The 56441-nt window shown below is 68.0% G+C and carries 57 protein-coding genes (1 of these 57 cut by a window edge); 43 read left to right on the top strand and 14 right to left on the bottom strand.

What is annotated here, in order from left to right:
- Positions 1 to 61 precede the first annotated feature (61 nt).
- Both moaA and D5S18_RS16865 read left to right on the top strand, forming a co-directional pair.
- Positions 62 to 1120, top strand: coding sequence for a GTP 3',8-cyclase MoaA (moaA, locus tag D5S18_RS16870; protein ID WP_120041931.1), 1059 nt, complete (start codon positions 62 to 64; stop codon positions 1118 to 1120).
- Entirely contained in the window at positions 1113 to 1355 is a 243-nt protein-coding gene (locus D5S18_RS16865) for a MoaD/ThiS family protein (RefSeq protein ID WP_120041930.1), read from the top strand. Before moaA ends, D5S18_RS16865 begins: the two co-directional genes overlap by 8 nt.
- A 2-nt stretch (positions 1356 to 1357) precedes the next feature.
- Here D5S18_RS16865 and nadE read toward each other — a convergent pair whose 3' ends face one another.
- The gene (gene nadE / locus D5S18_RS16860; RefSeq protein WP_120041929.1) at positions 1358 to 2185 is read right to left on the bottom strand and encodes an NAD(+) synthase; all 828 of its coding nucleotides are present in this window, start codon (positions 2183 to 2185) and stop codon (positions 1358 to 1360) included.
- An 11-nt stretch (positions 2186 to 2196) separates the two neighbouring features.
- Positions 2197 to 2823, bottom strand: a complete 627-nt coding sequence (locus D5S18_RS16855) for a TetR/AcrR family transcriptional regulator (protein ID WP_239003853.1) — start codon at positions 2821 to 2823, stop codon at positions 2197 to 2199.
- Positions 2824 to 2990: 167 nt separating this feature from the next.
- Between D5S18_RS16855 and D5S18_RS16850 the strand changes: the two genes are divergently transcribed.
- The 4 genes from D5S18_RS16850 (at position 2991) to nrdE (ending at position 6885) form a co-directional block, all read left to right on the top strand.
- Positions 2991 to 3551, top strand: coding sequence for an NADPH-dependent FMN reductase (locus tag D5S18_RS16850; RefSeq protein WP_120041928.1), 561 nt, complete (start codon positions 2991 to 2993; stop codon positions 3549 to 3551).
- Between the two features lie 431 nt (positions 3552 to 3982).
- Positions 3983 to 4216 carry a redoxin NrdH gene (locus D5S18_RS16845; RefSeq protein ID WP_120041927.1) on the top strand — a complete coding sequence of 78 codons (234 nt, stop codon included), beginning with the start codon at positions 3983 to 3985 and terminating at the stop codon, positions 4214 to 4216.
- Positions 4217 to 4261: 45 nt separating this feature from the next.
- Entirely contained in the window at positions 4262 to 4741 is a 480-nt protein-coding gene (gene nrdI, locus D5S18_RS16840) for a class Ib ribonucleoside-diphosphate reductase assembly flavoprotein NrdI (protein ID WP_120041926.1), read from the top strand.
- A 38-nt stretch (positions 4742 to 4779) separates the two neighbouring features.
- Positions 4780 to 6885 carry a class 1b ribonucleoside-diphosphate reductase subunit alpha gene (gene nrdE, locus D5S18_RS16835; protein WP_120041925.1) on the top strand — a complete coding sequence of 702 codons (2106 nt, stop codon included), beginning with the start codon at positions 4780 to 4782 and terminating at the stop codon, positions 6883 to 6885.
- A 45-nt stretch (positions 6886 to 6930) separates the two neighbouring features.
- Here nrdE and D5S18_RS16830 read toward each other — a convergent pair whose 3' ends face one another.
- Both D5S18_RS16830 and D5S18_RS16825 read right to left on the bottom strand, forming a co-directional pair.
- Positions 6931 to 7923, bottom strand: coding sequence for an LLM class F420-dependent oxidoreductase (locus tag D5S18_RS16830; protein WP_120042207.1), 993 nt, complete (start codon positions 7921 to 7923; stop codon positions 6931 to 6933).
- A gap of 88 nt (positions 7924 to 8011) precedes the next feature.
- A complete protein-coding gene (locus D5S18_RS16825; RefSeq protein ID WP_120041924.1) occupies positions 8012 to 9367 on the bottom strand; it encodes a glycosyltransferase in 1356 nt (451 codons plus the stop codon).
- A 400-nt stretch (positions 9368 to 9767) separates the two neighbouring features.
- Between D5S18_RS16825 and nrdF the strand changes: the two genes are divergently transcribed.
- Positions 9768 to 10730 (top strand): class 1b ribonucleoside-diphosphate reductase subunit beta, encoded by a 963-nt coding sequence (nrdF, locus tag D5S18_RS16820; RefSeq protein WP_120041923.1) that lies wholly within the window; start codon positions 9768 to 9770, stop codon positions 10728 to 10730.
- A gap of 148 nt (positions 10731 to 10878) precedes the next feature.
- Positions 10879 to 11829, top strand: a complete 951-nt coding sequence (locus tag D5S18_RS16815) for a hypothetical protein (protein ID WP_147403973.1) — start codon at positions 10879 to 10881, stop codon at positions 11827 to 11829.
- Here D5S18_RS16815 and D5S18_RS16810 read toward each other — a convergent pair.
- Positions 11826 to 12893, bottom strand: coding sequence for an ABC transporter substrate-binding protein (locus D5S18_RS16810; protein ID WP_120042206.1), 1068 nt, complete (start codon positions 12891 to 12893; stop codon positions 11826 to 11828). The two genes, D5S18_RS16815 and D5S18_RS16810, sit on opposite strands and share 4 nt — an antisense overlap.
- A 224-nt stretch (positions 12894 to 13117) precedes the next feature.
- Here D5S18_RS16810 and ctaD point away from each other — a divergent pair, with 224 nt between their 5' ends.
- The 10 genes from ctaD to D5S18_RS16760 all read left to right on the top strand — a co-directional run bounded on the left by ctaD (position 13118) and on the right by D5S18_RS16760 (position 22513).
- Complete coding sequence (gene ctaD / locus D5S18_RS16805; protein WP_120041921.1) at positions 13118 to 14860, top strand: aa3-type cytochrome oxidase subunit I; 1743 nt, start codon at positions 13118 to 13120, stop codon at positions 14858 to 14860.
- Between the two features lie 132 nt (positions 14861 to 14992).
- Complete coding sequence (serB, locus tag D5S18_RS16800; RefSeq protein WP_203236766.1) at positions 14993 to 16210, top strand: phosphoserine phosphatase SerB; 1218 nt, start codon at positions 14993 to 14995, stop codon at positions 16208 to 16210.
- Positions 16211 to 16274: 64 nt separating this feature from the next.
- Entirely contained in the window at positions 16275 to 16688 is a 414-nt protein-coding gene (locus tag D5S18_RS16795; RefSeq protein WP_158607886.1) for a protease inhibitor I42 family protein, read from the top strand.
- On the top strand, positions 16688 to 17491 hold the full coding sequence (locus D5S18_RS16790) for an aminoacyl-tRNA hydrolase (protein ID WP_120041919.1): 804 nt from the start codon (positions 16688 to 16690) through the stop codon (positions 17489 to 17491). Before D5S18_RS16795 ends, D5S18_RS16790 begins: the two co-directional genes overlap by 1 nt.
- A gap of 87 nt (positions 17492 to 17578) precedes the next feature.
- The gene (locus D5S18_RS16785) at positions 17579 to 17758 is read left to right on the top strand and encodes a hypothetical protein (protein WP_120041918.1); all 180 of its coding nucleotides are present in this window, start codon (positions 17579 to 17581) and stop codon (positions 17756 to 17758) included.
- Between the two features lie 72 nt (positions 17759 to 17830).
- Complete coding sequence (locus D5S18_RS16780; RefSeq protein ID WP_120041917.1) at positions 17831 to 18664, top strand: ABC transporter ATP-binding protein; 834 nt, start codon at positions 17831 to 17833, stop codon at positions 18662 to 18664.
- Positions 18665 to 18750: 86 nt separating this feature from the next.
- Entirely contained in the window at positions 18751 to 19521 is a 771-nt protein-coding gene (locus tag D5S18_RS16775; protein WP_239003852.1) for an NUDIX hydrolase, read from the top strand.
- Between the two features lie 19 nt (positions 19522 to 19540).
- Positions 19541 to 20314 carry an enoyl-CoA hydratase-related protein gene (locus D5S18_RS16770; protein ID WP_120041915.1) on the top strand — a complete coding sequence of 258 codons (774 nt, stop codon included), beginning with the start codon at positions 19541 to 19543 and terminating at the stop codon, positions 20312 to 20314.
- A gap of 27 nt (positions 20315 to 20341) precedes the next feature.
- Positions 20342 to 21340, top strand: coding sequence for a class I SAM-dependent methyltransferase (locus D5S18_RS16765; protein ID WP_120041914.1), 999 nt, complete (start codon positions 20342 to 20344; stop codon positions 21338 to 21340).
- The gene (locus D5S18_RS16760) at positions 21341 to 22513 is read left to right on the top strand and encodes a THUMP-like domain-containing protein (protein WP_120041913.1); all 1173 of its coding nucleotides are present in this window, start codon (positions 21341 to 21343) and stop codon (positions 22511 to 22513) included.
- On the opposite strand, the gene D5S18_RS16755 is transcribed toward D5S18_RS16760, so the two are convergent.
- Together D5S18_RS16755 and D5S18_RS16750 are read right to left on the bottom strand one after the other, a co-directional pair.
- Complete coding sequence (locus D5S18_RS16755) at positions 22494 to 23036, bottom strand: DUF1697 domain-containing protein (protein WP_239003813.1); 543 nt, start codon at positions 23034 to 23036, stop codon at positions 22494 to 22496. The genes D5S18_RS16760 and D5S18_RS16755 overlap by 20 nt on opposite strands.
- A gap of 3 nt (positions 23037 to 23039) precedes the next feature.
- Entirely contained in the window at positions 23040 to 23786 is a 747-nt protein-coding gene (locus D5S18_RS16750; RefSeq protein WP_120041912.1) for an acyltransferase, read from the bottom strand.
- A 146-nt stretch (positions 23787 to 23932) separates the two neighbouring features.
- Here D5S18_RS16750 and D5S18_RS16745 point away from each other — a divergent pair, with 146 nt between their 5' ends.
- Positions 23933 to 25258 (top strand): outer membrane protein assembly factor BamB family protein, encoded by a 1326-nt coding sequence (locus tag D5S18_RS16745; RefSeq protein WP_239003812.1) that lies wholly within the window; start codon positions 23933 to 23935, stop codon positions 25256 to 25258.
- Between the two features lie 18 nt (positions 25259 to 25276).
- Here D5S18_RS16745 and D5S18_RS16740 read toward each other — a convergent pair whose 3' ends face one another.
- From D5S18_RS16740 to D5S18_RS16730, 3 genes are read right to left on the bottom strand one after another with little or no spacing between them, the layout of a single operon-like run.
- Complete coding sequence (locus D5S18_RS16740) at positions 25277 to 26530, bottom strand: glycosyltransferase family 4 protein (RefSeq protein WP_120041911.1); 1254 nt, start codon at positions 26528 to 26530, stop codon at positions 25277 to 25279.
- Positions 26527 to 28056, bottom strand: a complete 1530-nt coding sequence (locus D5S18_RS16735; RefSeq protein ID WP_120041910.1) for a 1,4-alpha-glucan branching protein domain-containing protein — start codon at positions 28054 to 28056, stop codon at positions 26527 to 26529. Before D5S18_RS16735 ends, D5S18_RS16740 begins: the two co-directional genes overlap by 4 nt.
- On the bottom strand, positions 28053 to 28841 hold the full coding sequence (locus D5S18_RS16730) for a class I SAM-dependent methyltransferase (protein ID WP_120041909.1): 789 nt from the start codon (positions 28839 to 28841) through the stop codon (positions 28053 to 28055). Before D5S18_RS16730 ends, D5S18_RS16735 begins: the two co-directional genes overlap by 4 nt.
- Positions 28842 to 29023: 182 nt before the next feature.
- Between D5S18_RS16730 and D5S18_RS16725 the strand changes: the two genes are divergently transcribed.
- Both D5S18_RS16725 and D5S18_RS16720 read left to right on the top strand, forming a co-directional pair.
- Positions 29024 to 29809, top strand: a complete 786-nt coding sequence (locus D5S18_RS16725; RefSeq protein WP_120041908.1) for an electron transfer flavoprotein subunit beta/FixA family protein — start codon at positions 29024 to 29026, stop codon at positions 29807 to 29809.
- A 41-nt stretch (positions 29810 to 29850) separates the two neighbouring features.
- Positions 29851 to 30807, top strand: a complete 957-nt coding sequence (locus D5S18_RS16720) for an electron transfer flavoprotein subunit alpha/FixB family protein (RefSeq protein WP_120041907.1) — start codon at positions 29851 to 29853, stop codon at positions 30805 to 30807.
- 53 nt (positions 30808 to 30860) lie between these two features.
- Here the strand turns inward: D5S18_RS16720 and D5S18_RS16715 are convergent, their stop codons facing one another.
- Entirely contained in the window at positions 30861 to 31715 is an 855-nt protein-coding gene (locus D5S18_RS16715) for a LysR family transcriptional regulator (RefSeq protein ID WP_120042202.1), read from the bottom strand.
- A gap of 112 nt (positions 31716 to 31827) precedes the next feature.
- On the opposite strand from D5S18_RS16715, the gene D5S18_RS16710 reads away from it, so the two are divergent.
- The 17 genes from D5S18_RS16710 to D5S18_RS16630 all read left to right on the top strand — a co-directional run bounded on the left by D5S18_RS16710 (position 31828) and on the right by D5S18_RS16630 (position 51011).
- Positions 31828 to 33120: an NAD(P)/FAD-dependent oxidoreductase gene (locus D5S18_RS16710; protein ID WP_120041906.1), complete on the top strand. Its 1293-nt coding sequence runs from the start codon at positions 31828 to 31830 to the stop codon at positions 33118 to 33120.
- Positions 33121 to 33488: 368 nt separating this feature from the next.
- Positions 33489 to 34313: a GNAT family N-acetyltransferase gene (locus D5S18_RS16705; protein WP_120041905.1), complete on the top strand. Its 825-nt coding sequence runs from the start codon at positions 33489 to 33491 to the stop codon at positions 34311 to 34313.
- A 5-nt stretch (positions 34314 to 34318) separates the two neighbouring features.
- Positions 34319 to 35287 (top strand): lysophospholipid acyltransferase family protein, encoded by a 969-nt coding sequence (locus D5S18_RS16700; RefSeq protein ID WP_239003851.1) that lies wholly within the window; start codon positions 34319 to 34321, stop codon positions 35285 to 35287.
- A gap of 149 nt (positions 35288 to 35436) precedes the next feature.
- The gene (locus D5S18_RS16695; protein WP_239003811.1) at positions 35437 to 36447 is read left to right on the top strand and encodes an isopenicillin N synthase family dioxygenase; all 1011 of its coding nucleotides are present in this window, start codon (positions 35437 to 35439) and stop codon (positions 36445 to 36447) included.
- On the top strand, positions 36444 to 37730 hold the full coding sequence (locus tag D5S18_RS16690; RefSeq protein ID WP_120041903.1) for an O-acetylhomoserine aminocarboxypropyltransferase/cysteine synthase family protein: 1287 nt from the start codon (positions 36444 to 36446) through the stop codon (positions 37728 to 37730). Before D5S18_RS16695 ends, D5S18_RS16690 begins: the two co-directional genes overlap by 4 nt.
- Positions 37723 to 38520 (top strand): alpha/beta fold hydrolase, encoded by a 798-nt coding sequence (locus D5S18_RS16685; RefSeq protein ID WP_120041902.1) that lies wholly within the window; start codon positions 37723 to 37725, stop codon positions 38518 to 38520. Before D5S18_RS16690 ends, D5S18_RS16685 begins: the two co-directional genes overlap by 8 nt.
- A gap of 16 nt (positions 38521 to 38536) precedes the next feature.
- Entirely contained in the window at positions 38537 to 40096 is a 1560-nt protein-coding gene (locus D5S18_RS16680) for an ABC transporter substrate-binding protein (RefSeq protein ID WP_239003810.1), read from the top strand.
- 4 nt (positions 40097 to 40100) lie between these two features.
- On the top strand, positions 40101 to 41051 hold the full coding sequence (locus D5S18_RS16675) for an ABC transporter permease (RefSeq protein WP_120041901.1): 951 nt from the start codon (positions 40101 to 40103) through the stop codon (positions 41049 to 41051).
- Entirely contained in the window at positions 41048 to 41878 is an 831-nt protein-coding gene (locus tag D5S18_RS16670) for an ABC transporter permease (protein ID WP_120041900.1), read from the top strand. The genes D5S18_RS16675 and D5S18_RS16670 overlap by 4 nt, the downstream gene beginning before the upstream one ends.
- Complete coding sequence (locus D5S18_RS16665; RefSeq protein WP_120041899.1) at positions 41875 to 42675, top strand: ATP-binding cassette domain-containing protein; 801 nt, start codon at positions 41875 to 41877, stop codon at positions 42673 to 42675. The genes D5S18_RS16670 and D5S18_RS16665 overlap by 4 nt, the downstream gene beginning before the upstream one ends.
- Positions 42672 to 43445 carry an ABC transporter ATP-binding protein gene (locus tag D5S18_RS16660; RefSeq protein WP_120041898.1) on the top strand — a complete coding sequence of 258 codons (774 nt, stop codon included), beginning with the start codon at positions 42672 to 42674 and terminating at the stop codon, positions 43443 to 43445. The genes D5S18_RS16665 and D5S18_RS16660 overlap by 4 nt, the downstream gene beginning before the upstream one ends.
- 128 nt (positions 43446 to 43573) lie before the next feature.
- Positions 43574 to 44797 (top strand): cysteine desulfurase family protein, encoded by a 1224-nt coding sequence (locus tag D5S18_RS16655; RefSeq protein ID WP_120041897.1) that lies wholly within the window; start codon positions 43574 to 43576, stop codon positions 44795 to 44797.
- Positions 44797 to 45891 (top strand): tRNA 2-thiouridine(34) synthase MnmA, encoded by a 1095-nt coding sequence (gene mnmA, locus D5S18_RS16650; protein ID WP_120041896.1) that lies wholly within the window; start codon positions 44797 to 44799, stop codon positions 45889 to 45891. Before D5S18_RS16655 ends, mnmA begins: the two co-directional genes overlap by 1 nt.
- A gap of 55 nt (positions 45892 to 45946) precedes the next feature.
- On the top strand, positions 45947 to 46972 hold the full coding sequence (locus tag D5S18_RS16645; protein WP_120041895.1) for a methionine synthase: 1026 nt from the start codon (positions 45947 to 45949) through the stop codon (positions 46970 to 46972).
- Between the two features lie 68 nt (positions 46973 to 47040).
- Positions 47041 to 49173 carry an NAD-dependent DNA ligase LigA gene (gene ligA / locus D5S18_RS16640; RefSeq protein WP_439651133.1) on the top strand — a complete coding sequence of 711 codons (2133 nt, stop codon included), beginning with the start codon at positions 47041 to 47043 and terminating at the stop codon, positions 49171 to 49173.
- A gap of 81 nt (positions 49174 to 49254) precedes the next feature.
- A complete protein-coding gene (locus D5S18_RS16635) occupies positions 49255 to 49950 on the top strand; it encodes an SDR family NAD(P)-dependent oxidoreductase (RefSeq protein WP_120041893.1) in 696 nt (231 codons plus the stop codon).
- Positions 49947 to 51011 carry an S-adenosylmethionine:tRNA ribosyltransferase-isomerase gene (locus D5S18_RS16630; RefSeq protein ID WP_120041892.1) on the top strand — a complete coding sequence of 355 codons (1065 nt, stop codon included), beginning with the start codon at positions 49947 to 49949 and terminating at the stop codon, positions 51009 to 51011. The genes D5S18_RS16635 and D5S18_RS16630 overlap by 4 nt, the downstream gene beginning before the upstream one ends.
- On the opposite strand, the gene D5S18_RS16625 is transcribed toward D5S18_RS16630, so the two are convergent.
- Positions 50995 to 51345 (bottom strand): hypothetical protein, encoded by a 351-nt coding sequence (locus tag D5S18_RS16625; RefSeq protein WP_120041891.1) that lies wholly within the window; start codon positions 51343 to 51345, stop codon positions 50995 to 50997. The genes D5S18_RS16630 and D5S18_RS16625 overlap by 17 nt on opposite strands.
- Before the next feature lie 102 nt (positions 51346 to 51447).
- Complete coding sequence (locus tag D5S18_RS16620; protein ID WP_120041890.1) at positions 51448 to 51996, bottom strand: Uma2 family endonuclease; 549 nt, start codon at positions 51994 to 51996, stop codon at positions 51448 to 51450.
- A 100-nt stretch (positions 51997 to 52096) separates the two neighbouring features.
- Between D5S18_RS16620 and D5S18_RS16615 the strand changes: the two genes are divergently transcribed.
- From D5S18_RS16615 to D5S18_RS16605, 3 genes are read left to right on the top strand one after another with little or no spacing between them, the layout of a single operon-like run.
- The gene (locus D5S18_RS16615; RefSeq protein WP_239003809.1) at positions 52097 to 53320 is read left to right on the top strand and encodes an AAA family ATPase; all 1224 of its coding nucleotides are present in this window, start codon (positions 52097 to 52099) and stop codon (positions 53318 to 53320) included.
- 18 nt (positions 53321 to 53338) lie between these two features.
- A complete protein-coding gene (locus tag D5S18_RS16610; protein WP_120041889.1) occupies positions 53339 to 53662 on the top strand; it encodes a hypothetical protein in 324 nt (107 codons plus the stop codon).
- Between the two features lie 35 nt (positions 53663 to 53697).
- A complete protein-coding gene (locus D5S18_RS16605; RefSeq protein WP_120041888.1) occupies positions 53698 to 54207 on the top strand; it encodes a GNAT family N-acetyltransferase in 510 nt (169 codons plus the stop codon).
- Between the two features lie 70 nt (positions 54208 to 54277).
- Here the strand turns inward: D5S18_RS16605 and D5S18_RS16600 are convergent, their stop codons facing one another.
- The gene (locus tag D5S18_RS16600; RefSeq protein WP_120041887.1) at positions 54278 to 54928 is read right to left on the bottom strand and encodes an ACT domain-containing protein; all 651 of its coding nucleotides are present in this window, start codon (positions 54926 to 54928) and stop codon (positions 54278 to 54280) included.
- A gap of 315 nt (positions 54929 to 55243) precedes the next feature.
- On the opposite strand from D5S18_RS16600, the gene gatC reads away from it, so the two are divergent.
- Both gatC and gatA read left to right on the top strand, forming a co-directional pair.
- Entirely contained in the window at positions 55244 to 55543 is a 300-nt protein-coding gene (gene gatC / locus D5S18_RS16595) for an Asp-tRNA(Asn)/Glu-tRNA(Gln) amidotransferase subunit GatC (RefSeq protein ID WP_120041886.1), read from the top strand.
- A protein-coding gene (gatA, locus tag D5S18_RS16590; RefSeq protein ID WP_120041885.1) for an Asp-tRNA(Asn)/Glu-tRNA(Gln) amidotransferase subunit GatA crosses the window boundary here: on the top strand, positions 55540 to 56441 show its 5' portion. 616 nt of this gene lie beyond the right edge of the window; 902 of the gene's 1518 nt are visible here — the first part of the coding sequence; it begins with the start codon at positions 55540 to 55542; its stop codon lies off the right edge, out of view. Before gatC ends, gatA begins: the two co-directional genes overlap by 4 nt.

Below are 56441 nucleotides of genomic sequence, written 5' to 3'. Positions count from 1 at the left end.
ACACCGAGCCACGGCCTACGACCTAACTGTCATTTTGTTCCTACCGGTCATAATGGGGGGCGTGACGTTGGTTGAGATAGGGATTCCCGCCGTGCGGTCTGGGCGGCCCTCGCTCGACGGACGCCCCGACACCCCGCTCCTGCTGGACCGATTCGGGCGTATCGCCCGCGATCTGCGGGTCTCGATCACCGAGAAGTGTTCGCTGCGCTGTACCTATTGCATGCCCGAACAGGGATTGCCGGAGATTCCGCCCAACGAGTTGCTGACCACCGAGGAGATCGTCCGGCTGGTGACGCTCGCGGTGCGCGAACTCGGGGTGGCCGAGGTCCGCTTCACGGGCGGCGAACCGCTCATGCGCCGGGATCTGGAGCGTATCGTCGCGGGCTGTCACGCGGCGGTGCCGGAGGTTCCGCTGTCGATGACCACGAATGCCGTCGGGCTGCGGCATCGGGCGGCGGCCCTGGTCGCGGCCGGGTTGCATCGGGTCAATATCTCCCTCGACACCGTCGATCGGGCGGGTTTCGCCCGCCTCACCCGCCGCGACCGCCTGGATTCGGTGCTCTCGGGTATCCGCGCCGCGCGCGACGCGGGCCTGGCCCCGATCAAGGTGAATGCGGTGCTCATGCGCGAAACCCTCGCGGGCGCACCGGATCTGCTGCGCTGGTGTCTGGACGAGGGGTGCGAGTTGCGCTTCATCGAGGAGATGCCCCTCGACGCCGATCACGAGTGGGCGCGCGGGGCCATGGTCACCGCCGCCGAACTGCTGCAGGTGCTCTCGGCCCGCTTCGCGCTGACCCCGGTCGGCCGCGCCGACCCGGCCGCACCGGCGGAGAAGTGGCTGGTCGACGGCGGCCCCGCGAGTGTGGGCATCATCGCGACCGTGACTCGCAAATTCTGTGACAGTTGCGACCGCACCCGGTTGACCGCCGACGGCATGCTGCGCTCGTGCCTGTTCAGCGATCAGGAATTCGATCTGCGCACCGCGCTGCGCTCGGGCGTCGACGACACCGAGATCGCCGTCCTGTGGCGCGGGGCCATGTGGAACAAGTGGGCGGGCCACGGTATCGATGCCGCGGATTTCGTCCGCCCGGAACGAACAATGGGAGCCATCGGTGGTTGAGATCCGCTATTTCGCCGCGATCGCCGACGCGGTCGGCAAATCGTCCGAACGGCTCGACCTTCCGGCGGGTGCGACCGTCGCCGACCTGCGCTCGGCGCTGTCACGGTGCTACGGCAGCGGTATCGATCCCATGCTGCGGGTGTGCGCCTTCCTGATCGGCGACGAACTCACCCGCGACTCGGGTGTCGCCCTCGGTGCGCGGGTGGATGTCCTGCCACCTTTCGCAGGCGGATAACGCTATGCGCGCCACCAGGTATCGAGCGGTGTGACCGGAACGGTTCGCTTGTGCCGGGTGTTGCGGAAGATCCCTTCGATCCGCGCCGCCACCTCGGGTGCGACCGGCTTGCCCTCCAAATAGTCGTCGATCTGGGTGTAGCGCAGCCCGAGCGCCTCTTCATCGGGTAGTGCGGGCCGGTCGTCCTCGAGGTCGGCGGTGGGCACCTTGGACCAGATGCTCGGGGGTGCGCCCAGTTCTTGCAGCAGCGCCGCGCCCTGACGCTTGGTGAGTCCGGTGAGCGGGGTCAGGTCCACGCCGCCGTCGCCGTATTTGGTGAAGAAGCCGGTGAGTGCCTCGGCCGCGTGATCGGTGCCGACGACGAGCAGATTCTCCTGGCCCGCCAGGGCGTACTGGATGACCATCCGTTCGCGCGCCTTGATATTGCCGCGCACGAAATCCCGCAGCCGGTCGGTGTCGAGCGCGGCGGCGGTCTCGGCGGCGACGGCGTCCGCGCCGGGACGCACATTGACGGTGACCGCGGCGTCGGGCTCGATGAACTCCAGCGCGACCTCGGCATCGGCCGCATCGGCTTGGACGCCGTAGGGCAGTCGCACCGCGAGAAATTTGGCGGCGCCGCCCTCGGCCCGCACCTGCTCGGCGGCGAGTTGGCACAGTCGCCCGGCCAGCGCGGAATCCTGGCCGCCGCTGATACCGAGCACGAAACCCGCCGCGGGCGTGGATCGCAGATATTCGACGAGGAATTCGACGCGCCTGCGCACCTCGACCTTCGGTTCGATCGTCGAGCGCACGCCGAGTTCGGCGATGATCCGTTCACGCAGGTTCCCCATGGCGGCCCACTCTACTGCCCGGTGGCGGGCGCCAATTCGCGCACGACCCGCTCCCAGGCGTCGCCGATCTGCTCGATGGTGTAGCTCCCGGTGGCCAATTGCGCCATCACCAGTCCGGAGTCCAGCGGGGCCAGCAGGATATCGGCCAGTAGCGGGATATCGCCGTGGACGGGCGTCTCGCGCAGCAGCATCATGATGTGCGCCTTGAGGGTGTTGTAGGGCGCGCCGGTGTAGCGCGCGCCGCCCTCGCCGGATTCGGCGGAGCGGCGCATCGCGCCTTCGATATCGATACCGCTCAGCCTGGCTCGGCCGAAGGCGACGAGTCGTTCGACCGGCGGCGCGCCCGGCCCCAGCGGCGGCGGTCCGAACATGAAGGCGGCCTGGAATTTTCGATCCGAGTGGTCCAGCAGCGCGTGCAGCAGTCCGGCGCGGTTGCCGAAGCGCCGGAAGACGGTGCCCTTGCCGACGCCCGCGTGTTTGGCCAGCGCGTCCATGGTGAGCGCGTCGACGCCGTCGGCCCTGACCAGTTGCTGGGCGGCGTCGAGCAGGAGCTGTCGGTTGCGGGCGGCGTCGCTGCGCTCGGTGGGGGCGGCGGTGGTGAGCGGGGTGGTGGGGCCGAAGACCGGGCCGATCGCGATCGGGTCGCCCGCGGGCGCGACGGCCGGATTGTCACCCGGCGGTGTGGTGGACGTCACAGCTCGAGTGTCCTCCCTTCGGAATGTAAGTGGACCATGGTCCGGTTGATTGGTGCGATGGCCACTCGATTGGCCCCCAAAGCAAGGCCCCCAAAGCAACAGGAGACGTCATGACGATCAAGATCCTCGCAATTTCCGGTGCGCTGCGTGCCGCCTCCACCAATACAGCCCTGCTGCGCGCCGCCCAGCAGTTGGCCCCGGAGGGTGTGGAGATCGAGATCTATGAGGGCGCCCGTGACCTGCCCTATTTCGATCAGGATCTGGAGGGCGAGCCGCCCGCCTCGGTCGTCGACCTGCGCGAGCGCATCGCCGCCGCCGACGGCGTGCTGATCGCCACGCCCGAATACAACTACAGCATTCCCGGCGTGCTGAAGAACCTGCTCGACTGGGCCTCGCGCCCGTACGGCGAGTCGGTGCTCACCGATAAGCCGGTGGCCATCATGGGCGCGTCGATGAGCGGGTTCGGCACCGTGCGCGCGCAGAACCATCTGCGCGATGTCTTCCACTGGCTCGACTCCAAGGTCGTCACCAAGCCGGAGGTGCACGTCGGGCAGAACCACACCCGCTTCGACGAGCAGGGCAACCTGACCGACGAGACCAGCCGCGGTCTGATCGCGGGTTTGATCGCCGCCCTGGTGTTGAAGGTCGACCGGGTCGGCGTCGCGGCCTGAGCGAATACCGCATCGAGGGTCGCCTCCCGTAAAGGGGGGTGGCCCTCGAGTCGTTTGAGGCGGGCGGGCAGACTGTCATCTCCAGGGGCCGCCGGGGTGGCTGATGCGGTTGGGGAAATTGAGTTAGCTGAGAAAGAGCTGTGTCGCGAAAATGTGATCTGTGACACCGCCGTGTCGAGTTGCGACAGGTGCGTCCAGGTACTTACCGCGAGCGAATTTCATCCCTGTGACTCGCAACATGTCGTGTTGTATGAATCTGTCGGCCACTAGGTGTAGTGTCTTCCGTACTGGAAGACGGGACGAACCCCACCCGCGCGATGCGGTGTGATCAGCGGGTTCGAGATCGGATCCAGGAGTTTGCGCAGCGTAGTCGGATCAGGCACCGCACCGGGATCACAGGCTGTGGATCAGGCATAGGAGAGAGGCACTCAATGACCATCACCGTGTACACCAAGCCCGCTTGCGTCCAGTGCAATGCCACCTACAAGGCCCTCGACAAGGCCGGGGTGGATTACGAGGTCATCGATATCTCCGAGAACGGCGACGCCCGCGACTACGTCATGGCGCTGGGTTACCTGCAGGCCCCGGTCGTCGTCGCCGGTGAGGATCACTGGTCCGGCTTCCGCCCCGACCGCATCAAGGCCCTCGCCGCCGTCGCGGCCTGACGCGCCGCATGTCCGCATCCGAGGTCCGCATCATGGGAGGTGACCATGTTCTTCGGGAATTCGGGCGAGGCCGACCCCGTGCTGGTCTACTTCTCCAGCGCCTCGGAGAATACGCACCGCTTCGTCGAGAAGCTGGGCCTCCCGGCGACTCGAATACCTTTGCGCACCGCCGACGCGCTGCGCGTCGAGCGACCCTACGTGCTGATCGTCCCCACCTACGGGGGCGGTCGGCACGTACTGGGTGGGCAACGCTCCGATAAGGCCTTCGTGCCACGGCAGGTCGCCAAGTTCCTCAACGATCCGCACAACCGCGCGCTGCTGCGCGGGGTGATCGCGGCGGGAAATACGAACTTCGGCGATACCTATTGCTATGCGGGAGAGGTGATCTCGCGCAAATGCGGGGTGCCGTACCTGTATCGCTTCGAACTCATGGGAACCGCCGAGGACGTCGCGCGCGTCCGAGAGGGATTGGGATTGTTTTGGCAACAGCAACCACAGCACCGGCAGGCAAGACGGCCCGCGTAGAGCGGCACCCGGTCCGCGGCGCGGACCCGGCCGAGGCGATGGACTACCACGCCCTCAACGCCATGCTGAACCTGTACGGTTCGGACGGTCGGATCCAGTTCGACAAGGATCGCGATGCCGCCCGCCAGTACTTTCTGCAGCACGTCAACCAGAACACCGTCTTCTTCCACAATCTGGACGAGAAGCTGGACTATCTGGTCGAGGAGAACTACTACGAGCCCGAGGTCCTCGACCAGTACGGCCGGGATTTCATCAAGAGCCTGTTCCAGCAGGCCTACGCCAAGAAGTTCCGCTTCCCGACCTTCCTGGGCGCGTTCAAGTACTACACCTCGTACACGCTCAAGACCTTCGACGGCAAGCGCTATCTCGAGCGTTTCGAGGATCGCGTCTGCATGGTCGCGCTCACCCTCGCTTCTGGCGATGAGAAATTGGCGCGCGAACTGGTCGACGAGATCATCGACGGCCGTTTCCAGCCCGCCACCCCCACTTTCCTGAATTCCGGCAAGAAGCAGCGCGGCGAGCCAGTTTCATGTTTCCTCTTGCGCATCGAGGACAATATGGAGTCCATCGGGCGCTCCATCAATTCCGCGCTGCAGCTGTCCAAGCGGGGCGGCGGAGTGGCATTGCTGCTCAGCAATATTCGCGAGACCGGCGCGCCGATCAAGAAGATCGAGAATCAGAGTTCGGGTGTCATCCCGATCATGAAGCTGCTCGAGGATTCGTTCTCCTACGCCAATCAGCTCGGTGCGCGGCAGGGTGCGGGCGCGGTGTATCTGCACGCGCACCACCCGGATATCTATCGCTTCCTGGATACCAAGCGGGAGAACGCGGACGAGAAGATCCGCATCAAGACGCTCTCGCTCGGCGTGGTCATCCCGGACATCACCTTCGAGCTGGCCAAGAAGAACGAGGACATGTACCTCTTCTCGCCCTACGATGTCGAGCGCATCTACGGCAAGCCGTTCGCCGATATCGATGTCACCGAGAAGTACTACGAGATGGTGGACGACAAGCGGATTCGCAAGACCAAGATCAAGGCGCGCGAATTCTTCCAGACCATCGCCGAGCTGCAATTCGAATCCGGCTACCCGTACATCATGTTCGAGGACACGGTGAATCGGGCCAATCCGATCGCGGGCAAGATCACCCACTCGAATCTGTGCTCGGAGATCCTGCAGGTCTCGACGCCCTCCTATTACAACGACGATCTGTCCTATGCCAAGGTGGGCAAGGACATCTCGTGCAATCTCGGTTCGCTCAACATCGCCAAGACCATGGATTCGCCGGATTTCGCGCAGACCATCGAGGTGGCCATTCGTGCGCTCACCGCCGTCTCCGATCAAACCCACATCTATTCGGTGCCCTCCATCGAACAGGGCAACAACTCCTCGCACGCCATCGGCCTCGGTCAGATGAATCTGCACGGCTACCTGGCGCGCGAGCGGATCCACTACGGCTCCGACGAGGGTGTCGACTTCACCAACATCTACTTCTACACCGTGGTGTACCACGCGATTCGGGCGTCGAACCGGATCGCCATCGAGCGCGGCACCGCCTTCGGCGGCTTCCCGGAATCCAAGTACGCCAGCGGCGCGTACTTCGACAAGTACACCGACGCCGTGTGGGAGCCCGCCACCGAGCGGGTGCGGCAACTGTTCGCCGACGCGGGCGTGCGCATTCCGACCCAGCAGGATTGGCGCGAGCTGAAGGCGTCGGTGATGGAGCACGGCATCTACAACCAGAACCTGCAGGCCGTGCCGCCGACCGGCTCGATCTCCTACATCAACCACTCCACCAGCTCTATCCACCCGGTGGCGTCGAAGATCGAGATCCGCAAGGAAGGCAAGATCGGGCGCGTCTACTACCCCGCGCCCTACATGGACAACGACAACCTCGACTACTACGAGGATGCCTACGAGATCGGCTACGAGAAGATCATCGACACCTACGCCGCGGCCACCCAGCACGTGGACCAGGGCCTGTCGCTGACCCTCTTCTTCAAGGACACCGCCACCACCCGCGACCTGAACCGCGCCCAGATCTACGCCTGGCGCAAGGGCATCAAGACGCTGTACTACATCCGACTGCGTCAGATGGCCCTCGAGGGCACGGAGGTCGAAGGCTGCGTCAGCTGCATGCTGTGACGGCATACCCGCCGACCGGAATCGATCCGGTCGGCGGGTAAGCGCTCAGCGCAGCGCCGCGACCACCTCGCGTTCGAACAGTTCGATGCCCGAGGTGTCGTAGGCCGATTCCGGGAAGTTGAAGATGGCGTAGCCGAGGCCGAGTTCTTTGACCTCGGTCAGCTTCTCGACGATCTGTTCCGGAGTGCCGACTGCCGCGGCGCCCTTGGTCATCCCGGTGACATATTCGGTGGCCTTGTCCACGCCGATGTGCGGGGCGAGGCGATCGATCCAGGCGCGCAACCGATCCCGAACCTCGGCCTCGGTCGCGCCGATCACCACATCGAAATCACTGGAGCGGGTGATGGCGTCGAAATCAGTGCCCACCGCGGCGCAGTGTTCGCGCAACAGTGCCGACTTGCGCGCGAAACCCTCCGGATCGCCGGTGAAATTCGTGTAGTCGGCATATTTGGCGGCGATGCGCAGCGTCACCTTCTCACCGCCGCCCGCGATCCAGAGCGGCGGACCGCCCGCCTGCGCGGGCAGCGGGCGCACGATCGCGCCGTCCACCCGGTAGTACTTGCCGTCGAGGGTGGCCTTGCCCTGCGTCCAGGCCTGACGGAAGATCCGCACGCCCTCGTCGAGGCGGCCGAGCCGTTCGCGCGCGGGCGGGAAGCCGTAACCGTAGGCGCGCCACTCGTGTTCGTACCAGCCTGCGCCGATACCCATCTGCACCCGGCCGCCGGAGATCAGGTCGGTGGTCGCGGCGACCTTCGCCAGATAGGCCGGATTGCGATATTGCATCGCGGTACACATCTGGCCCAGCTTGATGCGCGAGGTACTGGCGGCGAACGCGGCCATCAGCGTCCACGCCTCATGGGTGGCCTCCTCGGTGGGCACCGGGAAGGTGTGCAGGTGGTCGTAGACCCACAGCGAATCCCAGATCTCGCTCGCATCGGCGCGCTGTGCCAACTCGCGCATCGCCGACCAGTGCGCCTGCGGGTCGATGCCGACCAGATCGAGTCGCCAACCCTGCGGGATGAAAATTCCGAAGCGCACGGATATCTCCTTCATCGGTGACCGGTGGATCGCTGCCCACTGTGCATAGTTGTCGGTGCGAAGGCAAGCATTGCCGCCACGTTGATGTTCACTGCCCCAGTTCGGTCAGACCGGCATCATCGGAGAGGCCGACCAGCGGTGTCGGCTCGGCGGGCGCGATGAGGGGTGGCCTGCGGCGCCGGTCGAGATGACGCTGCGGGCGGGTGCGCGCGCGGCGCGGCGGGGGCGGGGTGAAATGTTGCTCCAGCAGATCCGCGCCCCGCCTCGGACCTCCTGCCGCGAGAAATCCCGCCGCCACCTGCTCCGCGCCCGCGGCGCAGGCGCGCGCGGCATCGATCCCGGCCCGCAGCGTCGCGATCCGCAAGCGCTGCTTGCACACCCGGCTGCCCGCGCCATTGCCGACCACCCGCCGGGCCACCTCGGCCTGACCGCGCCCGAAGGGGACCACGCACACCGGAACGCCTGCGGCCAAGGCCTTCTGGGTGATGCCCATACCGCCGTGGGTGACCACCACGGCCGCGCGAGGCAGCAGCAGATGATGCGGGAGGAAGCGCACCACCTTGGCATTGCGCGGCGCGGCGAAGAATTCCGGATCAATGGCTCCCGAGGTGACGACCGTGAACAGGTCGCTGTCGGCCAGCGCGTCCATGGCGAGCTGGGCCAGCCTGCCGTCGTCCTGGAATTCGGTGGAGCAGGTGACCACGGCCAGCGGTCGATCGATTTCGGCCAGCCAGTCCGGGATCTCGGCGTCGGGGGACCATAGGCTCGGCCCGATCTGGTGCACCGAGGCGGGCCAGTCGGTGTGCGCGTCCTCGAACGGCGGCGCGGTGAAGTTGAGCAGCAGCGGGGGTTGACGCAGACAGTCCACGCAGTGGTCGAGTTCATCCAATCCGTAGTACTGGCGCAGGTGGTTGAGGCGGGGGAGGGCGTTGTCCCAGCGGCGCGAGAGCGCCCAGCGCACCGCGCGGTCGCGGATCCCGCCGAGCGGGCCGGGTTTCGGGATGAGACCCGGACCGTAGGGCGGGGAGTCGCGCGAGGGCAGCGGCAGCAGTTTGGGGGCGAACGCGGCCCATGGCAAACCGCTTGTGGCGGCGTAGATGTGGGCGCCCACGGCGGTGATGTCCAGCAGCAGCGCCTGCGGCCGCTCGGCGATGATGGCCGCGCGCAACGCCTCGATCTCGGCCGGGATACGTTCGATCAGCGCGTGCACATCGGCTCGCAACGCGAGGATGCGCGCGCGGTCGCCCCAGCCGTCGAGCCTGCGTCCGACCACCTCGGGCGGTAGTTCCAGGGTGCGGATCCCCAAGGGGGCCAAGTCTTCTTCGACGCCGGGCAGCGTCAGCGCGGTGACCTCGTGTCCGCGCGATACCAGCTCGGCGAGGACCGGTGCGATCGGGTACAGATGCCCGTGAACCGGTGCGGTGCAGGCCAGTATTTTGGTCATGCCCAACGCTAACTTACAGCTATCGGCGACGAGGGCGAAAGCGATGGTGAATATCCGAACTCTCCACCACAGATTGCCGTGGTGGGCAGCGGGATTCGCCACCCTGGCCAGCAAATCGATTGATGGCCAGGGGAAACCGCACGGCAGCGCCCTCTCACAATAGTCCCGCTAACTTTCAGCGACACAACGGGGATCGATGTGCTTCCGGCCGGACCCATGCCGCACAATAGGGGCCGCGAATCGAAGGCCGCTGAGCTTCTCTCCATACGTGATATTCACCGCAGCGACACAAGGTGTTGTGCTGTGCGGAGTTATCACCCACAAGGAGTAGTGTTCTGGGGCGAGGTAATTCGTGACGGCGGCGTGTTCGGAACGGGCTGCGAAAGGGCGTGGAGGCAGGATGAAACTCATCGATCGGGTGTCGGCCATCAATTGGAATCGGGTGCCCGACGAGAAGGACGCCGAGGTGTGGGACCGGCTGACCGGCAACTTCTGGTTGCCCGAGAAGGTGCCGGTATCCAATGACATCCCGTCCTGGAGCACCCTCACCGCCGTCGAGAAGCAGCTCACCATGCGGGTCTTCACCGGTTTGACCCTGCTCGACACCATCCAGGGCACCGTCGGCGCGGTCAGCCTGATCCCCGATGCGCTGACCCCGCACGAGGAGGCGGTGCTCACCAATATCGCCTTCATGGAATCGGTGCACGCCAAGAGCTACAGCTCGATCTTCTCCACGCTGTGCTCGAGCCGCGAGATCGACGAGGCGTTCCGCTGGTCGGAGGAGAACCGCAACCTGCAGCGCAAGGCCGAGATCGTGCTCGACTACTACCGCGGCGAGGACCCGCTCAAGCGCAAGGTGGCCTCCACCCTGCTGGAGAGCTTCCTGTTCTACTCCGGGTTCTACCTGCCGATGCACTGGTCCTCGCGGGCCAAGCTGACCAATACCGCCGATATGATCCGGCTCATCATTCGCGACGAGGCGGTGCACGGCTACTACATCGGCTACAAGTTTCAGCGCGGCCTGGAACTGGTCTCCGAAGCCGAGCGCGAGGAGCTCAAGAGCTACACCTTCGAGTTGCTGTTCGAGCTCTACGACAACGAGGTCGAGTACACCCAGGACCTCTACGACGAGGTCGGCCTGACCGAGGACGTCAAGAAGTTCCTGCGCTACAACGCGAACAAGGCGCTGATGAATCTCGGCTACGAGGGCCTGTTCCCGAAGGACGAGTGCGAGGTGAATCCGGCCATCCTGTCGGCACTCTCACCCAATGCCGACGAGAACCACGACTTCTTCTCCGGTTCGGGTTCCAGCTATGTCATCGGCAAGGCGGTCAATACCGAGGACGAGGACTGGGAGTTCTGAGGCATATCTCCGGCCATGCGCGGGTCTGCGGACGGCTTCGCCGACAGCGTCCCCACAGGGGATAGGGTTGCGGGCGCGACCGCGAGTGGTCGCGTCCGCAGATCCGACATTGTCGGTGGGCTTCTCACGTTTCGTGGTGGAGGACTCGATGGTTCGATGGCTGGCGATGATCGCGGCGTTGCTGGTCACCGCGGTCGCGTGCGGTAGGGGCGAGGCGGCGCAGTCGTCGGCCGCGCCCGCCGACTTCTGGGCCGCCGCGCCGCAGAACACCGCGCAGTACTGGTCGGTCTATGAGCGGGCGCGCGCCATCGACCCGTGCGCGCTGCTGCCGCGGGCCGGGCTCGCGCCGCTCGGCGCGGTGCGCACCGTCGCGGTGAAGGGTCTGGATTCCTGCGCGGCCGAACTGGATTCGGATCAGCCCAGGGGTGTCGTCCGGGTCGACCTGCGGGTGCTGGCGGGCACGGTGGACGAGTTGGGCGCGCGGGTCGGCACCACCAAACACTTCGACGGGGCGACGGCCCTGGTCATCGCGGACAAGGACACCCGCGCCGACAAGCAGGTCCCGCCCACCGGCGACCGCGCCTGCACCGTCAATACGAAATTCCCGGCGCACGCGGGCTTTTCGATCTCGGTCACGGTGCCGCGCGGTATCGAGCCGTGTCCGGCCGCCGAGGCGGTGTCCCGCACGGCCGTGGCCGCTTGGAAACAGCAACCGCGTCAAGAGGATTCGATCCCGACGGTTCGTACGGTGCTCACCGGCGCCGATCCGTGCGCCGTCACCCCGCGCCTGGCCGCCACCGTCGATCCCGACAAGCAGCAGTTGTACGCGTGCGCGCTGCCGTACGGCGGAACAGAATTCGCGCTGCTCTACGAATACCAGTCGCAGCGGGCGCTGGAGGCGGGCGAACCGGTGCTGATCGCCGATCACACGGTGTACCGCCACGAGGGCAATGGTTCGCCGTACCTGGAGGTTCAGGTCGGTCCCGCCTACGCCGATGGCGAGGACGGCCCGCTGGCGCCTGCCGTCTGGCTCGGCGGCAAGGACGAGAGTTCACTCGTCCAGATCATGTACCAGGTCCTGCAGCTGTTCCCGAACTAATCGGTCACGAATCCGTTGAGCGTATTGCGGATATCGGTGAGCAGCGCGCGGGCGGCGGTCAGCCCGCGTCCGTGCCATACCGAGTCGTCCATGATGAAGGTGCGTCGGTCCAGCGCCGCGCCCAGGTTCTTCCACTCGTCGGTGCGCATGACCTGTTCGCCGTGCTTCTTGCCCGCCTCGCCCGCGAACAGGATGTAGATGAGATCGCCCTCGATGAGGTCGAAATCGCCCGATCGCACATCGAAGGAGGGGCGGCGCTGCGCGGTGGGCCGCTGCGCGCCGGAATCGGCGAACACCTGCGCGGCGAAGGTGTCATCGCCCTGGACCTGAAGGGAATCCGCGCCGAAGCGAATGATCGACGCCTGGGTCTGCGTCGAGGTGATCGCCGTGCCGATCTGAGCGGCTTCGGTGCGGTAGGCATCCAATGCCGCGGTGGCGGCGTCCCGGCGGCCCATCGCCGCGGCGATGGCGGTGAATTCGGCCTGCCAACTCTCCGGCTTGCCGACCAGCACGGTGGGCGCGATGGTGCCGAGCCGATCGGAACCCGCTGTGGTCGTGGGGATATCGCCGATGATCAGGTCCGGACGCAGTTCGGCGATCTTGGCCGGGTCGGGCTGTGCGATGGCGCCGACGCCGGGGACCTTCCGCAGGCCGTAGCCCAGATACTGCGGCTGTGGCAGCGGCCCGTCGCCGGTCACCGCGCCGACGACCCGCTCCCACAGGCCGAGTGCGCAGGCGGCGTCGAGGGCGGCGGTGGTCAGCGCCACGATGCGCTGCGGATCGGCGGGCACCTCGGAGGACCCCGCGAGATGGGTGATGGTGCGGGTGGGACCCGTCGCGGGATCGGGCGCGGACGGCAGCGCGCAGGCGTGGGTGGTGTCGCGATCGATACCCATCACCGCGGCCCCCGCGATATTGGTGGTGGTTCGCACGATCGAACTCGCATTGTCCTGCTGACCGCAGCCGGCGAGTAGCAGCAGACTCGACAGCGCCGCCGCGGCAATACCTTTCGCGGGCTGGATGGTCGGGCGAATACGGGTGCGTACGACGTCGCTCACCGGCATGCGGGAGAGGGTACAGGCAAAGTCCTCGGCGTATTCGCACGCCACCACGTCTCGGCGCCCGCCCGCTATTGCATCGATCTGGTTCCGCCGTCAAACTACGACACAGAGTAGGACCGGTGCGGGGCGCTGTGGCAGTACGGTTTACGATCGCAGGAGCGAAAGCGAACTGTCGTCTGTTCCGGTAACCGGGTAGCGACCTAAGAAGGCACCGTTCAGGAGGATCAGTGACTGCCGTAGAGCCCAAGCCAGTCCCTCAATTGGAAGCGACTCGGCCGTTTCCGGCTCGGACCGGGCCGAAGGGTTCCTTCATCTACAAGATGGTCACCACCACGGACCCGAAGGTCCTCGGTGTCATGTACCTGACCACCTCGATGGCCTTCTTCCTCATCGGTGGCCTGATGGCCCTGCTGATGCGCGGTGAGTTGGCGCGTCCCGGCCTGCAGTTCCTCTCGCCCGAGCAGTTCAATCAGCTGTTCACCATGCACGGCACGATCATGCTGCTGTTCTACGCGACGGCGATCGTGTTCGGCTTCGCCAATATCATTCTGCCGCTGCAGATCGGCGCCCCCGACGTCGCCTTCCCACGCCTGAACGCCTTCAGCTACTGGCTCTACGCCTTCGGCGCGACCATGGCCACGGCGGGTTTCATCACCCCCGGCGGCGCGGCGGACTTCGGCTGGACGGCCTACGTCCCGCTGACCGACATCCTGCATTCGCCGGGTGTCGGCACCGACCTGTGGATCCTGGGCTTGGCCGTCTCCGGTCTGGGCACCATCCTCGGCGGTGTCAACATGCTCACCACCGTGGTCTGCCTGCGCGCGCCCGGTATGACCATGTTCCGCATGCCGATCTTCACCTGGAATATCGCCGTCACCAGCGTGCTGATCCTGCTGGCCTTCCCGCTGCTGACCGCGGCCCTGTTCGGCCTGGCCTACGACCGTCACCTCGGTGGCCACATCTACGATCCGGCGACCGGCGGCATCCTGCTCTACCAGCACCTGTTCTGGTTCTTCGGCCACCCCGAGGTGTACATCATCGCGCTGCCGTTCTTCGGCATCGTCTCCGAGATCTTCCCCGTCTTCAGCCGTAAGCCGATCTTCGGTTACACCACGCTGGTTTACGCCACGCTGGGTATCGCCGCGCTGTCGATCGCGGTGTGGGCGCACCACATGTACGCCACCGGCGCGGTGCTGCTGCCGTACTTCTCGTTCATGACCTTCCTCATCGCGGTGCCCACCGGCGTGAAGTTCTTCAACTGGATCGGCACCATGTGGCGGGGTCAATTGACCTTCGAATCACCGATGCTGTTCTCGGTGGGCTTCCTGGTCACCTTCCTCTTCGGCGGATTGTCCGGTGTCATCCTGGCCAGCCCGCCGCTGGACTTCCACGTCACCGACACCTACTTCGTGGTCGCCCACTTCCACTACGTGCTCTTCGGCACCATCGTGTTCGCCACCTACGCGGGCATCTACTTCTGGTTCCCCAAGATGACCGGCCGCATGCTGGACGAGCGCTTGGCCAAGTGGCACTTCTGGACCACCTTCATCGGGTTCCACACCACCTTCCTGGTGCAGCACTGGCTGGGCGCCGAGGGTATGCCGCGCCGCTACGCCGACTACCTGCCCAGCGACGGATTCACCACGCTGAACACCATTTCCACCATCGGCGCCTTCATCCTGGGCGCGTCGATGCTGCCGTTCCTGTGGAACGTCTTCAAGAGCTACCGCTACGGCGAGGTCGTCACGGTCGACGATCCGTGGGGCTACGGCAACTCCCTGGAGTGGGCCACCTCCTGCCCGCCGCCGCGGCACAACTTCTACGAGCTGCCGCGCATCCGCTCGGAGCGTCCCGCCTTCGAGCTGCACTACCCGCACATGATCGAGCGCATGCGCGCCGAGGCGCACGTGGGCTGGGGCTCGGGCAAACACGCCACCGAGGTCCACGAGGGCGCGGTAGCTACCAAGTAGCAGTCGAATAAGGGGTGTGCACCCGCTGGGCCATCAGCGGGTGCACACTCGTTTGTGGAGAGAATTTCCGCCCGAGCGAACTGACAACGGGGTCGAGCACAGGGACGGCAAATCGTGATTCTTGGAGCTGATGTGGCCGACACCACCGTTCTCGTCACCGTCACCGGACCCGACCGGCCCGGCGTCACCTCGGTACTGCTCGCGGCCATGTCGCGACACCAGGTGAGCCTGCTCGATGTCGAACAGGTCGTCATCCGGGGCAAACTCACCCTCGGCGTGCTCATCACCTGCCCGAATGATCCCGAGTCGCTACAGGACGAACTCGAGGAGGCGATGAACACCGTCGGCATGCACGTCGATGTCGAGGTGGACGCCACGTCGGTGCGCCAACCCGTGTCGACCCACGCCGTGGTCGTCCTGGGCAATCCGGTCACCGCCCGCGCCTTCAGCGCCATCTCCCGGCGGTTGGCGGCGCTCGGCGCGAATATCGATTCCATCCGCGGGATCGCCGACTATCCCGTCACCGGGATGGAGCTGTTGGTCACCGCCACCGACACCGGGGCCGACACCGATTCGAGCCTGCGCACCGCGCTGGCCGACGTGGCGGTGGCCGAGCGGGTCGACGTGGCCGTGGAGCGGGCCGGACTGGCGCGACGCAACAAGCGGCTCATCGTTTTCGATGTGGACTCCACCCTGATCCAGGGCGAGGTCATCGAGATGCTGGCCGCGCACGCGGGGGTGGAGGACGAGGTCAGGCGGGTCACCGAGGCGGCCATGCGCGGCGAGCTGGATTTCGCCGAATCGCTGCGGCAGCGGGTGGCGACGCTGGCCGGTTTGGACGAGTCGGTGATCGAGGAGGTCGCCGAGCGGATCGAGTTGACGCCAGGCGCGCGTACCACCATTCGCACGCTGCGCAGGCTCGGATTCCGGTGCGGTGTGGTCTCCGGCGGTTTTCGGCAGGTGATCGAGCCGCTGGCGCACGAACTGGAATTGGATTTCGTCCAGGCCAATACGCTCGAGATCCGCGACGGGCGACTCACCGGGCGGGTCACCGGCGAGATCGTCGACCGCGCGTACAAGGCCACGGCGCTGCGCAAGTTCGCGGCCGAGGCCGGGGTGCCGATGGAGCAGACGGTGGCCGTCGGCGACGGCGCGAACGATATCGACATGCTCAACGCGGCGGGTCTCGGTATCGCCTTCAACGCCAAACCCGCGCTGCGCGAGGTGGCCGACGCGGCGCTGTCGCATCCGTTCCTGGACGCGGTGCTGTTCATTCTCGGCGTCACCCGCGACGAGGTGGAGGCCGCCGACGCGCGCGACGGACTGCTGCGCCGGGTGCCGCTGGGCTGAGTGGGTGGTCGGGGCGCGTCGGTAGGCTGGCCCGGACACTGCTCATTCGGCGATCGGAGGACGGGTGCGCGAGGCCCTGGTTGTAGTGCTGCTCGGGGTGAGCCTGGTGGCCTGCGGCAAGAACGACGGCAGGGCCGAGGCCCCGCCCGCCGCTGTCGCGGTCACCGAGACCGACAGCGGCCAGGAGCGCACCCTGCGGCCGGGTGAGGCGTTGAGCGTCACCCTGCCCGCCAATCCGAGCACCGGATACGCCTGGCGCATAGCCGATCTCGACCGGAACGTGCTCGGCGAGGACGGCGACCCGGACTACCGTCCCGATCCGAAGACGCCCGTGGCGCCGGGCTCGGGCGGAACCGCGGTGCTGCGGTTCGTCGCCAAGGATCTCGGCGCCACCCGGCTCAATCTCGACTACTCGCGTCCGTGGGAGCAGGGGATGGAACCGGCGCAGAAGTTCTCGCTCACGATCAAGGTGCTGTGATGTCGGAGCTCGACTGCGAGACCGAGGGTTTCCGCCTGCGCTACGCGGAATTGGCCGCGGGATACGGCGACAGAGCGGACCCGGCCGATCCGGCGCATGTGCAGGCCATGCAGTTGGTGCTGCACCTGCCCAAGGCGGACCCGCCGGCGCGCAGCGCGCTGCTCGCGGCCGCGGCCACCGCGACCGTCGAGCTGTGCATGGACGAGCGAGTCGGACCGGACGGGGAGTGGTCGCAGCGCTATCTCGCCTGGAAGCGGTCGCGAATTCGCAAGGTGGCCAGGCGGGCTCGCGGCGCGCAGTGGGTCGCGGCCACCGAGGTCGCCGGGGTCACCGCCGAGGTGGCGGGCGCGCAGGCCCGTGCCTTCGTGCCCGGTCCGGTGGGGGAGGTGGATCCGCGAATTCGACGCCTCCAGATCGGCGGCACCGATCTGGAACACGATGATCCCGGACCCGCCGATCCGAATCTGCCGGTGCTGTGGGTGAATTCGGCGCTGGGGATGACCCTCGGCAAGGCCGCCGCCCAGGTGGGGCACGCGAGCATGCTGCTGGCGGGCGCGCTGGATCTCGATGCGGTGCGGCACTGGTCGGAACTCGAATTCCGCTGCGCCGTGCGGGAAGCCGATGCCGACCGGTGGCGCGGGTTGTGCGAGCGGGTCCGGCTCGGCGCCGCCACCGCGGTGCGCGACGCGGGTTTCACCGAGGTCGCGCCCGGCTCGATGACGGTCATCGCGGCGCCCGCCGCGCAGTGGCGCAGCCGGATAGGGGGACTGCACCCGCCACATATCCGGGTTCCGGGGCGCTGAACGGGATGCGAGTCGCAAACTCGGTATCCGTTGGACCGAAACGGGTATGACTGGGATGCAGGGGTCGAGGGAAGGGATCGCGGTCTCATGACGACGCTACTGGTAGTCCTGGCCATCTGGGCGGTGTGCTCGGTGCCAATCGCGCTGATCGTCGCCCGCCTGTTCCGCTCGCGGGACCCGGAGGGTTCCGACCACCCGAATATCCGTGGCGGCCAGGGCCTTTCCCCCGGTCGCCGGCTGCCCGACCACAACGGCACCTGTCGCTGACCCCCCGTCTGCCCGGAACGATCCGGCGCGCCCCCCGCCCGCGGTGGCACGCAGGGTGCGAGGTGGGCCAAGATGGAGCGCGTGTCGCAACCCGATCCCGATCTTCTTATCGACTTCACCGACGTCAAGATCCGACGCTCGGGCCGCACCCTGGTCGGCCCGGTCACCTGGCAGGTCGAACTCGACGAACGCTGGGTGATCCTCGGCCCGAACGGCGCGGGCAAGACCTCGCTGCTGCGGATCGCCGCGGCCGATATCCATCCCACCTCCGGCAAGGCCCACCTGCTCGGCGAGCGGCTCGGCCGGGTCGATATCAGTGAACTGCGTCCGCGCATCGGATTGTCCTCGGCGGCCGTGGCCGCGCGGGTGCCGACGGAGGAGAAGGTCGGCGATCTGGTGGTCTCGGCCGGGTACGCGGTGCTCGGCCGCTGGCGGGAGCGCTACGACGAGGTCGACACCGAGCGCGCCATCGACATGCTGGAGAGTCTCGGCGCCGAACATCTGCACGACCGCACCTACGGCACCCTGTCGGAGGGCGAGCGCAAGCGGGTGCTGATCGCCAGGGCGCTGATGACGGATCCGGAACTGCTGCTGCTCGACGAGCCTGCCGCCGGACTGGATCTGGGCGGTCGCGAGGAGTTGGTGGAGCGGCTCGGCGATCTGGCCGCCGATCCGGATTCGCCCGCGATCGTGCTGGTCACCCATCACGTCGAGGAGATCCCGCCGGGTTTCACCCACGGGCTGCTGCTCAACGAGGGCGAGGTGGTCGCTGCGGGCTTGCTGTCGGATGTGCTGACGGCCGAGAATCTGAGCGGCGCGTTCCGTCAGTCGATCACGCTGGATCAGGTGGACGGCCGCTACTTCGCTCGACGCAAGGCCCGCGCGGGCAGGCATCGCACGAATTGACTGGTTGACGCCGTATAGCGACCGCGCGTTATGGTGCAGTTGTGAGTGAGATAACTGCGGTGCCGCCCAAGGACGCCTCGACGGTGATGCTGGTGCGCGACGGCGGGCACGGTCCCGAGGTCTTCCTGCAGCGTCGCGTCGGCGCGATGGCCTTCGCTGCGGGGATGACGGTCTTCCCCGGCGGCGGCGTCGACCCCACCGACGGCTCCGCCGAGATCGCTTGGGCCGGTCCGGAACCCGCCTGGTGGGCCGAACGCTTCGCCACCTCCGAGGCGCGGGCCAAGGCGCTGGTGTGCGCGGCGGTGCGGGAGACCTTCGAGGAGTGCGGCGTGCTGTTGGCCGGGCCGAGGGCCGAATCCGTCGTGGCCGACACCTCCGGCTATCAGGAGGCCAGGGGCCGCCTGGAGCGCCGTGAGGTGTCGCTGGCGGCCTTCCTCGCACAGGAGCGGCTGGTGCTGCGCGCGGATCTGCTTCGGCCGTGGGCGAATTGGATCACCCCCGTGGTGGAGCCGCGCCGCTACGACACCCGGTTCTTCCTCGCCGTGCTGCCCGAGGGCCAACGCGCCGACGGCGCCACCTCCGAGGCCGCAGAGGTGAACTGGCGCACCCCCGCCGCCGCACTGGCGGGTTGGCGGGCGGGCGCGGACATCCTGCTGCCGCCCACCTGGGCGCAGTTGGTCGCGCTCGGCGAATTCGCCACCACTGCGGCAATGCTGGCGCAGGAGCGGGTCATCGAGCCGATCATGCCGGAGTTCGTCGGACACAATGGCGGTGCGGTGCTGCGCTTCCCGAACGGCGAGCGCTATTTCGCCGATCTGCCCGATGTCGAACAGCTCAGGAGCGTCCTGCCGGACTGAATGACGTAGCGTGCCTGCCATGGCCGAATTCGTCACCGTCGATCTGCCGGATACCGGAACGCGCGGGGTCGCCGTGCTGCGGCTGGCGCGCCCGCCGCTGAACCTGCTGAACGTCCAGTTGGCGCGGGAGGTGGCGGCGGCGGCCGAGGCGATCGCCGCGCAGCCGCGGGTGGCCGCGGTCGTGGTCTACGGCGACGAACGGGTGTTCTGCGCGGGTGACGATCTGGCCGAACTGGCCGACCTCGATGTCGCGACGGCGCGGGCCTTGGCCGGGGATCTGCAACGCGCCCTGTCCTGCCTGGCCCGGCTGCCCCGGCCGACGGTCACGGCCATCAGCGGCTACTGCCTCGGCGGCGGCCTGGAGTTGGCGCTCGGCGCGGATCGCCGCATCATCGGCGACAATGTCAAACTCGGTCTGCCGCAGATCAAAGCGGGCCTCATCCCGCTACAGGGCCCGGGCCGACTGGCCCGGCTGATCGGCGAGTCCGCCGCCAGGGATCTGGTCTACACCGGCCGCTTCGTCGAGCCGGATGAGGCGCTGACCCTCGGCTTGGTGGACGCGGTGGTCCCGCCCGACGATGTCTTCACCGCCGCCATGACGTGGGCGACCGGTTTCCTCGATGCCCCCACCCGTGCCCTCGCGGCGGCCAAGGCCGTCTTCGCGGCAGGCCCGGCGGACGCGGAGCGCGCGCGCAGCGAGTGGGCCGAGTTGTTCGACACCGAGGATCTGCGGGCAGGTGCCCGCTCATACGTCGCCGACGGACCCGACTGCGTGACCTTCATCGGGCGTTAGTCGGGCGTATCGGTACTCTTCCCCTTCATGACGGTTCACCCCGACGACCCCGCGCCGCACCCGCACGCCACCGAGGCCGAGGTCGAGGCAGCATTCAAGGATACGAAGCTCGCCCAGGTGCTCTACCACGACTGGGAGGCCGAGACCTACGACGACAAATGGTCCATCTCCTACGACGAGCGCTGTATCGAATACGCCCGCGGCCGCTTCGACGCCGCGGTCGGCCCGGCCCCGCTGCCGTACGGGCGCGCCCTCGAATTGGGTTGTGGCACCGGCTTCTTCCTGCTGAACCTGATACAGGCCGGGGTGGCCGCGTCGGGTTCGGTCACCGACCTGTCGCCGGGCATGGTGAAGGTCGCCCTGCGTAACGCCGAGCATCTGGGCCTGGACGTGGACGGTCGCGTCGCCGACGCCGAGACCATCCCGTACGAGGACAACACCTTCGATCTGGTGGTCGGCCACGCCGTACTGCATCACATCCCGGATGTGGAATTGGCGCTCAAAGAGTGCCTGCGGGTGCTCAAGCCCGGTGGGCGTCTGGTCTTCGCGGGTGAGCCGACGACCGTGGGCAATTTCTACGCCCGCTGGCTGGGGCGGATCACCTGGAAGGCCACCATCGAGGTGACCAAGCTGCCGTTCCTGGCGGGTTGGCGGCGCTCGCAGGAGGAGTTGGACGAATCCTCGCGCGCCGCGGCGCTGGAGGCCGTGGTGGACCTGCACACCTTCGATCCGCGCGATCTGGAGACGATGGCGCGCTCCGCGGGCGCGGTCGAGGTCAAGGCCACCACCGATGAGTTCGCGGCGGCGCTGTGGGGTTGGCCGGTGCGCACCTTCGAGGCCGCGGTGCCCGCCGAGAAGCTGACGTGGCGCTACCGGATGGCCATGTATCGGGCCTGGCTCGGGCTGAGCTGGCTGGACGAGAATGTCATGCGCCGCTTCGTGCCGCGGCAGTTCTTCTACAACGCCATGATCACGGGCGTGAAGCCGGAAGGCAGCGTTGTATTGAAAGGCGAAGAGGGCGAGTAGATGGCCTACGGCTTCGGCCGCGCCGATATCGCCTATTTGGTCGGCGCGGCGGGTAGCGCCGCGCTGGCGCAGGCGGCGCGGTTGGAGTTGACGCCCGCGACGCTGCTGCGCGATCTGGAGCGGCTGCGGCGCGCCTACGGCGCGCACGCGCCCGCCTTGGTGGAGACGGTCCGGCTGCGGCGGCGGGCCGCCGCGAAACTGGCCGACACCGAGCAGTGGCTGTTCACCGATGACGCCTTGCAGCAGGCGACGCCGACGGCGGTGGCTCGCCATCGTGCGGCCCGCCTGGCCGGTCGCGCGGTGCACGATGTGACCTGCTCGATCGGCGCGGAGCTGGCCGAACTGCGCAGGACCTGTCCCGCCGTGGTGGGCAGCGATCTGGATCAGGTGCGTCTGGATATGGCCGCGCACAATCTCGGTGACGCTCGAAATATCTTGCTGGCCAAGGCGGATGCCCTGGTTCCGGTCAGCCGCGCCGCGGTGGTGGTGGCCGATCCGGCGCGGCGCGCCGACGGGCGGCGCACCCACGACCCGGCCAAGCTCCAACCGCCGCTGCCCGATCTGCTCGCGGCCTATCCCGGTCGGGATCTGGTCGTGAAATGCGCTCCCGGTTTGGATTTCGACGCACTCGACTGGGCGGGCGAGGTCGAGGTGGTCTCGCTCGACGGCGCGGTGCGCGAGGCGTGCCTGTGGTCGGCCGGACTGTCCGAATTCGGAATAACCCGGCGCGCCACCGTACTTCGGGCAGGTCGAGTCGAAACCGTCACCGACGCCGACCCTTCCGACATTCCGGAGCGCGAGCCCGGCGAGTGGATCGTCGATCCGGACGGGGCGGTGGTGCGCGCCGGGCTGGTGCGCCACTATGCCGCCAGATACGGCCTGTGGCAACTGGATCCGCGTATCGCGTACCTCACCGGCGACCGGGTCCCCGAAGGGATGCGCGGCTTCCGCGTCCTGGACCGACTCGACCTGCGCGAGAAGACCCTGCGCGCGGAATTGCGCCGCCGCGACTGCGGGCAGTTGGAGATCATGACCAGGGGCGTGGACATCGATCCCGACCAGCTGCGCCGTCGACTGAAACCCGAAGGCACGCGACCCTATACGCTGGTGCTGACCCGAATCGGTCGCACCCCCGCCGCCTTTCTGTGCGCCGCTACTGCTCCAACTTCTTGACGATCTTCTGCACCGTCAGCCAGGTGCGGGTGGTGATGTCCTTGCCGTAGCGCTTGTCGAGTCGGGCCATGTAGGCGGTGGTGGGTCCGGTGCTGTCGTCGACGACTGCCAGGATGGCGCGCGCCGCCGGGTCGATGCGGACGATGCGGACCAGGGGATCATCGAAATCCGATATCTCGGTGGGGATTTCGGCGGACTTGAAGAAGGTGGCGACGAGATAGGTCGCACGGGAGTGGGTCAGCCCGTGGAACGGATCGCTGTCCACCAGCGCCCGCAGTTCGGCGTACTCGCGCACGATGGTGCCGCCCGCAATGCCGAGTTCGGCATTGAGCGCCCGCTGGATTCGGGTCTCCAGGGCGGCGGCGTCGGTCGACTCGGTGCGGAACACCAGATTGCCGCTGGCCAATAGCGAGCCGACGCCCTCGAAGCCCAAGCCGTCCAGGACGCCGCGCAGCTTGGCCCCGGTCATATTCGGATTGGACGGCATGATGCCGCGCAGTAGCGCGGCGTAGCGATTGGTCACTGCCTAGCCCGTCTTCGCGCCGTTTTTCTTGCGCTCGATATCCTCGAGCGCCGCAAGGTATTTCGCGCGCTCCTCCGCCCCCGCCTCCCAGGCGGCCTTGCGATTCTTGACCACTTTGGCCGGCGCGCCGACGGCGATGCTGTAGTCGGGGATCTCGCCCTTCACCACCGCGTGCGCGCCCAGCACGCAGCCGCGGCCGACGCGGGTGTCGCGCAGCACCGTCACCTTGGCCGCGACCCAGGTATCGGGTCCGATGCGGACCGGACTCTTGACGATGCCCTGATCCTTGATCGGCATATTTATGTCGTCCATGCGGTGGTCGAAATCGCAGATGTAGCACCAGTCGGCGACCAGCGTCGACTCGCCGATCTCGATATCGAGGTAGGTGTTGACGACATTGTCCTTGCCGAAGACCACCTTGTCGCCGATGCGCAGCGAACCCTCGTGGCAGCGAATGGCATTGCCGTCGCCGATGTGCACCCAGCGGCCGATCTCCATGCGCGCCAACTCCGGGGTGGCGTGCACCTCGACCCCGCGGCCCAGGAACACCATGCCGCGCAGCACGATATGCGGATTGGCCATCTTGAACTTGAACAGCCGGTAGTAGCGCACCAGATACCACGGCGTGTACGCGCGGTTGGCGAGCACCCAGCGCAGCGATGCCGCGGTCAGAAATCGCGCCTGCTGCGGATCGCGCCTGCGCGAACCGCGCCACCGCGAGCGCAGCGGTGCGCCCCACATGCTCGTCACGGACTTGTCTCCTGTCGTGGTCTGATGGTTCCGAGGGTAATGGGTACACGCGCGCCCGCGGCGAGCCCTCCCGTACAGTGGCTCGCGGCGAAACAGTGGCTCGCGGCGAAGCAGTGTCCCGCATCGACGACAGGGAGTGCAGCAGGGTGCGTAGCGGCGGCGTTCTGGCAAGTCCCGTGCTCGCGGCGATGTCGATGGTCGGCGTGCTCGCCCTATCCGCCTGCGGCGCCACCACCACCGACGACATCACCGTCGGCCCCGGAAAGGGTTGGCCCGCCGCCTATCACGACGGCCGCGCCAGCGGCACCAGCCCGGTGGTCGGTTCGCGCAAGGTGACGCTGAACTGGGCGCGCCCGCTCGGTGGTCCGATCGCCCAGCCCGTCACCATCGGTCCGGACGGGCAGATGTTCGTCACCACCCGCACCGCCACCTGCTCGATCTATTCGTTGCAGATGGCCACCGGCCGCAAACGCTTCTGCAATCCGATCACTCCGGATTCGCCCATGGCGAGCGCGGTCTCCGCGCCGACGGCCGTCGACGGCACGACGAATGTCTATGTGGGCGACGACGGCTCGATGAATTCGTTCAACTATCTGGGTCAGCCGCGCTGGCGCACGCCGGTGGCGGGTGTGCCGATCGCCGCCCAGTTCACCGCCGACGGAAATCTGCTGTCGATCACCCAGACCGGTCAGGTCGATGTGCTCAACCGCCAGACCGGCGCGCGCGTCACGCCCACCCTGCAACTGCTCGGCGAGCCGGACCCGCTGGCCGTGCCGGACCTGATCCGCCCGGCCTCGGCGCAGGGCATGGACGACTGCAGGCTCGGTGGTCCGCAGTGCCCGGTGGCCACCAATGCCGCCGTCGACCCGCGATCCGGCCGCATCTACGTGACGCTGTGGCAGCCGGGCCATCCCGCCGCGGCGCTGGTCGCGCTGCGCTACCACGACGGCAAGGTCGAACGCGAGTGGTTCGCAGAAATGCTCACCAGGGGCGCGTCCGCGGGACCCACACTCTCCGCCGACGGCCGCACCGTCTACGTGGGCGACAATTCCGCCCGCCTCATCGCCGTCGATACCGCCAGTGGCGCGACCCGCTGGGTGCGGCAGTTGGAATTCGTTGCGCGCGGCGGGATCTCGGTCGCCGAGGACGGTCGGATCATCCCGGCGGGCGACGACGGCTACCTGCTGGCCCTGCGCGACGCGGGCGACCGGGCCGAGAACCTCTGGGAGCGCAAGGATCTCGCGCTGCGCGGCACCCCGGTCCAGACCGCGGGCAATACCGGTTACACGGTGGCGGCCATCGGCGATGGCCTGAACCTGATCACCTTCGACACCAAATCCGGCGCCACCGTGGATTCCGAACTGCTGCCCGACGCGCTGGGCTCCACCACCGGCCCGGCGATCGGCCCGCAGGGCGAGGTGGTGGTCGCCACCCGCATCGGCGAGGTGTTCGTCTTCAAACCGAACAGCTAGGCCCTAGGCCCTGGGCCGCTACTTCGGATCGCGTTCCGGCAGTGGGCGTTCCACGATATTCGGCCGTCCGAGCGGATTGCGCACCCGACGCTTGGCCGCGCTGTAGACCTGCGTGGTCTCCGCCGCCACCACCTCCCAGGCGAAATCGGCGGTGAGGCGTTCGCGCGCGGCGTACGCACGCTGCTGTGCCGCCGCCGGATCGTCCAGGGTGGCGCGGACGGCCTGCACCAGCCCGTCGATATCGGCCGGTTCGAAAGAGGCCCCGGTGACGCCGTCGATGACGGCCTCGCCGAGCCCGCCCGCCGTGGCGGTGACCAGCGGGGTGCCCGCCGCCGCCGCCTCCAGCGCGACGATGCCGAACGGTTCGTAGCGGCTGGGCAGCACGATGGCGTCCGCGCCGTGCAGCCAGCCCAGCAGTTGTTCGTGGCCGAGTTGACCCGCGAAGGTGACCGCTCTGGCCACCCGGTGCACCCTGGCCCGCTCGCGCAGCCACTCGAACTGGGTGCCGACGCCCGCGACGGTCAGCGTGGTGCCCGGATGGGCGCGACGGATGCGCGGCAGCGCGGCGATGGCGTCCTGGACGCCCTTCTCGTATTCGAGCCTGCCGACGTAGAGCAGTCGGGGCGGGCCGGAGCGCGGGGCGCGCGGCCGAAAGGTCCACGCGCCCACGTCGATTCCATTGCGGATGACGGTCATGGGGATGCGTTCGGCCCCGTAGAGCCGCGCCACCTCGTCCTGCATGGAGGTCGAGCAGGTGATGAGCGCGTCGGATTCGTTGGCCAGCCACCACTCCACCGAATGCACCTGTCGGTTGACCCGGCCCGCGACCCAACCGCTGTGCCTGCCCGCCTCGGTGGCGTGGATGGTCGATACCAGTGGCACGTCGTAGTACTCGGCCAGCGCGATGCCCGGATGCGCGACCAGCCAGTCGTGGGCGTGCACCACATCGGGGGTCCAGCCGTCGCCGATACCGGGTTTGCCCAGTGCGATGCCCGCGCGCACCATGGCGTGGCCCATGGCCAGGGTCCAGGCGAGCATGTCCGCGCCGAAGTCGAAGCACGGCGGGTCCTCGGCCACCGCGACCACCAGGACGCCCTCGGCGATGAACGAATGGGTCGGATGGGTGGCGGCATCGGTGCCCGATGGCCGCCGCGACAGGACCACGACCTCGTGACCGGCGGCGGCCAGTTCCACCGCGAGGTGGTGCACGTGTCTGCCGAGGCCGCCGACCACGACCGGCGGGTACTCCCACGACACCATCAAGATCTTCATGCCTGTCCTTCCGCGGGGGCGAGCCGTCGCGCGTCGAGACCGGGAAAGAGTCCGTCGGCCACGCTCCATCCTGCCGCCAACCGACCCGCCTTCGCGAGTTGGCCCGCGCCGAGGGCCGCGGCGATCTCGCGCACGGCGTGCGCGTGCTGGTGCGCGCGGTCGCGGGCGTATCCGGCCGCGGAATCCTTGCTGACCATGAACGCCCAGTCGCTGGAGACGGCGAGGATGGCCTCGCGCAGCACCTGATCGGCCACCCGGTCGCGCAGGGCGGGACCGGCGCCGCGCGTCTTGTCGACGGTGTCGAGTGCGAGCCGCACGATCTCGGCGTTCAGTTCGACCAGATCCCGGACCTGCTCGCCCGCCCAAACCCGCCAGTCCTTGCCGGAACCCCAGGAGGAGTCGGTCAATTCGACCGGTGCGCCGACGAATCCGCGCGCCCTGGCGTCGGCGAGGGTGCCGACGGTGACACCGGCCTCGGGTAGCGCCCGCAGCACCTGCGCCAGCCACTGCGGCCCCTCGTGCCACCAGTGCCCGAACAGTTCGGTGTCGAAGGCGGCGACCACCAGCGCGGGTCGGCCGATGCGCGCCGATTCGGCGATCAGGCGCTCCCGCACGGTGTGCACGAAATCCGCGACATCGCGCGTCACGGCGGCGGCGGCGAGTTCGGGATCGTAGGGGGCCTTGTCCGGACCCGCCACGGTCTTGCCGGTGACCCTGGCGGGTTTCAGGCCGGTCGTGTGGTCGTAGTGGTGGAAGTCGCGGTAGGCGCCGTGGCCCGGATAGCCGGATTTGGGGGACCAGACTCGATAGCTGACCTGGAGGTCGCGGCCGAAGGCGACCACCTCGGAGTCGCGTACCGGCCGCCCGAGGGTGGTCTCGCCGCGCAGCGCGGGTCCGTCCACCATGAAATGCGTCACACCTACGGCGGCGTACTCGGCTTCCATGCCGGGCGTGTAGCCGCACTCCGGCGCCCAGATTCCGGTGGGTGTGCGACCCCAGCGGTGGCGCGCGTCGGCCAGTCCCTCGCGCAGTTGGAAGGTGCGCAGCCTGGGATCGAGCAGCGGCTGGAACGGGTGCGCCAGCGGTCCGCCGAGCAGTTCGATGGTCTCGGCCTCGATCAGCTCGCGCCAGATGGGGGCCGCGCCGTGTCGCCAGTTTTGTTCGAAGTCCGCGGTAGCGGCCGCGGCCAGTCGATGTTCGTGCCTGCCGAGGGCGATATTGCCCGCCATCGAGGCCTCGTCGGCGCGCAACTGCCAGTTGCCCAGCCAGTGGTGCATACCCGCCAGGCAGTGCGGATCGTCGAGCTGGGCGGCGAGCACCGGGGTGATGCCGAGGCTGAGCAGATGCGAACGGCCTTCGGCGGCAAGGGTTCTGAGCACCCGAACAACGGGAAGGTAAGCGGCGGCCCAGGATTGGTAGAGCCATTCCTCGCCGACCGGCCAGCGCCCATGATGGGCCAGCCACGGCAGGTGTGAGTGCAGGACCAGCGCGAACTGGCCGGGTACCGCCGAATCGGTTGACCTCATGCGGGTTTCACCGCGATGGTGACCAGATCCAGGCTCGCATCGATATCGGCCTCGACGAGTTCGAAATCGTCGACGGTGACGGCGGCGACGTCGGCGGTCAGTTCGGCGGGCCATGGCGTGCCCGCCAGCGCCCGCTCGATCTGCGCGTCGATGAACGAGCCGCCGTGTTTGACATCCAGTGCCCGCAGTGCGGGGCCGTGGTGCACGCCCAGCGTCTTCGATACCCGAAAACCAGCCTCGACCAGCAGTTCGGTCAGTTCGGCCGCATTGAGTTCGCGGGTGTGGAACGGGTTGAGCGGCGTATCGCGGCCGGGGGAGAAGGTGATCCGGTTGGGCGTGCTGATGAGCAGTTCGCCGCCGGGGCGCAGCACCCGCAGGCACTCCCGCAGGAATTGCCCCTGATCCCAAAGATGTTCGATGACCTGGAAATTCACCACGACATCGACCGAGGCGTCCGCCAGTGGCAGCGCGGCGAGATTGCCGTGGATCATCTCGACCCTCGGATACCTGGCCCGCACATGCGCCACCGCGCCCGCGTCGTAGTCGACGCCGGTGACCTCGGTGGCCACCTCGGCGATCATGTTCGCGCCGTAACCCTCGCCCGATCCGGCCTCGAGCACTGCTTTTCCCGCGCAGCGGTCGAGCAGTCGGGCGTAGGCGATCTCGTGCCTGCGGAACCAGTAATTCTCCTCGGCTATGCCGGGTACGGTGCGTTCGCCGGTCAGTGGTAGCGGTTCGAGGGCGTCGGCGTCGGTGGCCGGGGCAGGGATCACAGCCTCGCTCATCGGTCCGACGTTACTTGTGGAGCCCGCGCGCGCTGTCGCCAGGGAGTGACCCGCGCGGCAAGTTACCCACGAGTAACTTAACGTAGGGTAATGTTCCGCCCTGAGCTACTCACACGGGCGTACGGCTCCGATCGTGCGACCACCACCACGTGCCACCCAGAACAGGAGGTCGACGAAGACCAATGCCGAACATCGTCGTACTCATCAAGCAGGTCCCCGACACCTGGTCCGAGCGCAAGCTGACCGACGGCGACTACACCCTGGACCGCGAGGCCGCCGACGCCGTCCTCGACGAGATCAATGAGCGCGCCGTCGAGGAGGCGCTGCTGATCAAGGAGGCCCAGGGCGGTGAGGTCACCGTGCTGGCCGCAGGCCCGGACCGCGCCAACGAGGCCATCCGCAAGGCCCTGTCCATGGGCGCGGACAAGGCCATCCACATCAACGACCCGGCCATCCACGGCTCCGACGCCGTGCAGACCGCCTGGGTGCTCGCCTCGGCGCTCGGCCAGATCGAGGGCACCGAACTGGTCATCGCGGGCAATGAGGCCACCGACGGCCGCGCGGGCGCGGTCCCGGCGATCATCGCCGAGTACCTGGGCCTGCCGCAGCTGACCCACCTGCGCAAGCTGACCGTCGACGGCAGCAAGATCACCGGCGAGCGCGAGACCGACGAGGGCGTGTTCAAGCTGGAGGCCACGCTGCCCGCCATCGTCTCGGTCACCGAGAAGATCAACGAGCCGCGCTTCCCGTCCTTCAAGGGCATCATGGCCGCGAAGAAGAAGGAAGTTCAGGTCTTCACCCTGGCCGACCTGGGTGTCGACCCGTCGACCGTCGGCGTCGCCAACTCGGGCACCGCGGTCACCGCCGCCACCCCGAAGCCGGCGCGCACCGCGGGCGAGAAGATCGCCGACGAGGGTGAGGGCGGCAACCGGATCGCCCAGTACCTGATCGCCTCGAAGATCATCTGATCGCGGCACGGCTAGCTGAAACTTCCTAGGAGACAACACACATGGCAGAAGTACTGGTGCTCGTCGAGCACGCCGACGGTGCGATCAAGAAGGTCAGCACCGAACTGCTCACCGCGGCCCGCACCCTGGGCGAGCCCGCGGCCGTCGTGCTCGGTCCGGCAGGCACCGGCGAGAAGCTGGCCGACGCCCTGACCAACGCGGGCGCGGCCAAGATCTACATCGCCGAATCCGACGATGTCGAGGGCTACCTGGTCACCCCGAAGGTCGACGTGCTCGCGGGTCTGGTCGAGTCGACCGCCCCGGCCGCCGTGCTGGTCGCCGCCACCGCCGAGGGCAAGGAGGTGTCGGGTCGCCTCGCCGCCCGCATCGGCTCCGGTCTGCTCATCGACGTCATCGATCTGAAGGCAGACGGCTCGGTCGTGCACTCCATCTTCGGTGGCGCGTTCACCGTCGAGGCCAAGGCCACCGGCGATGTGCCGGTCATCTCGGTGCGCCCCGGCGCCATCGAGGCCGCGCCGCAGGCCGGTGCGGGCGAGCGGGTCACCGTCGAGGTGCCCGCGCAGGAGGACGGCGTGGTCAAGGTCGTCTCGCGCGAGCCGATCGTCGGCGGCGACCGTCCCGAACTGACCGAGGCGGCCATCGTCGTCTCCGGCGGCCGCGGCGTCGGCTCCGCCGACAACTTCGCGGTGGTCGAGGCGCTGGCCGATTCGCTCGGCGCGGCCGTCGGCGCATCCCGCGCCGCCGTCGACTCCGGCTACTACCCTGGCCAGTTCCAGGTCGGCCAGACCGGCAAGACGGTGTCCCCCCAGCTGTACGTCGCCCTGGGCATCTCCGGCGCGATCCAGCACCGGGCGGGTATGCAGACCTCGAAGACCATCGTCGCGGTCAACAAGGACGAGGAGGCCCCGATCTTCGAGATCGCGGACTACGGCATCGTCGGCGACCTGTTCAATGTCACGCCGCAACTGACCGAAGCGGTGAAGGCGCACAAGGGCTGACACCCGCGCGTCCAGACGGCCCCCCGGCGAAATGCCAGGGGGCCGTTGGCATTTCAGCGATGCAAGGTATTCAGCAGCGTCTCCAGAATGGGTGAGCGGCGCGCATCGGCGCGCAACACCGCCGAAACCGGGATCCGCAGACGGTCATCGGCCGGACGCAGCACCACCAACCCCTCGGTGGAACTCTCGGCATAGAGCACCGTCCAGGCATCGGGCCGGTTGATGAGCTCGAGCGAGGCGGTGTGGTCCGGCGGGATGGGCGGGCCGTAGGTCGGTCCGCTGGCCTGCTCGGCAAAGTGCTGGCGAATGATGGTGTGCAGCAGCACCTGCTCCTGTTCCGGCGGCAGCAGCAGCGGGTAGCGGCTCAACTCGGCGAGGCTGACGTGGTCGCGAGTGGCCAGCGGATGTCCGGGCGAGGCGGCGATGACCAGATCCTCCACCCACAGCTGTTCGACGGCGAGCCCCGGCTGATCGACGCTGCCCCGGATCAGCGCCAGATCGCAGTCGCCGTCGGCGACCGCCGCGATGCGCTGCCGGAACGGTTTGATGACGAATTCGATCTCCGCGCCCGAGTGGGTGGCGCGGGTGCTGGCGATGGCCGACAGCGAGCGGGTCGCGAAGGACATGTTGGCCGCCAACCGAACTCGCGGTCCGGAACTGCGCACCGCCGCCCGGATGGCCGACTCGAGGCTGAGCATCTGTTTCGCGAGGGGAAGTAGCCGCGTGGTCGCGTCCGTGGGCACCACCGAGCGGGTCGACCGCTCGAACAGTTGCGCCCCGAGATCGCGTTCCAGCCGGGAGATCTGGTGACTGATCGCCGACTGTGAGATAAAACACCGCGCCGCGGCACCGCTGAAGCTGAGCTCCTCGCACACCGCGACGAAGTAGGTGAGCTGGCGAAGTTCCATCATCGCCTCCCATTCATGACAGATCCAGATAAGAGTCATCTCCATTATGGTCTCTATCCCCTGGAACATCCGCGTTCAAAATGACGGTTGGTAATGAGTGAAGGAGGCTGTCATGCAGTTCGAGGACGCGGGGATCGAAACCGCGGAGGTCGTAATCGTCGGGTCGGGCTTCGGTGGACTCGCCGCGGCCAAGCAATTGGCCAAATCGGGTATCCACCATGTGCTGATCTCCAGCACGCCCGAGCATCTCTTCCAGCCGCTGTTGTACCAGGTAGCGACCGGTGTGCTGGCCTCGGGGGAGATCGCCCCGCCCATCGCGACCGTGCTGCGCAGGCATCGCGAGGCCGATGTGCGCCTCGGGCGGGTCACCGCGATCGACGCCGCGGGCGCGGTGCTGACCTACGAGACTGCCGAGGGGAAGCGTCGCATCCGCTACGGCTCGCTGATCGCGGCCACCGGCGCGAGCCAGTCGTACTTCGGCCGCGACGACTTCGCGGAGAAGACGTACTCGCTCAAGACGATCGACGACGCCAAACTGCTGCGCGCGCAGATCGAGCGCGTCTTCGCCGAGGCCAAGGGCGCCGATGCGCAGACCGCGGCGAGCCTGCTGAGCTTCGTGGTGGTCGGTGCGGGCGCGACCGGCGTGGAGGTCGCGGGCCAGTTGAAGGAACTCGCGCGCAGGCACTACCACCAGGAGATCTCGGTGACCCTGGTCGAGGGCGCAGGCGAGGTGCTGCCCCCGTTCGGCGGCGGACTCTCGGAATACGCGAAGCAGTCGTTGACCCGCGGCGGCGTCGAGGTGCTGGTCGGCACCTTCGTCACCGATATCGAGACCGGCTGGGTCACCGTCAAGGACAAGGCGGGCGAGCAGCGCCGCATCGCCGCCGAGACCGTGGTGTGGTCGGCGGGCGTCCAGGCGGGCGGATTCGCCGAGGTGCTGGCCGAGGCCACCGGCGCGCCGACCGACCGGGCCGGGCGACTGCTCATCAACCAGGACCTCACCGTCGGTGGGCACGCCGATATCTACGCCATCGGCGATATGACCTCGCTCAACGGCTATCCGGGCCAGTCGCCGGTGGCCATGCAGGAGGGCAGGCACGCCGCCGACATCATCCGCCGCAAGAAGCAGCCCGGCACCCCGTTCACCTACTGGGACAAGGGTTCGATGGCGGTGATCAGTCGGTTCAGCGCGGTCACCAAGATCAACGACCGGATCACCTTCAAAGGCTTCCTGGCCTGGTTCGTGTGGCTCGCGGTGCACCTGTTCTACCTGGTGGGCTTCCGCAACCGGTTCGCGGCGGTGCTTTCGTGGCTGGTCGCGTTCATCGGCACCGGGCGACCCGGATTCGCCGAGGCCGAGCGCGAGGCCAAGGTGCTCGAATTGCCCGAGCGGCGCGCCGCTTGATCCGGGCGCGATACCGGGTCGGCGGATTGCGTGAGGGCTCCGTCGCCTCGGTATCGGGCCGGGATCGGGTGTCTATCCGGGTTGTCAGAAGATCGGGTGCGGCACAGTCCGGTCTGGTCGGCTGTGCTCGCGGTTGACGCCGGGTTTGCCGGGCCGGCGGCGGGCGGGCGCAGGGGCCTCGAATGTGGCTCACTACCGGCGCGGAACCGTCCGGCAAGCGAAATGCGCTGGTAGGGCGCTGGAAACGAAAACGAGGCGCGTCCGGTCGGTGAACGGCCGGTGTGACCGTCATCTCGTTCACCGAAGCGGCATCGGGCTGACACTCCGAAGTCGCCCCAACGCAGTGTCGAACCGGTCTCATCACGAATATGACTATTACGTCCGTGTTGACGGCCCCGGCTCGACCGACGGACACCGGGGTGGAACGGTCTCGGTACTCACTGGTCGTGTCCTCCGACGCCGAGCACCGCGCGGCGGCCCAGCGGCTGCGCTACCACGTCTTCGCCAACGAGCCGGGCTTCCGCATCCCGGACGACGGCAGCGGACTCGACGCCGACCGCTTCGACGAGCATTGCGACCACCTGCTGGTGCGCGACGACCGCACCGAGGAGTTCGTCGGCTGCTACCGGATGCTGCCGCCGGACCGGCTCGACGCGGCGGGCGGGTACTACACGGCGACGGAATTCGATCTGAGCCAACTGGATCCGGTCGGTCAGCGGATCGTGGAGATGGGTCGCGCCTGCGTGCTGCCCGATCATCGCAATGGTTCGGTGGTGACCCTGATGTGGGCGGGCATCCTGCACTACATCCAGTTGACCGGATACGACTGGGTGATGGGCTGCGTGTCGGTCCCGATGCGCGACACCGCGGCGGACGCGCCCGGCGTGAACGTGCGCGGTGTGCGCGATCTGCTGCTCGGCCGCCACGGCTGCGATCCCGAGCGCCGGGTGCGCCCGCTGAATCCGGTCGTGGTCGACGGACGAACCCTGGACGAACTGCCCGCCCCCGCGCGACCCAAACTGCCTCCGCTACTGCGTGGCTACCTGCGCCTCGGCGCCGAGATCTGCGGTGAACCCGCACACGATCCGGACTTCGGCGTCGCCGACTTCGTGGTGCTGCTCGGCCTGGACACCATCAACCGCCGGTACCTGCAGCGGTTACAGGGCGCCGCCGCCGGATTCGACGGGCGGTGAGCCCGATGGTCTTCGACGCGCCCCCCGCCGCGCAGGTCCACGCCTGGATGCCGACCAGTCCCTGCGGACCCGGCTGCATCGAATCCGTCGATCAGGTCTCTGGGGCGCGAATGCTGTTGCGCCTCACCGGAATCGCGGGTGTGCTGTTCAGCTACCCGGTGGTCCATGTGTGCACCCCGGCGCGGTCGCGTTCGCGCGTGCAGCGGCGCTATGCGCGAATGCTGCTGCGCTGCCTCGGAATACGACTGCGGATCATCGACAACGGACAGGACGGCTATGGTGCGGGCGCGCTGGTGGTGACCGGACATATCGGCTGGACCGATATCGTCGCGCTGGCCGCCGTACAGCCCGTGGGATTCGTGGCCCGCGCCGACATGATCGACTGGCCGCTGCTGGGCGGCTTGGCTCGATTGATGCGGGTGATCCCCATCGAGCGGGAGCGGTTGCGCGAACTGCCCGAGGTGGTCGGCGCGCTGGCCGAGCGCCTGCGGTCGGGCGATTCCGTCGTGGTCTTCCCCGAGGGCACCACCTGGTGCGGTCGTGCGTACGGGACCATGCGCCCCGCGCTGTTCCAGTCCGCCATCGATGCGGGCGCCCCGGTGCAGCCGGTACGGCTGCGCTACCTCGATCGCGAGGAAACCCAGTGCACGGTACCGGGATTCGTGGGTGTCGACACCTTCGCGAGCTCGGCGCGCCGAGTGCTGGCCACCAGGGGGATGACCGTCGAGATCACCCTCGAACCGGTCGAAGAGCCCGGCGAGGATCGCCGCGAACTCGCCCGCCGCTGCGAACGCGCCGTGCGCGGCGCGGAACTACACCACGGCCACGGCTGGATCGAAGCCACCACGACTCGTGTACAGGATCCCGAGACCGCCGCTGTCGCCGAACCCGCCGTCCGCAGGCCGCGCCGCAGGTTGTTGCCGGGACGACGCCACCGAAGCACCGGTGCGCAGGCGGTTTCGCACGCCGAGTGAACTTCCGCCGACTACCTCGCGGCCCGGTGTGTTGCGCACGCCGGGTCGTTCGCTGTCGAGGGGAAGGGTTCCCAATCGCACCCCACCTCTTGAAATCTGCCTGAATCAAACGGGAGACCGCCCCGGCACCTGATTCATACGATGCCCAGGTGTCAGCTCAGTTGCCGGTAATCGATATCTCGCGATTGCGTGGGTCGGCCGCGGTTCGTGCCGAATTCCTGGACGAATTGCGTTACGCCGCCCACGAGATCGGATTCTTCTATGTGGTGGGTCACGGCGTCCCCGAGCCGTTGACCGCCGGGATCTTCGAGGTGGCGCGGCGCTTCTTCGCGCTGCCACTCGCGTCGAGACTCGAGATCGAGAACATCAATTCGCCCCAGTTCCGCGGCTATACGTCCACCGGGCACGAATACACCGCGGGCGCACCGGACCGGCGCGAGCAGATCGATATCGGCCCCGAGCGGGCGGCCGTGCCGAGCGCACCGGGGGATCCGGTGTGGCGCAGGTTGATCGGCCCGAATCAGTGGCCGACGGCGCTGCCCGACCTGCGCGAGGTGACGCTGGCCTGGCAGGCGCACGCACTGCGGGTCAGTCGAGAGGTGCTGCGCGCCTTGGCCGCCGCCCTCGGTCAAGAAGAGGGCTACTTCGACGCCTGGTTCGACGAGGAGGCGTCCACCCACGTGAAGATCATCCACTATCCGGGCCGGGACACCGAGGACTCGGATCAGGGGGTCGGCGCGCACAAGGATTACGGCTACTTGGCACTGCTGCAACAGGACACGGTCGGCGGACTCCAGGTCGACGGTCCCGACGGCTGGATCGATGTGACACCGATACCGGGCAGCTTCGTCTTCAATATCGGCGAGATGCTGGAGATCGCCACCGGCGGCTACCTGGTCGCCACCAAACATCGGGTGGTGAGTCCGCCCGCAGGAGTGGACCGATACTCGGTGCCGTTCTTCCTCGGCCCGCGGCTCGACGCGGTGGTCGAACCCCTCACGCTGCCCGCAGATCTGGCGGCCAAGGCGCGCGGAGTCAGCCACGAGGCCGACAATCCGCTGCTGGCGCAATACGGCGAGAACGCGGTCGTCGGCTGGTTGCGTTCGCATCCGAAGGTCGCCGACAAGTACTGGTCCGATGTGTTGGAGGCGCGGTCGTGAGCGAGCACTGGGGTTTCGAGACCACACAGATCCACGGCGGCGCGCGCCCGGACAGCGCGACCAGATCGCGCGCCGTCCCGATCTACCAGACCACCTCCTACACTTTCGACGACACGGCCCACGCCGAGAACGCCTTCGCGCTGCGGGATCTGGAATCCCACGTCTACACGCGGGTCTCCAACCCGACCACGGCGGTGGCGGAGGAGCGATTGGCCGCACTGGAGGGCGGTGTGGCGGCGGTCGCGGTGGCCAGCGGTCAGGCGGCGGCCACCCTGGCGCTGCTCACCCTCGCCCGCGCCGGGGACCATATCGTGGCCGCGTCCACGCTGTACGGCGGCACCTACAACCTGCTCGCCTACACCTTCGCCGAACTGGGTATCACCGTCGATTTCGTGCGCGATCCCGACGACGTGGCGCAGTGGCGCGCGGCGATCCGGCCCAACACCAAGGCGCTGTTCGCCGAGACCCTCGGCAATCCGCTCGGCAACGTCCTCGATATCGCGGCGATCGCCGAGGTGGCGCACACCGCGAAAGTGCCACTGGTGGTGGACAATACGGTGCCCACACCCTACCTGCTGCGCCCACTGGAGCACGGCGCGGACGTGGTGGTGCACTCCACCACGAAATTCCTCTCCGGCCACGGCACGGCCATCGGCGGCGCGGTGATCGCGGGCGGGCGCTTCGATTTCGCCGCCGACCCGCGGCGCTGGCCGCAATTCAACGAACCCGATCCCAGCTATCACGGACTCGTATTCACCAGGGAATTCGGCGAACTCGCCTACCCGGTCCGGCTCCGCACCAAACTGCTGCGCGACCTCGGCCCCGCCGTCTCGCCGTTCAACAGCTTCCTGCTGCTGCACGGGCTGGAGACGCTGTCGGTGCGCGTCGAACGCCATGTCGAGAACGCGCGGACCATCGCCGAATGGTTGGCGGCGCGACCGGAGGTGGCGCGGGTGCACTACGCGGCACTGCCCGAAAGCCCGTGGCACGCCGCGGCCGAACGGTACCTGCCGCGCGGTGTCGGCGGTGTGCTGTCCTTCGAGCTGCACGGCGGCTACGAGGCCGGGCGAAAACTGGTGCAACGGCTCGAATTGTTCAGCCACCTGGCCAATATCGGCGATGTGCGCAGTCTGGTGATCCACCCGGCCTCGACCACCCACGCCCAACTCGACGAACGCCAACAGTCCGACAGCGGTGTCACACCGGGTTTGGTGCGGCTGTCGGTGGGTCTGGAATCGGTGTCGGATCTGCTGGCCGATCTCGAGGCGGGTCTCAATGGCTGAATTCTCCGGCGTCGCGGGTCCGATCCACTACGGGCACTGGTCGCCGCCGAATCCGCGGGCGCTGGTGGTCTTCCTGCACGGACTCGGCGAACATATCGGCAGCTACGCGCCTTTCGTCGCGGCGCTCAACGCGGCCGGGATCGCGGTGTGGGCCAACGACCACGCGGGCCACGGCCGCAGCGCAGGCGAACGCGTGCTCATCTCCTCGGTCGACGCCATGGTCGAGGATGCCGCGACATTGGTGGAGCTGGCCAGGGCCGCGCATCCCGAGCCGCCGCTACTGGTGATCGGACATTCGCTGGGCTCCCTGCTGGCCGTGCTGCTGGTGGCCGAACGCGGAATTCCCGCGACGGCTCTGGTGCTGGCGGGCTCTGCCGTCGTCCCCGCACCGGACGCGCCGAACTTCCTGGGCGAACTGCTCGCCAGTGGCGTGGATCCCTGGGAGCTGCGCCGCGATCCGGGCGAGCTGACCAGGCACGAGGGCTACGCCCAGCAGTTGCGTGATGACCCGCTGACCTGGCAGGGCGGGCTGCGCCGCGAAACACTCGCCGCGCTGGTGACCGTGGTGCCGCGCCAGGCCGCCGCGGTGGAAAAGCTGGAGCTTCCAGTGCTTTTCGTGCACGGCGAACAGGACGATATGGCCCCGGTGGCAGGGGTGCGGCGCGCGCTGGAGCTGCTGCCGCAGGCCAGTGCCGCCATTTTCCCCGACGACAGACACAACATTCTCAATGAGCTCGATCGCGAAGACGTCTACCGCGTAGTCGTCGAATTCTGCGCCCGGCACATCTAGATCAGAAGGACCCAGGGTGTTATTCCCGAATTCGACACGGCGGATCGCCGCCGCGCTCGGCGCGCTCGCCTTGCTGTCCGCCGCCGCCTGCGGCACGGGCGCGGAACCCACCGCGTCGGAAGGCATTCAGACGACGCAGCAGGCCACCCCGCCCGAGGACAGGTTGAACACCGACGCCACCGTCAACGTGCGCCTGACCCTGGAGCCGACCAGCCTCAATACCTTCACCACCGCGGGCACCGCACTCGATCAACTCCTGCTGGACAACGTGTATCAGGGGTTGGTGACCCTCGATACCGAGGCGGGCGACCGAATCGTGCCCGCGTTGGCCACCGCCTGGGAGCAGTCGCCGGACGGGTTGACCTACACCTTCCACCTGGCGCCGAACGCACGCTTCCACGACGGCTCGCCCCTGACCGCCGAGGACGCGGTCTGGTCGCTGCGCCAGCAGCTCGGCGCGTCCAAATCCGTGAAGGCCGAGGGATTCTCGTCGGTGGCCGAGGTATCCGCACCCGATCCGGCTACCGTCCGCATCACCCTGAAGGAGCGCGACACGCTGCTGCTGTGGCAGCTCACCCAGCGCGGCGGCATCGTCTACAAGCGCGGCACCGATTTCGCCGGACTCGACGGCGCGGAGAACGGCTCCGGTCCGTTCGCGCTGACCCAGTGGAATCGCGGCGCATCGATCACCCTGACCCGTCGCGCCGACTACTGGGGTGTGAAACCGAAGGTCGCCAAGGTGGTCTTCCACTACATCAAGGAGCCGAACTCGGCCAACAATGCCCAGCTCACAGGGCAGACCGATATCCAGGTCTCGGCCGATGCCACACTGTTGCAACCCTTCCTGGGCACCGACAAGTTCACCGTGCTGCGCGGCACCACCACCGACAAATTCACCCTCGCCTTCAATGGAACCCGCGCACCCTTCACCAATCCCGATGTGCGGCACGCCATTCGAAAGGCCATCGACAAGCAGGCGGTGATCAAGGCCTATGGATCGGCCGCGGCGATCGGCAGCGCCGTCGCACCGCAGGACCCGTGGTACGAGGATCTGACCGGTATCGACTCCTACGATCCGGAATCCGCCAGAAAGCTGTTGGCCGCAGCCGGATTCGGCACCGGACTGAAGCTGACCCTGGATGTGCCGAACATCTATCCCGTCGGTATCACCGATGTGCTGGTCTCCGATCTCAAGCAGGTCGGCGTGGAACTCACGGTGCGGCAGCTGGAATTCCCGGCCTGGCTGTCGAAGGTGTTCACCGACCGGGACTTCCAGCTCAGCCTGGTCGATCACGCCGAGGCCCGCGACCTGGACACCTACACCAAACCGGGCTACTACTTCGGCTACGACGCCCCGCAGGTCCGAGGGTGGTATACCGAGGCGCGCCGGGCCGCGAGCGACGCCGACCGCGACGCGCTGCTGAAGCAGCTCGCCCGGCGACTGTCCGAGGACGCGGCGGCCGACTGGCTGTTCCTGATGCGGACCAACACCGTGGTGCGCGCCGGGGTGTACGGGGTGCCGCACGCCGAAACCAGCAACCGGTTCGACCTGAGTCGGCTCGCGGTCGGGAAGTAGCGGCGTGACCTGGTTTCTTCTGCGTCGGGCCGGACTGTGCGCGGTCGCGGTGGCCGCCGCGAGCATCCTGGTCTTCGCGCTGCTGCGCCTGCTGCCCGGCGATGTGGCCACCACCATCGGCGGACAGCAGGCCGATCCGGTGCGCTTGGCCGCGCTGCGCGCTGATCTCGGTCTCGCGCGCCCACTGCCCGCCCAGTACCTGTCCTGGATCGGCGCCGTCCTGCACGGCGACTTCGGACACTCGCAGCTCAATGGCGGTTCGGTCGGGGCGGAACTGGCGCGCAAACTGACGGTGACCGCGCCGCTGGCCGCCGGATCGGTGCTGATCGCGCTGGTCGTGGCCGTTCCGCTGGGCGCGTGGGCCGCCACCCGATCCCGCAGCCCGGTGGGCGGTGCGCTGAACGCGCTGTCCCAGTTGGGAATCGCCATCCCGAGTCTGTGGTTGGCGCTGCTGCTGGTCCTGGTTTTCGCCGTACAGCTCGGTTGGCTTCCGGCGCAGGGCTTCCCGGTGGACGGGTGGGCGCAGCCGGGCGCAGCGCTGCGCAGCCTGGTGCTGCCGTGTCTGGCCCTCGGGCTGACCGAAGGCGCGGTCCTGCTGCGCTTCGTCCGCTCATCCGTGCTGGGCGTCCTGCGCTCGGACTTCCTGCGCACCGCCCGCGCCAAAGGTCTCACCCAGCGAAAGGCCCTGTTGCGACATGGATTTCGCAATGCGGCCGTCCCGGTGGTCTCGGTGCTCGGTCTGCAGGCGGCGGCCCTGCTGGTCGGCGCGGTGGTGATCGAACAGGTCTTCACGCTCCCCGGAGTCGGCAGCATGCTCGTCACCGATATCGGCAATCGGGACCTGATCAAAGTGCAGGGTGAGCTGCTGATCCTGGTCGCGGCGGTGCTGCTCATCGGCTTCGCGGTGGATATCGCGCACCGCCTGATCGATCCGCGCCTGCAGGAGTCGCGGTGAGATCGGTATTGCGCCGTCCCGGTGGCGTTTTCGGGGTGGGCGTCCTGGGGTCGCTGGTGGTCGCGGCGGTGGTTTCCCTGTGGTGGACGCCTTTCGATCCGCAGGTCACCGACGCGCGGGCGACCTGGTTGCTGCCCTTTCAAGGCGGGCATGTGCTCGGAACGGATCGAGTCGGACACGATCAGCTCAGCCAATTATTGGCGGGAAGCCGGGAAACCCTCATCGCCGCGGTGGGTTCGGCGGTGGTCGCCGCGTTCGTCGGATTGACACTCGCGCTGGCGGCGGTGCTTGCGCCGCGTCCGATGCGGGCGGTGGTGGTCCAGGCCATCGACGTGCTGATCGCCTTCCCGGCACTGGTGCTGGCCATGGTCCTCGCGGCCGTCTACGGCGGGTCACTGGCGACCGTGGTCGCGGCCGTCGGAATCAGCGCGGGGGTCGGGGTGGCGCGGGTCGCACGCGGTGAGCTGGCGCGGGTGCTCGGCGCGGACTATGTGCTGGCGGCGCGCGCGGCCGGAGCATCGACCGCCCGCATTGTGCGAAAGCACCTGCTGCCCGGTATCGCCGCGACATTGATCGTCCAACTCTCGCTGGTCATGGCATTGGCGGTGCTGACCGACGCCGCGCTCACCTACCTCGGCTACGGCGCAGCACCGTCGATGCCCTCGTGGGGCGGGCTGCTGCATACCCAGCAGGACTACATTCGCGTCCGGCCGCTGCTCGTGATCTGGCCCGGTCTGGCGGTCGCGCTCACCGTCTCGGCCTGCAATCTGCTCGGCGACGCCCTGCGCGACGCCACCGATCCGGGACTGCGTGGAGGCGCCCGATGACCCTGCTCGAAATCGAGGATCTCACCGTGCGTTTCGGCGCGACGACCGTGCTCGACGGCATCGACCTCACCCTCGACGCGGGGGAGCGGCTCGGCCTGATCGGCGGCTCCGGCTCCGGCAAATCCCTGACGCTGCTGACGATCCTGGGGCTGCTGCCCGAGAATGCCGTGGCGTCGGGCAGTATTCGCTTCGCCGGTCGTGAACTGCGCGGCTTGGGCGATCGACAACTGTCGGCGCTGCGCGGTGACCGCATCGGCATGGTATTCCAAGAGCCGCTCTCGGCATTGAATCCACTCATGCGCGTCGGCGCGCAGATCGGGGAACCACTGCGCCTGCATCGCGGACTCACCCGCAAACAGGCGAAGGCAGCGGCGATCTCGCTCGCCGAACGGGTCGGTCTGCCCGATCCGGAGCATCTGGTGCGCGCCTATCCGCATCAGCTCTCGGGCGGCCAGCGCCAGCGGGTGGGCATCGCCATGGCCATCGCCACCCGTCCGGCGCTCCTGCTCGCCGATGAGCCGACCACCGCCCTCGATGTCACCGTGCAGGCCGAGATCCTGGACCTGCTGGGCGATCTGGTGGCCGAGGAGGGGACGGCCCTGCTCTTCGTCACCCACGATATGGCGGTGCTGGCCAAGGTGGTGTCCAGGGTGATCGTGATGGGACAGGGCCGCGTCCTCGAATCCGGCTCTCTCGAAACACTTTTGCACGCGCCGGACCATCCCTACACACGAACGCTGTTGGATCTCGCCCGCGCGGCATCGTTTCGACGCACCGAAAGCGCGGTGGCACAGTGACACCGCTACTGGAGGCCGACACCCTCATCCGGTCCTATCGATTGCCGCGCCGCACCCTGCTCGGAGGTCCGCCCATACGACAAGCCGTCCGCGAGGTGAGTCTGCGCCTCCCCGAAGGCGCACGCCTCGGCATTGTCGGCGAATCCGGTTCCGGCAAATCGACGCTGCTGCGCCTGCTGCTGGCACTGGATCGCCCCGACTCCGGCACGATCCGATTCCGCGGCCGTCCCGTGCGGGGCCGCGACCTCCTCTGGTTCCGCCGCGAAGTCCAGGTCGTGCTGCAGGACCCGGCCACCGCGTTGAACCCGCACCGCACGATTCGCGACTCCCTCGCCGAACCCTTGGAATGCCTGCGCATTCCGGAGGAGCACGACGCCAGGATCGCCGAGATCCTCACCGCGGTCGGTCTGGAGCCCGAGGCGGCACACCGCTATCCGCACCAATTCTCCGGCGGCCAACGCCAGCGCATCGCCATCGCCCGCGCCCTGGCCCCGCGCCCGACCCTGCTCGTCGTGGACGAACCCTTCTCCGCCCTCGATACCGCCGTCCGCGGCCACATCATCGACCTGGTCCGCGACCTGCTGACGCACAACGGGCTCTCGCTGATCCTGGTCTCCCACGACCTCGGCGTGGTCCAGCAACTCTGCGATCAACTCCTGGTGCTGCGCGATGGCGTCGCCGTGGAACAGGGACCTGCGCGAACCGTCCTGGACAACCCCCAACATCCCTACACCGAATCCTTGCTGCGAGCGGTGCCGTCGTTGCCCTAGACAATCTCCGGACCGCCGCGGGGAATAATGTCGACCCCTCGGCCGTTGGCGAGGCGGTAGGAGATTGCAGGCAGCGGGGGTACACCCCGAAGATGCGCAGGTCAACGGTGGGATAGGCTTTGTCGGTCATGAAGGCGGCTTTTTCGGGTCCTGGTGCGGTGCCCCAGACGGTCTACCTCGATCATGCGGCCACCACTCCGATGTTGCCCGCCGCGATCGAGGCGATGATGGCTGTCCTGAGCAGCGCCGCGAACGCGTCCTCGCTGCACGGATCGGGGCGGGCCGCGCGTCGATTGCTGGAGGAGGCGCGCGAGTCGATCGCCGCGAACCTGGGGGCGCGACCCTCGGAGGTCATCTTCACCTCCGGCGGCACTGAGAGCGACAATCTCGCGGTCAAGGGGATCTTCTGGGCGCGCCGCGCCGCCGACCCGCGCCGGATCAGGATCGTCGCCAGCGCGGTCGAACACCACGCGGTGCTCGACGCGGTGCAGTGGCTCGAACAGCACGAGGGCGCGCAGGTCACCTGGCTTCCGGTGGACAGCGAGGGCCTCGTGGCCCCGAGGGTGCTGCGCGAGACACTGGCCGCGCACGCCGACGATATCGCGCTGGTCACCGTCATGTGGGCCAACAACGAGACGGGAACCATCCAGCCGATCGCCGAATTGGCCGCCGTGGCAGCCGAATTCGAGATCCCCATGCATAGCGACGCGGTCCAGGCCGCGGCCGCGCTACCGATCGACTTCGCGGCCAGCGGCCTGTCGGCGGTCAGCATCGCCGGACACAAGGTCGGCGGCCCGCACGGTATCGGCGCGCTGCTGCTGGGCAGACAGGTGCCCTGCGTACCGCTGCTGCACGGCGGCGGGCACGAGCGGGACCTGCGCTCGGGCACCTCGGACACCGCCGCCGCGGTCGGGTTGGCCGCCGCGCTGCGCGAGACCGCGGCCGACCTGCCCACCCACAGCGCCGTGCTGCGCGGCCTGCGCGACGCCCTGATCGACGGAGTCATGGCCGCCATCCCCGACGCGGTGCTCAGCGGCCCGCGCGACGAGCGCCGACTGCCGGGCAACGCGCACTTCACTTTTCCGGGTTGCGAAGGCGATTCGCTGCTCATGCTGCTGGACGCGGCGGGTATCGAATGCTCCACCGGATCGGCCTGCAATGCCGGGGTCGCCACACCGAGCCACGTGCTGATCGCCATGGGCGTTCCGGCCTGGCAGGCGCGCGGGTCGCTGCGATTCTCACTGGGACACACCTCGACCCGCGCCGATGTCGACGCGCTGCTGCGGGTGCTGCCCCAAGTCGTCGAACGGGCCATGGCCGCCGGGCTGGCCGGTGCGAAGGGAGGCATCTGATGCGGGTACTTGCCGCCATGAGCGGTGGGGTGGATTCGGCGGTCGCGGCCGCGCGGGCCGTGGACGCGGGACATGAGGTGGTCGGGGTGCACCTGGCGCTGTCCACCGCGCCGGGCACGCTGCGCACCGGATCGCGCGGATGCTGCTCCAAGGAGGACGCGGGCGACGCGCGCCGCGCCGCCGACGTGCTCGGAATCCCGTTCTACGTCTGGGATTTCGCGGACCGCTTCAAAGAGGACGTGATCGACGATTTCGTCGCCGCCTACGCGGCGGGCGAGACGCCCAACCCGTGCCTGCGCTGCAACGAGAAGATCAAGTTCTCCGCGCTGGCCGATCGCGCGGTGGCCCTCGGCTTCGACGCGGTGGTCACCGGTCACTACGCACGGTTGGAGCAGGGCGTGCTGCGCCGCGCGGTCGACGCCGACAAGGACCAGTCCTATGTGCTGGCCGTGCTCACGGCCGACCAACTGTCGCGGGCCATGTTCCCGGTCGGCGACACCCCGAAGCCGCAGATCAGGGCCGAGGCGGCCGAGCGCGGACTCGCCGTGGCCAACAAGCCCGACAGTCACGACATCTGCTTCATCCCCTCGGGCGACACCAGGGCCTTCCTGGGTGCGAAGATCGGCATCCGGCCCGGTGCGGTCGTCGATGCCGACGGCACCGAACTGGCCAAGCACGACGGAGTGCACGGATTCACCATCGGTCAGCGCAAGGGGCTCGGGCTGGCGGGTCCCGCCGCCGACGGCAAGCCGCGTTATGTCACCGGAATCGATCCGGACTCCGGCACCGTGCGGGTCGGCTCGGCCGCGGATCTGGAAGTGTGGACGGTGCGGGCCGAGCGAGCGATCTGGACCTCCGGCTCCGCTCCGGACGGACCGATCGAATGCGTCGCGCAGGTGCGCGCGCACGGCGGCTTGGCGCCCGCTACCGCGCGGGCCGTGGACGGTGGGCTCGAAGTGCGCCTGCGCGAACCGCTCACCGGTGTCGCGCGCGGGCAGGCCGTCGTCGTGTATCGGCCCGATGCGCTGGGCGACGAGGTCATCGGCAGCGGTACCATCACCGGAACCGATCGGGAACGCGTGGCGATCGCCTGAATTCTGATTCGTGAAGCTTGTTGCGCCGGTGCGATCCGGTCGGGAAGGTGGCGCAGTGAGCGAGCGCGTGCTGCGAGGCGGTATCGCGACGGGTGTCGGGTCCTGGCCCGGCGCCGATGCGCGGGAGGCCGCCGCCACCCTCATCGGCGAACTCGGTGATTTGCCGCACCTGGCGGAATTGCCCGGTCGCGGCGCCGGATCCGACCTCCTCGGTCGGGCCTCGGCGCTGCTGGTCGACCTGCGCTTCGACACCACCACGCGCGGCTACCGGCTGGCCGCGCGACCGGGCGCGGTGTCGCGGCGGGCGCACGATCTGCTTCGCACCGACCTCGACGCACTCGAAGAGGCTTGGGAGACAGCCGGTCTCGCCGGACATCCGGTGAAAATCCAAGCGGCAGGCCCGCTTACCCTCGCCGCCGAGGTCGAACTCCCCGGTGGACACCGGGTGCTCACCGATTCCGGTGCGGTGCGCGATCTTTCGGAGTCGCTCGCCGAGGGGCTGGCGCGGCATGCGGCGGAGGTGCGCAGGCGGCTCGGCGCGCAGGTCGTCGTGCAGTTGGACGAACCGTCGCTCAGCGCGGTGCTGGCGGGTTCGCTGCGCGGGGTGAGCGCACTCAACACGGTGCGCGCCGTACCGGAACCGGAGGCGCTGGCCGTCCTGGACACGGTGATTCGCGCCCAATCCGATCCGGTGCTCGTGCATACCTGCGCCGCACCGCCCGCGCTGCGTTTCCTGCGCGGAAGTGCGGCCGCCGCAGTGGGTTTCGATATCGCCGCCATCGGAACGGGCGACCTGGACGGCGTCGGCGAGACATTGGACGCGGGGAAACTGCTGGTGCTCGGGTTGGTCCCAACGACACCACCCGCCACCCCGCCCACCTGGCGCACGATCGCCGAACCCGGTGTGCGGCTTGTCGATCGGCTCGGCTTTCCGCGCGGCACCCTCGCGGAGTCGATCATGGTCAGTCCCGCCTGCGGTCTGGGCGCGGCGCCACTGTCTTGGGCGCGCAAGGCACTGGCCCTGAGCAAGGATGTGGCCCGCGCCTACGCCGAGGATCCGGAGTCGCTGGGCGGCGAATAAGGCCCGCCCGGTTCTACGTGCGGGAACATCGACAGACCTGTCGGTGCGCTCCGCTAATGTGCGTGCTTGTGAGTGACAGTGTCGAAGCCCCGACGCAGGAAATCGAAACCCGCCCGGCCACCCCGGAGCAGCGGGTGCGGTGGCATGAGCTGGCCGACGAGGTGCGCGAACATCAGTTCCGCTACTACGTGCTCGACGCCCCGATAATCGCCGACGGCGAGTTCGACACACTGCTGCGCGAGCTCCAATCCCTGGAGGACGCCCACCCCGACCTGCGCACCCCCGATTCGCCGACCCAGCTGGTCGGCGGCGGTTTCGCCACCGATTTGGTCCCGGTGGACCACCTCGAGCGCATGCTCTCGCTGGACAATGTGTTCGATTACGACGAGCTGCGCCAATGGGCGAGCCGCGTCGAGGCGGACGCGGGTTCGGACCTGCACTACCTGTGCGAGGTGAAGATCGACGGGGTCGCGCTCAACCTGGTCTACGAGCAGGGCCGCCTGGTGCGCGGCGCCACCAGGGGTGATGGGCGCACCGGGGAGGATGTCACCCTCAATGCCCGCACCATCGCCGACATTCCGGACGAACTCACCCCGAGCGCGGAATTCCCCATTCCGGAGGTGCTCGAGGTGCGCGGTGAGGTGTATTTCCGACTCGAGGATTTCGAATCGCTCAATGCCCACATCGTGGCCGAAGGCAAACCGCCGTATGCCAATCCGCGCAATACCGCGGCCGGTTCGCTACGGATGAAGGATCCGGCGGCCATCGCGCGCCGCGGGTTGCGCATGATCTGCCACGGTTTCGGTCGAATCGAGGGCTACACACCCGCGTCCCAGTACGAGGCGTACCGCGCGTTCGCGGCGTGGGGGTTGCCCGTCTCCGAGCACACGCGGCGGGTGCGGGGTATCGATGCCGTCATCGAGCGGGTCGCCTACTGGGGCGAGCACCGCCACGATATCGAGCACGAGATCGACGGTCAGGTCATCAAGGTCGACGAGGTGTCGCTGCAGCGGCGGCTCGGGTCCACCTCGCGCGCGCCGCGCTGGGCCATCGCCTACAAATACCCGCCCGAGGAGGCCACCACCGAACTCCTCGGCATCGAGGTGAATGTGGGCCGCACCGGCCGGGTCACACCGTTCGCGGTGATGGCCCCGGTCTCCATCGCCGGATCCACCGTCGCCCGCGCCACCCTGCACAATGCCTCCGAGGTCAAGCGCAAGGGCGTCCTGATCGGCGATACCGTCACCATTCGCAAGGCGGGCGATGTGATTCCCGAGGTGCTCGGTCCGGTGGTGGACGCGCGCACCGGCGCGGAACGCGAATTCATCATGCCCACCCACTGCCCCGAATGCGGCACCGAGTTGGCTCCGGAAAAGGAGAGCGACGCCGATATCCGCTGCCCCAACCAGCAGTTCTGCCCCGCGCAGTTGCGCGAGCGGGTCTTCCATGTGGCCGGGCGCGGCGCGTTCGATATCGAGGCGCTCGGTTGGGAGGCGGCCACGGCCCTGCTCGACGCGCGCGCCATCACCGACGAGGGCGACCTGTTCGACCTGGACGAGGCGCGGCTGCTCACGGTCCCGCTGTTCGCCAACAAAAAGGGCGACCTGTCCCAGAACGGCAAGCGTCTGCTGGAGAATCTGCGCGCGGCCACCGACCGCCCGCTGTGGCGGGTCCTCGTCGGTCTCTCCATCCGGCATGTCGGCCCCACCGCGGCCCGCGCGCTGGCCGCCGAATTCGCCGCCATGGACCGTATTCGCGCGGCCTCGCTCGAGGAGTTGGCCGCCACCGATGGCGTCGGCCAAACGATCGCCGCGGCGGTGGCCGAATGGTTCACCGTCGACTGGCACCGCGCGATCGTCGAGAAGTGGCGGGTCGCGGGCGTGCGGATGGTCGACGAACGCGACGAATCCATCGAGCGCAACCTGGAGGGTTTGTCCATCGTCGTCACCGGCTCGTTGCAGGGTTTCACCCGCGACGGCGCGAAGGAGGCGATCCTGATTCGCGGCGGCAAGGCGGCGGGTTCTGTCTCCAAGAAGACAGCGTTCGTCGTCATCGGCGACACTCCCGGCTCCAAAGCGGCCAAGGCCGAGGAGTTGGGCGTGCCGATCCTGGACGAGGCCGGTTTCCGGCTCCTGCTGGAACAGGGACCGGAGGCGGTCACACCCCCGCCGGCGGATACGGACTCGGTCGCGGCCGAATAGGACGACAGATCGCAGACCCCTTGACCTGAACCATTGTCGAGGTATGACCATCGACTGGTAGCGATTACCAGGAGGTATGTCATGGCTTCGACCGCCATTGTCACCGGTGCTTCGGCTGGACTCGGGCTGGCGCTGTCAAGGGAACTCGTGCGACGGGGATGGCACGTGATCGGCCTCGCTCGTCGAGCGGATCGACTGGAGCGGGTTCGTGCGGAGTTGGGGGCGCGCTTCATTGCCGTAACCGGTGATGTCGTCGAGCCGGGGGACCGGGCACGGCTGGCCGAAACCGCCTCGGCGGCAGGGCGACTCGATCTGCTGGTGAACAATGCCAGCAGGCTCGGCCCGAGCCCGATGCCTTCGCTCGACCGGTACCCGCTCGCCGAGTTGGAGGCGGTGTATCGGACGAATGTTGTCGCGCCACTGGCGATTCTGCAATCGACACTCGCGCTGCTGGTGGCCTCCGGCGGGGTGGTGGTGAATATCGGATCCGATGCCGCCATCGAGCCCTATCCGAACTGGGGCGGGTACGGTTCGTCCAAGGCCGCCTTGGATCAGCTCACCGCCATCCTCGGCGCGGAACATCCCGAAATCCCCTGCTACACCTTCGATCCCGGCGATATGCGCACGGAGATGCATCAGGCCGCCTTTCCCGGCGCGGATATCTCCGATCGTCCCGCGCCGGAGACGGTGGCGCCCGCGCTCTTGCGGCTGATCGACAATCGACCCAAGCGCGGCCGATACACCGTCGCCGATTTCGCGACGGAGGCGGTGCGGTGACTGTCCTGGTATCGGCGCGCACCTTCCATCTGCCGCCGGAGCGTTCCGCCACCGCACCACCCGAGGCGCGGGGTCTGGCTCGTGACGAGGTGCGGCTGCTCGTGACGGGCGGCGCCGAATCCAACAGAAATGAGCTGACCCACGCCGTCTTTCGGGAACTGCCCCGGCAGTTGCGGCCCGGCGACCTGGTGGTGGTGAACAATTCGGCCACCCTGGCGGCGGCGGTGGACGGTGTGCTCGACGGTGCACCGGTCGTGGTGCATTTCTCGACCCGACTCGAGGACGGGCGGTGGGCGATCGAGGTGCGACTGCCGCAGCAGCGACCGTATCCGGGCGAAAGTCTCCACGCGGATACCGTGATCGGGCTGCCGGGCGGCGCGCGAGCGACCCTGCGGGAACCGTGGCTGCCACCGGCTCGGCGATTGTGGATCGCCGATATCGATGTCGCGGTGCTCGGACTCTTGGCGGCGCATGGCCGTCCGATCACGTATTCCTATGTGCCGCAGCGTTGGTCGGCGGACTACTACGAGACGGTCTTCGGTCGTATCCCCGGCAGTGCCGAAATGCCGAGCGCGGCCCGGCCCTTCACACAGCGACTGGTACTGGATCTGATGACATCCGGTGTGGGGTTGGCGCCCATCACCCTGCATACCGGAGTGTCCTCCCCGGAGACGGGCGAGCCGCCGAGCCCGGAACGGTTCGCGGTGCCCGCCGCGACGGCGCGGCTGGTGAACGAGGCGCGCGCGGCGGGAGGACGGATCATCGCGGTGGGCACCACGGTGACCAGGGCGCTGGAGTCCGCCGCCGATCCGTCGGGCCGGGTCGAATCCGCTTCGGGGTGGACCGAACTCGTCCTCGGCGAACATCGCCCCGCCCGTGTGGTGGACGCGCTGATCACCGGCTGGCACGCGCCCGGCGCGTCACACCTGGATCTGCTGGTCGCCGTCGCGGGCGCCGACACCGTCGCCGCGGCCTATTCCTCGGCCCTGGACAACGGTTACCTCTGGCACGAATTCGGTGACAGCGCCCTACTTTTCGGGTGGACTAGTCGGAGTCGCTGACCTGCACCGTCGCGCCGGACTGTCCCTTGTATTCGAACTGGGCGCAGCGTCCGTTCTCCAATTCGACATGCCGCGCGACATATCGGGATCCGGTGATGTCCACGACGACCTTCACCGGACCCACCGAGCAGACCCGCGAAACCAGGCCGGGCGCGCTGTAACTGGCGACGCCCCTGCCCTGGCAGGTATTGGTCTCGTTCGACAGGAAGACCCGCGCCGTCCCATCCGGGCACGCCTCCGCCGCCGCCTCATGCCCCCCGACCACCGCGAAACCGAGACCGAGCGCCGCGACTACGCAACCTCGAACCAGACCCCGCCGAACCGCCACTCCCATCGCAACCATCCCTATCCGTAGCTCAGATCACGCCGCGATAACACCCGCGACGCGCCAGCATGGTAACCCGCTCACCCCAACATGTCCGCCCGAACGAGCGCGCTACTCGTCGAAAAGCAGATCGTCCACGGCGATATCGGTATCGGCGTAGCGCACTGGAATACGCTCACCCGGAAGGAATTTTCGAACAACCGCATAGCCGGAAACGCGAGGTTCGGTGTGCTCGTAAACGGCGTCCTTGGTGATGACCCAGTACACCGCGTAGCCGCCGCGAGCGTACAGCTTCGATTTGACATTCAAATCGGCGACAACCGTTTCATCGGAGATCTCGATGACCAGGGGCACGTCCTTCGAGTCCCAGACGTCGATTCGGGCGCCGATTTTGCCGATGGGCTCGGCGTTCGCCCGCACGATCCAGCAGTCGGGGTCCGGCAGTGATCCTGCGGTCGGCAGCGTGCCATTCGACTTGCGGAACCCTTTTCGCGGCAGGCATTCCGCGACCCGCAGTACGGCGAAGCCGTGCCACCCCCCGATCACCACCGTCCAAACCTCCCCCTCGATGAGTTCGACCCGGCCGTTGAACGCGCCTGCTGCCCATGCCCGAACGAACCCATCGGGGGTCCAGTGATACGTGGTCGGGACCTCGGTCATGCAGGAAGGCTACCGCGAGCGCCGCACCGTGACCAGTTCGTCCGATATCGCATTTCGGCCCCGGACTCGCCAGGATTGCAGGATGCTGCGGAGTTTTCAGGTGTCGAATCATCGGTCGTTGGCTGGGGCGCAGGAGTTGCGGGCGGGTAGGGGGAATGGGGTGGTCGCGGTGCCGGTGACGGCGGTGCACGGGGCGGCGGCGGCCGGGAAGACGAATTTGGTCGACGCGCTGGCCGGGATGCGGGCGGCGGTGCTGGAATCGGTCTCGGGATGGGATCCGTACGCGGGGCCGGTGCGGACGCCGCATCGCGGATTCCCGGATCGGCCTTCGGAATTCGTCGCGGACTTCGTGGCGGAAGGGGCGCCCTACACCTACGGGTTCCGGTTGGCGCAGGCCGAGGTGGCGGCCGAATGGCTCTACGCCCATCCTCGCGCGCGCAAGCGAATCGTGTTCGAGCGCAACGGGGATCAGGTGCGCGTCGGTCCGATGTTCGAGGCGGCCCGCTACGGTGTCGCGGCGGTGGCGCCGCTGGTGCGGCCCAACGCGCTGCTGCTCAGCCTCGCCGGTCAGTTGTACGCGGAGGCGCTGGCGCCCGCGTACCGGTGGTTCGAGTCGATGCTCGAGGTGCAGTACGGTCCGGTCGCGGCGGAGCAGGTGGCGCACCGGCTCGGCGCGCACCTGTCCAAATCACCGGAGAACGCGGCGCGGCTGCTCGTGCTGCTGCGCGCGTCGGGCCTGGGCATCGAGGATCTGCTGCTCGCCGAGCCGGATCCGAGATACGCAGACCACCTGCGCGAACTCGACGCCGATATCGCCGCGACCGGTGCACAACTCGACCTGTGCGCGAATTCGCCGGGTCACGCCGAACGCCTGCTGCGCGAGCACGGCGTCACCGAAGTGCTGCTCGACCGCGAGCTGACCAATCTGCGCGCCGCCCGCGACGCCCTGTACGCCCGCATGGTGGACCGACGCGGCGTCGGTCTGTCACTCGTGCACGCGGGCGTCGACGCCGCCTTCGATATCGCCGAGGAATCCACCGCGACCCTGTCGCTGCTGCGCCTGCTGCCCACCGTGCTCGATGCGCTGGACGGCGGGAAAGTGCTGGTCGTCGACGATATCGGCACACAGTTGCCCGTGGAGGAGACCGACCGTCTCATCCAACTGTTCCAGAACCCGCAGACCAATGCCCGCGGCGCGCAGTTGATCTTCACGACCGGGGATCGCGCGGTCATCGATCGGAGCAACGGTCGGTCCCCGCGCACCGCCACCGCCGTGTGGCGGATCAGGCGCGGCGATGGCGTGAGCGAACTCACCAGGGTGTGAGCGCCATACGATGGGGTCATGGTTCAGTTCGTGATGTTGCTGATCGTCGCCGGTGCGGTGACGGCCATGGTCGTCGCCTTCCTGCGCAGCCGCGGCAAACTCCCGCAGCGCGCGGCGCAGACCGGGACGCTCTACGTCACGGGGGTGAGTCCGCGTCCGGAGGGGGTCGGCGAACAGTTCGTCACCCTCACCGGCAACCTGACCGGGCCGAATGTGCCCGGCGCCGTCGTCTACGGTCGCTTCGTCTGGGGCGATGAACCATGGCCCGCCATCGGTGACCTGCTGAGGGTGGCCTACCCGGCCGGTAATCCGAACTCGTTCCAGATCGTCGGATCCGCCTGATCCGGACATCGGTTCGGCCGGCAGGATGGATCATCGTGGGTTCGAAGGATGGTTTGGTAGTCCGGGCGGCGCGGCCGGAGGATTATGCGGCGATCGGTGAGTTGACCGCTCGAGTTTATGTGGGTGAAGGGCATGTTCATCCCGACAGTTCGTATGTCGCCGAGTTGGCTGATACTTCGCGCCGGGCGACCCTCGCAGACATTTTGGTAGCCGAGTATGAAGGTCGGGTCGTCGGGTCGCTGACCGTTGCCCGTCCCGGTACCCCGTATGCGGAAGTCGCATTGCCCGGTGAGCTGGAGTTTCGCATGCTTGTCGTTTCGGAGTCTGCTCGAGGGCTTGGTGCGGGGACTGCTCTGGTGCGCAGTGTGATCGAGCGGGCTCGGTCGGAATCATTTGCGGGGGTGGCTATTACGACTATGACCACGATGACCGACGCTCGGCGGATCTATGACCGATTGGGGTTTGTTCGCGTGCCGGAACGGGATTGGTTCACCGACTCGGGGATGCGGTTGCCGGTGCTCCGGTTGGCGCTCGTCGAAGGTTAGGTTCTTCCGGTGTTTCGGTGGTCTTTGTCGCTGCGGGCGGTCGAGACGTAAACCGCCCGCATCCCACCGATCAACCCAGAACAGTCGCCACGATCCCCGCGAGATACCCCAGCCGCGCCACCTCGGACGGCCGGAAGTCCGGTCCGCCCGGTCGCCCGAGCATGAGAACCTTCCCGGTGTTGCCGAGTGGCGCGACAGCCAGTTTGGTGTCCATATCGCGCCAGATCTGCGGCACCCATTCGGCTTCGGGGTCGAGGACGGCGGGTTTCTCCAGCGGCATCCAGGGGGCTGAACCCGCCTGTGTCTCAGGCGCGCTCGGGCTGCCGACCACCCGGTACGCGCCCTGCGGTCCCATGTCGATGATGGTGCTCCAGCCGACGCGCAGCACCCTGGGCGCACCGTCGACGAGGACCTGGAGTCGGTCGTCGCGGGCGCTGGCCACCTGGTCGATGAGTTCGAGTTCGCGGTGGGTGTCCAGGACCCCGGAGTAGGGGCGGATGGAGTCGACGCGGACGTCACTGATGGATTCGGCGGCGGTGATGAGCGTATCGGGCAGCGCGTTGGGCGGAACCTCGACAACAAGGTCGTCGACGGCGAATCCGGCGCCGCGCTCGACCACGTCCAACGATAGGATGTCCGCGCCCACCGAACCCAGGGCGACGGCGAGTGCGCCGAGGCTTCCCGGTCGATCCGGAAGTTGCACGCGGAGCAGGAATGACACGTGCGTTTCCCTTTCCTTGAGCGGCCGAGACTGTGAACGGATACCCCGGTCACGCAATACTTACACCCCCGAGCCCCCGTTATCGACCCCAAGCCCGCCCAGTGAGCAATGCCACTGTGCTATCAACCCAGTAGGCGGCGTGTCGACCCGGCGGTGAATCCGTGTCGCGCGGCAGGCCGCGGTGGTGTCGGGCGGCAGGCCGCAGTGGTGTCGGGCGGCAAGCCGCAGTGGTACTGGCGAATCCGGGCGCGGACGGTGGGGCTAGGGTGGTCGATGGCCGATTCTCCAAGCTCAACTGCCGAAAGGGGTCCCGCGGTGCCCGCCATCTCCCGCGACGAGGTCGCACACCTCGCCCGGTTGTCCAGGCTCGCGCTGTCCGAGTCCGAACTCGATCAGTTCGCCGGTCAGCTGGATTCGATTTTGAATCACGTGCGGACCATTTCCGAGGTCGCGGCCGCCGATGTGCCGGCCACCGCGTCGCCGAATCCGACGACGAATGTGACCCGCCCCGATGTGGTGACGCCGGGCCTGACGCCGGAGCAGGCGCTTTCGGGCGCGCCCGCGGTCGAGGAACAGCGGTTCATGGTTCCGCAGATCTTGGGAGAGGGCGAATGAGTACCGCATCGCATCGTGATTCCGTGGGGGGCGGCGGTCGTGGGCCGGAGCTGACGAAACTTTCCGCCGCGGAGCTGGCGGAGAAAATCCACGGCCGCGAGGTGTCGGCGGTGGAGGTCACGCGGGCGCATCTGGATCGGATCGCCGCTGTCGACGGTGAGTACCACGCCTTCCTGCATGTGGCGGGGGAGCGGGCGCTCGCGGCGGCGGGCGAGGTGGATGCCGCGCTGTCCGCCGGGGAGCGGCCCGCGTCGGCGCTGGCGGGAGTTCCGTTGGCGCTCAAGGATGTTTTCACCACCACGGATATGCCGACGACCTGTGCGTCGAAGATTCTGGAGGGGTGGATCTCCCCGTATGACGCCACGCTCACCGAGCGGTTGCGGCGCGCGGGTATCCCGATTCTGGGCAAGACGAATATGGACGAGTTCGCGATGGGCTCGTCCACCGAGAACTCGGCGTACGGTCCGACCCGAAACCCGTGGGATACCAGTCGAATTCCGGGTGGTTCCGGTGGTGGTTCGGCTGCGGCGCTGGCCTCCTATCAGGCTCCGTTGGCGATCGGCACCGATACCGGTGGTTCGATCCGTCAGCCCGCCTCGGTGACGGGCACGGTCGGCGCCAAGCCCACCTATGGCACGGTTTCCCGCTACGGCCTGGTGGCTTGTGCCTCCTCGTTGGATCAGGGTGGCCCGTGTGGGCGCACCGTGTTGGATACGGCGCTGCTGCACGAGGTGATCGCGGGTCACGATCCGCGTGATTCGACGTCGCGGAATGTGCCGGTGCCGCCGGTGGTCGCGGCGGCGCGCGAGGGTGCGCGCGGCGATCTGAGCGGTGTGAAAGTCGGTGTGGTGAAGGAACTTCACTCCGACAGCTACCAGCCGGGTGTGATCGCCTCCTT

Origin of the sequence: Nocardia panacis (assembly GCF_003598715.1) — a bacterium.
In the GTDB taxonomy this organism is placed as follows: Bacteria; Actinomycetota; Actinomycetes; order Mycobacteriales; family Mycobacteriaceae; genus Nocardia; species Nocardia panacis.
The sequence above is the reverse complement of the archived record's forward strand: the minus strand, read 5'-3'. Positions and strand labels throughout refer to the sequence as shown.

What these genes read in the sequence shown, in the direction of transcription:
- D5S18_RS16665 (WP_120041899.1), top strand. Translation starts at nt 41,875, where the DNA reads ATGACCCTGCTCGAAATCGAGGATCTCACCGTGCGTTTCGGCGCGACG.
- D5S18_RS16725 (WP_120041908.1), top strand. Translation starts at nt 29,024, where the DNA reads ATGCCGAACATCGTCGTACTCATCAAGCAGGTCCCCGACACCTGGTCC.
- D5S18_RS16720 (WP_120041907.1), top strand. Translation starts at nt 29,851, where the DNA reads ATGGCAGAAGTACTGGTGCTCGTCGAGCACGCCGACGGTGCGATCAAG.
- D5S18_RS16620 (WP_120041890.1), bottom strand. Translation starts at nt 51,996, where the DNA reads ATGACCGAGGTCCCGACCACGTATCACTGGACCCCCGATGGGTTCGTT.
- D5S18_RS16770 (WP_120041915.1), top strand. Translation starts at nt 19,541, where the DNA reads ATGGCCGAATTCGTCACCGTCGATCTGCCGGATACCGGAACGCGCGGG.
- D5S18_RS16700 (WP_239003851.1), top strand. Translation starts at nt 34,319, where the DNA reads ATGGTCTTCGACGCGCCCCCCGCCGCGCAGGTCCACGCCTGGATGCCG.
- D5S18_RS16610 (WP_120041889.1), top strand. Translation starts at nt 53,339, where the DNA reads ATGGTTCAGTTCGTGATGTTGCTGATCGTCGCCGGTGCGGTGACGGCC.
- D5S18_RS16715 (WP_120042202.1), bottom strand. Translation starts at nt 31,715, where the DNA reads ATGGAACTTCGCCAGCTCACCTACTTCGTCGCGGTGTGCGAGGAGCTC.
- nrdI (WP_120041926.1), top strand. Translation starts at nt 4,262, where the DNA reads ATGTTCTTCGGGAATTCGGGCGAGGCCGACCCCGTGCTGGTCTACTTC.
- D5S18_RS16775 (WP_239003852.1), top strand. Translation starts at nt 18,751, where the DNA reads ATGCTGGTGCGCGACGGCGGGCACGGTCCCGAGGTCTTCCTGCAGCGT.
- D5S18_RS16850 (WP_120041928.1), top strand. Translation starts at nt 2,991, where the DNA reads ATGACGATCAAGATCCTCGCAATTTCCGGTGCGCTGCGTGCCGCCTCC.
- D5S18_RS16780 (WP_120041917.1), top strand. Translation starts at nt 17,831, where the DNA reads ATGGAGCGCGTGTCGCAACCCGATCCCGATCTTCTTATCGACTTCACC.
- D5S18_RS16710 (WP_120041906.1), top strand. Translation starts at nt 31,828, where the DNA reads ATGCAGTTCGAGGACGCGGGGATCGAAACCGCGGAGGTCGTAATCGTC.
- D5S18_RS16785 (WP_120041918.1), top strand. Translation starts at nt 17,579, where the DNA reads ATGACGACGCTACTGGTAGTCCTGGCCATCTGGGCGGTGTGCTCGGTG.
- D5S18_RS16735 (WP_120041910.1), bottom strand. Translation starts at nt 28,056, where the DNA reads ATGAGGTCAACCGATTCGGCGGTACCCGGCCAGTTCGCGCTGGTCCTG.
- D5S18_RS16705 (WP_120041905.1), top strand. Translation starts at nt 33,489, where the DNA reads ATGACTATTACGTCCGTGTTGACGGCCCCGGCTCGACCGACGGACACC.
- D5S18_RS16730 (WP_120041909.1), bottom strand. Translation starts at nt 28,841, where the DNA reads ATGAGCGAGGCTGTGATCCCTGCCCCGGCCACCGACGCCGACGCCCTC.
- D5S18_RS16685 (WP_120041902.1), top strand. Translation starts at nt 37,723, where the DNA reads ATGGCTGAATTCTCCGGCGTCGCGGGTCCGATCCACTACGGGCACTGG.
- D5S18_RS16845 (WP_120041927.1), top strand. Translation starts at nt 3,983, where the DNA reads ATGACCATCACCGTGTACACCAAGCCCGCTTGCGTCCAGTGCAATGCC.
- D5S18_RS16765 (WP_120041914.1), top strand. Translation starts at nt 20,342, where the DNA reads ATGACGGTTCACCCCGACGACCCCGCGCCGCACCCGCACGCCACCGAG.
- D5S18_RS16815 (WP_147403973.1), top strand. Translation starts at nt 10,879, where the DNA reads ATGGTTCGATGGCTGGCGATGATCGCGGCGTTGCTGGTCACCGCGGTC.
- nadE (WP_120041929.1), bottom strand. Translation starts at nt 2,185, where the DNA reads ATGGGGAACCTGCGTGAACGGATCATCGCCGAACTCGGCGTGCGCTCG.
- nrdF (WP_120041923.1), top strand. Translation starts at nt 9,768, where the DNA reads ATGAAACTCATCGATCGGGTGTCGGCCATCAATTGGAATCGGGTGCCC.
- D5S18_RS16635 (WP_120041893.1), top strand. Translation starts at nt 49,255, where the DNA reads ATGGCTTCGACCGCCATTGTCACCGGTGCTTCGGCTGGACTCGGGCTG.
- D5S18_RS16625 (WP_120041891.1), bottom strand. Translation starts at nt 51,345, where the DNA reads ATGGGAGTGGCGGTTCGGCGGGGTCTGGTTCGAGGTTGCGTAGTCGCG.
- mnmA (WP_120041896.1), top strand. Translation starts at nt 44,797, where the DNA reads ATGCGGGTACTTGCCGCCATGAGCGGTGGGGTGGATTCGGCGGTCGCG.
- D5S18_RS16825 (WP_120041924.1), bottom strand. Translation starts at nt 9,367, where the DNA reads ATGACCAAAATACTGGCCTGCACCGCACCGGTTCACGGGCATCTGTAC.
- D5S18_RS16790 (WP_120041919.1), top strand. Translation starts at nt 16,688, where the DNA reads ATGTCGGAGCTCGACTGCGAGACCGAGGGTTTCCGCCTGCGCTACGCG.
- D5S18_RS16740 (WP_120041911.1), bottom strand. Translation starts at nt 26,530, where the DNA reads ATGAAGATCTTGATGGTGTCGTGGGAGTACCCGCCGGTCGTGGTCGGC.
- D5S18_RS16760 (WP_120041913.1), top strand. Translation starts at nt 21,341, where the DNA reads ATGGCCTACGGCTTCGGCCGCGCCGATATCGCCTATTTGGTCGGCGCG.
- nrdE (WP_120041925.1), top strand. Translation starts at nt 4,780, where the DNA reads ATGGACTACCACGCCCTCAACGCCATGCTGAACCTGTACGGTTCGGAC.
- D5S18_RS16810 (WP_120042206.1), bottom strand. Translation starts at nt 12,893, where the DNA reads ATGCCGGTGAGCGACGTCGTACGCACCCGTATTCGCCCGACCATCCAG.
- D5S18_RS16655 (WP_120041897.1), top strand. Translation starts at nt 43,574, where the DNA reads ATGAAGGCGGCTTTTTCGGGTCCTGGTGCGGTGCCCCAGACGGTCTAC.